This window comes from Candidatus Chazhemtobacterium aquaticus, from assembly GCF_009936135.1.
Lineage (GTDB): Bacteria > Patescibacteriota > Microgenomatia > UBA1400 > Chazhemtobacteraceae > Chazhemtobacterium > Chazhemtobacterium aquaticus.
In genome coordinates this window covers 335,587-389,242 of the sequence record NZ_CP047901.1, presented here as the reverse complement: position 1 = coordinate 389,242, position 53,656 = coordinate 335,587, and the positions used below count along the sequence as shown (strand labels likewise).

Genomic DNA, 53,656 nt, shown 5'->3' with positions numbered 1-53,656 from the left:
CAGCTATTTGGTCACGCTCCTGTATAGAGGTGGCACCGGTTAAGATGAGGTTGACCGAAAAGTCGGCTCTGGTTGAGGTAAGGATAGTTGAGTAGCCAGCATCACCGGTATAGGCGATTTTTAGACCGTTAACGCCTGGATAAAGACCAAGTAAGGTATTCCAGTTAGGAAGATAATAAAAACCATGAGTGCTGGTAGCTTGTAGATCATCTCGATCAGAAAGGCCGGCTTGAACTATATCTGGATAATTTTGTTGTACATTGTGGACAAGAATGTATAGGTCTTCAAGTGTTGAGTATTGATTGTGATCATCATAGCCTTCTGGGTTGGCAAAATGAGTATTATTCATGTTCATAAGTTGAGCTTTTTGATTCATGAGGTCAATGAAGAATGGTATTGGTTGGTTGTATATGGCAGCACTACCCTCGGCAAGGACAGCGGCGGCATCATTGGCGGAGGTCGAGATCGAGGCTCTGACTAGTTCGAGGATGGTAAGCTGCTCCCCTGCTTTGAGACCGAGAATGGTTGGTTCTTTGGCAATGGCCTGTGGTGAGGCAGTAAGTAAATGTTGGGCGGGAGCGACATCAAGAGAGACCATGGTGGTGACTAGTTTGGTGAAAGAAGCAGGGGCGAGTTTTGAGGTGGGATTTTGAGTAGCATAGACATAACCGGTTAAGGGTTGATAGAGGAGGTAGGAGATATGTTCAGGGACGCCAGAAGGGGTAGAAAGATTGGAGTAGTCAAGATCTGGGGGTATGGAGAGACGAAGACTGAGTTTAGGTTTTAGGTCGGGCGGATTGATGGATGAAAATAGGGGGGAGAGAAGTGAGAGGTTGGAGCGATAATGGAAAAGGTAACCAACAAAGATGACGAAGATGATGATGGAGAAAAGTAAAAATAACTTAGTCTTCACGGCGCAGCAAGTCTTTACCAACATAAGGGACTAGGGGTGCGGGAACTTTGACCGTTCCATCTGCTTGTTGGTAGTTTTCGAGAATGGCGATGAGGAGCCTGGTAGAGGGGGCGGCGGTATTGTTGAGCATATGAGCAAATTTGAGAGTGCCATCAGCAGCCTGATAGCGAATGTTGGCTCGGCGAGACTGAAAGTCAGTCATGATTGAGTCTGAGGCAGTTTCACCGTAGTCTTGGCGTCCAGGCATCCAGGTTTCGATGTCATATTTTTTGGCTTGGGGTTCACCCATGTCGCCGGTACACATAAGCATGACGCGGTAATGGAGACCTAGATCTTGAAGGATTTCCTCAGCGTAGGAGAGGAGCTTTTCGTGCCATTGAAGAGATTCCTCAAGATCGTTTTTACAGATGATGACTTGCTCGGCCTTGAGAAATTCATGAACGCGGAAGATACCTTTGGTGTCTTTGCCGTAGTTGCCGATTTCACGACGATAGCAGGGAGAGAAGCCAACCATTTTTATAGGCAGATCTTTTTCAGAAAAAGTCTCGTTGGCATAGAGAGAGACTAAAGGGACCTCAGCGGTTCCTGCTAGGAAATAGTCGTTGTCTGGATCAGTTTCGTCTTGAGCCAGTCGATAGGTTTCTGATTCACCCCAGGGGAAGTGGCCTGAGTTTATAAAAGCAGAGCGACGGTTAATAATGGGAGGCATTACGAGATTAAAGCCCTTACCACTTAGTTTATCTAAGGCATAAAGCATGATGGCTAGACTGAGGCGGACTCCGTCACCAGTAAGGTAATAGCCGCGGAAGCCAGCAACTTTGGCACCCCGCTCTAGATCAAAGAGACCGAGACTGGTTCCAAGTTCGATGTGGTTTTTGGGTTCAAAATCGAGAGTAGGTTTTTTACCCCAGGTTTTAACTTGCTTGTTGCCGGAGGAGTCTTTGCCAATAGGAACGTCTTTTAAGGGCAAATTGGGGATCTGTAGAAGTAGATCCTGGAAGGACTTTTCAAGTTGATTAAGTTGAGGTTCAAGATCTTGGAGTTTACTTTTGAGAGACTTTGACTGAGTGATTAGTTTGGGGGTTTGTTTTTGTTTAAGCTGTTGATTGAGCTGATTTCGCTGAGAACGGAGATCTTCAACTTGAGCGATTAATTGACGGCGTTTTTGGTCAATATCAAGCAGATTATCAACAACCTTGGGGTTTAGGTTTTTGCTGGTAACAGCTCTTCTGACTGTTTTGGGATGGTCACGAATGTATTGAATATCAAGCATGAATATATTCTAGCCGATTTGATGGAGTTAACAGCGCTATTCTAGCACGGACTAAAGCCCCAAGTCTGAAGAGATGTCCTGTAGGGCATTAAGACAGATGGTGATGTAGTCATTGAGTTTGATGCCTAGTTTTGTCTCACAGAGGAGAATGTGGTCACGATGAACACCGGCAGCGAAAGACTGAGTGTGCCACTTTTTAAGAATAGAGTCGAGGGTAAGAGAGCTGAGTTTTTTATCAGGACGAACCAGGGCGCAGGCAATAATTAGACCAGAGAGTTCGTCGCTAGTATAGAGCGCCCAGTCAAGCTGAGATTGGGGTTCTGGGGCGCCTGGCTGCCAGCCCCATGCATGGGAACGGATGGCCTGGATGATACGGGAGTCAACGTTCTTGGACTGGAGTTCTTCGATGATCTTGCTGGGGTGTTTTTCAGGCTGATTGGCGAAGAGCTGGTAATCCGCGTCATGAAGTAAGCCAGCCAGACCCCAGAGATCTTCGTCTTGATTATAATGACGAGCGAGGGCACGTAGCTGCGCCTCGACAGCAAGCATGTGTTTGATTAGATTGGGGTTAGTGGTCCAGGAGTGAATTAAGTCTAGAGCTTGAGCTCGATCCATGGTTATTTGATGGCTTTGATGGTGTAGGCAATAGTACCGGCTGGAGCTTCGAATTGGGCGATTTCGCCGACTTTTTTACCAACTAGAGCTTGGCCTAAAGGTGATTCGTGGCTGATTTTTTGAGCCATGGGATCAGCTTCCCATTCACCGACGATGTGAAATTCTTGTTCTTGGCCGTCTTGCGTAAGGAGGACAACCTGATGACCAAGAGAAACAGTAGAGTCGCCATTGGCCTTGACTACTTCAGCTTGAGCTAGAATATGTTCGATTTCCTCAATACGTCCTTGAATCCAGGCTAGATCCTCACGGGCGGCGTGGTATTCGGCGTTTTCAGAAAGATCGCCAAACTCACGAGCCGTAGCGACTCTTTTAATGACATGAGGTTGACGCTCATCTTTTAGGACTTTAAGCTCTTTTTCTAGAGCCTGTCGACCTTGAACGGTAATTTTGATTGGTTTTTTATCCATATTTGGTTTTTTGTATTGCGATAATTTAGTATCTTGCTACAAAAAAGTCAATTTTGACCACAGAAAGCCAGGGATTTGGTTTTTTGTAGCCAGAAATTGGGAGAACTTTAATTTGGAGATGGGCAGTTCTCGGATGTAGGAGCGTATTATATGGCCAAAGTACCTTGATTGTCAATTATTTTTATTAGTTTTTGGAGCTGATATACTAGCTTGAGTTATTTCGTGACTGAATAAGGGGGTATGGATAAAAAGGGATTTTTTTTGGGTAGTGGTATAAGTAAGAGGACGCTATTTAGTCTGGCGTTGTTGGTGTCTGGCTTCATGCTTGGTTTACTCTCAACAATAGTGGCTGTAAAGATATATGAAGATAAATCTCGGGAAGGTGGGAATTACTTTGAGTTAAGAACTGAAGGATCTTCAGAAGGGCTAACCAATCCCTTACTGGATTGCAGCATGGCCAAGGGAAAATATTATTGACAATTTGTCGCCGTTCCAGTCAAAAATTGAGGGTGAGATAAGGGAGAGAGTAAAAAGAGGAGATATGACACATGTGTCATATTACTTTAGAGAGTTAGATAACGGGGTTTGATTTGCCATAAATGAGAAGGAGAAATTTACTCCCGCAAGCTTGCTTAAGGTTCCGGTAATGATGACTCTTTATGATCAGGCGTCAAGCGAGCCTGGTTTTTTGGAGAAACAAATTCCATATTTAAAAAACGGTGATTTTTACCAAAATATTCCGATTAAGAAGGAGATGGTTGAAGGTCAGTTGTATTCTGTAAGTGATTTGATAGCTCAGATGATTGTTTACTCTGATAACAATGCCTTATTTTCGCTTACCAAGATCCTTGATCAGCAAAGTCTATTTAGTTTGATGAGAAAGGTGGGTATTAAACAAGCTGGGATGTCAGAAGAAGAGCTGGTGGACGTGGTTCAGTACTCTTCTTTCTTTAGGATTTTGTATAACTCTTCATATTTAGGCAGAACATACTCAGAAAAGGCATTATCTCTAATGACTCAGATAGATTATCAAGAGGGTTTGCCAAAAGGTTTGCCTAAGGATATTCTTATTTCTCATAAATTTGGTGAGAGGAATTTGGGAGATTCAATGCAATTGCATGACTGTGGAATTGTGTATGTTAAGAAGCACAACTATTTGATATGTGTGATGACGCGAGGAAGAGATCTTAACAAAATGAACCAGACCATTTCCCATCTGTCGGCGGTGACATACAACAACGTGCAGTCTCAGGCTGAGTGATGTTTTTTCCGGCTTGTCATTCATAGGGTGCTGAGGTGGCTAAAGTGAGGAAAATACGCTAGAATTTAGGCGTCTTGGCCCCATCGTCTAACGGCTAGGACGCAAGGTTCTCATCCTTGTAATCGGGGTTCGATTCCCCGTGGGGTCACAAATATTGCAAGGTTCAGCGCAACCCGTTTGGGTGCGCTGAAAAGCCCGATACTGTTTGCTATTTTTTGATCGAATTGTTCGAAATCGGGATTTAGATCCTGTAATAGAAAATATATGAAATATAGAACACACTCGGAAATAAACGTATCATCACCTGGTTCTATCGTTTCAACTCTATTGTCTGACCCCATTATTACAACACTGTTGATATTAGGTATTGTTGCATCACTTTTTAGAGGTTGGGTAGCAGTTAAAGCGTTTATGTACCCTAAAAAAGAAGATAAGATTCCTACTTATCATATTGAATGGTATCTTCATCAAAGCTGGATTCATTTTATTGGATCGATGGTCGGATGGATATCCTTGATATGCATATATATCTACTTAATTTCCGGTTTGAAAGTTGGGATAGAAATAGTCTTTCTTTTAATCTTTTCATCTATGGGAATAATGGGTTTCCTACCATCTTTTTTATGGAATATTACGTGGTCAACGAATGAGCTTGTTAGAATCGTAAAAGAAAAGCTTTAAACTTAGTTTGTAGTTTTGGTTCCAGACCCGTATGGCACACAATTATTCAGTTATTGGTTCAAGGCGATAGATTTTGTCGTCATTATCCCTTACTTGGCCACGACCATCTCGGTTACTAGTAGAGAAGTAGATTTGGCCGTCTGGACTTTGGATGATATCACGGATTCGACCTAGATCTATTTCAAGTTTTTGATAGGAAAGGGTTTTTGTTGGGTCTTGACTGTCTAGGATGACATGAAAAATGCCTGATCCGCGTAGTGCCGTGAAAAAGAGGTTGTCTTTGAATTGAGGAAAGAGAGAACCGGTGTAGATTAAGGCGCCAGAAGGAGCTTCAGCGGGAGTAAAGACAAGAAGGGGTGGGGTAGTGTCTGGATGGGTTTTGTCATGACTGACAAGAGGCCAGCCGTAGTTTTGACCAGGTTTGATGAGATTGAGTTCGTCTCCCCCGCCGGGACCATCAAAACCAGAAGGTCCGTGCTCTGTGGCAAAAAGTTGTCCTTGAGGATGCCAGGCTAGTCCCTGGGGATTGCGATGTCCGTAGGAGTAGACAGGTGAGTTAGGGAAGGGGTTGTCGGTGGGAATACTGCCATCGTCGTTTAGACGGAGGATCTTGCCGGCCAGAGAATTAAGATCCTGAGCCAAGTTTCTCTGGAGAGCATCACCGGTAGTGATGTAGAGCTTGGAATCGGGTCCAAATTTGATTCTACAACCGGCATGATTATTGGCTGCTGGGATACGATCAAAGATGATTTGATCGCGAGCGAGATAGTCTTTGTGGTCAATTAATCGCTCGATTTTGTTATATAAAGCGTTGTCATATTGGTAAGTAAGGCAAACATAAAGGTAGTGATTGGCTTGATAATTTGGGTGAAGATCCATACCCATAAGTCCTGCCTCACCTTCTGAGATGACTTCATTGAATTGAATGAGTGGATCTGGGTTAAGTTGATTATCGGTTATTTGTCTTATCTTGCCGTCTCTTTCGGTGACGAGAAGTCTTTTTGGATCGGTGAAGACCAAACTCCAAGGAACGTAAAGATTGCTAGCCACTTCGGTTACCTGATAGTCGACTGATTCAGGTGTAGGAGGATTTTTTTTCGCATAAGGGTCTTCGGGAGAGGATTCAATCAGACTGACGGAAGTACCCTGAGGTAAGGGGTTGGACCAAAATTTGCGGTAGGTGAGAAAGAAGATGGTGGAGAGGAAGATGAGGGTTAATGGTATGAAGATGACTAGGGATTTTGGGAGAGGCTGTTTATTTCTTACCATCTTTAACAAAACCCTCTATAGCTCTTAGAATCTCCATGGGAAGAGCAAAGATGACGGTGTTTGATTGGTCAGAGGAGATGTCGTTGATAGAGTTGAGCGTTCTTAGGTGGAGAGCACCGGGGGCTTTGGCAAGAGTATTGGCAGCTTTGCCAAGGTTGTTGGCAGCGATTACCTCGCCTTCGGAGTTGATGATGGTAGCTCTTTTTTCTCTTTCAGCTTCGGCTTGTTTGGCCATGGTACGAACCATGTTTTCAGGAAGTTCGATGTCCTTAAGTTCGACGGTTTCGACATCGATGCCCCAGGCGTCAGAGGTTTTGTCGATGATCTTTAAGATATCGCTGGCAATTTTTTCTCGGTTTTGAAGAAGTTCGTCTAGTGTGACCTCGCCAGCAATACGGCGCATGGTGGTCTGGGCAAGCTGAGAAACAGCGCTGAAGACGTCTTCGACCTCGTTGATGGATTTGCCGGCATCTCTCACTTTGTAATATATAACGGCGTTCATTTTGATAGAGACGTTGTCTTTGGTGATGGTCTCCTGCTTGGGAACATCGACTGCTTTGGTACGAATATCAACCTTTCTGAAACTCTGAAAGATGGGCCAAACTAAACGCCAGCCGGGTTCAACGATACCGGTGAAGCGACCCATGGTATAAACGACACCGCGCTCATACTCGTTGATTTGTTTGAGAGAGGATAGGATTACGAAAATGACGATGGGGAGGAGGGCGTAAAACATGGGTATATTTAAAAAAATAATTAACGTATCTAGGGAGAATTATAGAGGGAATATTGGAGGCGGGCAAATATGCTATCTTTGAAACTAATGATGGTTAACAAAGAAATGACTTATATATTCTGGGGGCTGGCGTTGGCGTTGTTAGTATTTGGTTTCTGGACAAAGAATTACTTAGCTTTAATTTATTTCCCGCTGGGAACAATGGTGGGAGTGTTAATTTCCAAACCTAGGCCCGGAGGAAGATTGTGAGGATGAGTCTGGCTGAAAAGGTTTACCTGAAACTCAGAGAGGTTCCTAGAGGTAAGGTGACAACGTATAAATGGTTGGCAGAGGTAGCGGGGAGTAAGGGGTACAGGTTAGTGGGACAGATACTTAAAAGAAATCCAGATGCGCCTAGGACTCCTTGCCATCGGGTGGTTAGCAGCAACGGAAAGATTGGAGGGTTTGGGGGAGAGAGATCAGGAAAAAGAATAGAAGAAAAAATTAGAATGCTGGAACAAGAGGGGGTGGAGGTGGAGAAAGGGGTGATAGATCTTGAGCAATATGGATTTGATTTTAAAGAGTAAGAGGGGTTAGCTTGTTGCTAGTGGTTGATGGGGTGGTGATGAGGCTGGTTTTTTGAGTTAAATTTCTAAGAGATGGTAAGATTAGGCCATGAGAATGAGTCAGACGGTGATAAGGCCGGACAAGAATCCGCCTAAAGATGCCGCAACAATTAACCATAGACTATTGGTTCAGGCTGGGTTTGTAAGACAACTTACAGCGGGTATATACACATATTTGCCTTGGGGATTGAGAGTGCTTAGAAAAATTGAACAAGTAGTGCGTGAGGAAATGAATGCGATTGGTGGCGAGGAGTTGTTGATGCCGATGCTTCATCCGGCTGGAATCTGGAAGCAGAGTGGTGGCTGGGATAGTATTGACGTGCTTTACAAGCTAAAAAGCCGCACTGGTAAGGAGTATGCATTAGGACAAAGCCAGGAAGAGGTGGTGACGCCTTTGATGAGTGAGTTTATTAATTCGTACAAAGACTTACCAAGAGCGGTTTATCATATCCAGTGGAAGTTTAGAGACGAGTTAAGAGCTAAGTCAGGTATTTTGAGAGGTAGAGAGTTCTACATGAAAGATATGTACTCGTGGCATGAGTCACAGGAGGATTTTGAGAAGTTTTACGAGGAAGCAAAGAAGGCTTACCTTAAGATATTTAGTCGTTTGGGATTAGTGGCTAAAGCTACTGAGGCGTCGGGCGGGAGTTTTTCAGACAAGATTTCTTATGAATTTGAGGTATTAACTGAGGCAGGAGAGGCAAATATTCTGTATTGTGATGAGTGTGAGTTTTGCGTCAATGTGGATGATATTGGCAAGTATGATGAGGGAGGGGAATGTCCAAGTTGTGGTAAGGGGTTATTAAAACCATCAAAGGCTGCAGAGGTGGGGAATATTTTTGATTTGGGAGAAAAATATGTGAAGGCATTTGGATTGCAATTTAGTGACCAGGAAGGGAAGAAAAGATATCCAGTAATGGGTTGTTATGGTATTGGGATTAGTCGAACGATGGGAGTGATCGTGGAGAGATTCAATGATGAGAGAGGGATTGTCTGGCCAGAGAGTGTGGCTCCATTTATGGTGAGTCTAGTTAGTTTGGGGGTTGGAGAGAAGGCCGAAGAGATTTATCAACAACTGGTTAAGGGAGGCGTAGAGGTGTTGTGGGATGATCGGGAGGAATCGGCAGGAGTTAAGTTTGCAGACGCTGATTTGATTGGTAACCCGTATCGGGTGGTTGTAAGTGAGAGAACACTAGCCGATGGAGAGGTGGAGATTAAACGAAGGGACAGTGATACAACTGAGCGAGTTAAACTGGGAGAGCTGGTTGATCGGCTGATATGATTGAGCTTGGAGAATTGAGGTTAAATGGATATGGATTGTTGATAGGGTTGGGAATCTGGCTGGCGACTGAGGTTTCAGTATGGTCGGGAAAGAAGGAGGGGATTAAAAAAGAAGTGATTGAAAAGGGATTTTGGTGGGTGGTGGGGGGAGGTTTGATTGGGGCCAGGCTTTATCACGTAGTGGATTATTGGGAAATATATGGAAAAAATTGGATTGAGATATTGATGGTTTGGCGAGGAGGACTGGGAATTTGGGGAGCGATTGGTGGGGGAGGAGTTGGATTGCTTTGGTTTTATTTGAAGAACAAAGATAGGTTGGGCTTAGATTTGTTTAGATTGTTAGACGTAGCTGTAGTGGGAGTACCTTTGGCACAGGCGATTGGTAGATGGGGCAACTATATCAACGGTGAGCTGTATGGAAAGGTGACCAACTTGCCTTGGGGAATTAAGGTGATGGGGGTGGAAGGAAAAGTGCACCCACTTTTTTTGTATGAATCAGGACTAAATTTGGGATTGTTTGCATTATTGATTTGGGTGCTGATCAGGCAAAAAGGGGAAGGAGCGGGAGGAAGAGTAGCGGGTACTTATTTGATCGGTTATGGGTTAACTAGATTTTTCCTGGAAAGTTTAAGACCGGAAGAGATAGTTTGGCAAATTGGGGAAATGGCGGTAGCGCAAGTGGTGGCTGGAGTAGCAGTTTTGACAGGAATTGTTTTAGTCAAAAGAGGTGCCCGCAGGGGTGAAGAGTTGCCTGCGGGCAAGAACTAGACGGTGGCGAAGGAGGATTCTGGAACAAAAGTAATGATGACATCGCCGTGTTCAGGGGTCGTGAAGCTAATGGCGATTGCCTTTGCGTGAGTTACAACCTCAGCATTCTGGGGGATGGTGAATTTTCTGGTACTGCGCACGGTTGGGGTCGGGGCGATGTGGCGCATGCGAGCCAGTTTTTTGAGGTTGGTAAAGACGATCAGATCTCCTTCAATGCTGATGTCACCAACCAGTGTTTGTTCTCCATTCCAGTCGGTCAAGTTGACTGAAGCTGAACGAGTTGCCTTAAGTAGGCTGACAGCTTCGGCTAACGACAATTTAGACACACTAGCCTCCTAGTTAATGTTATGTACTATAGTTCTATTATATCAGAATTAACTGGAATATCAAGAAATAAGGGCAATTTTGAGAACGTCTTCTAGATTAGTGGCAAAGCTAAATTTGAGGTCTTTTTTGACCTTAGGTGGAACTTTGACGAGGTCTTTACGGTTGTCCTTGGGAAGGATGATGTGCTTTAGGCCTGAGCGATGTCCGGCAATAGTTTTTTCCTTGACTCCGCCGATTTCCATGACCCTGCCTCTTAAAGAGATCTCACCAGTCATACCCACCAGTCGGTTGATGGGTTTGTTGGTGAAAGCAGAGATTAAGGCAGTGGTAATGGCAACACCAGCGGAAGGACCATCCTTGGGGGTGGCACCCTCGGGAACGTGAACGTGGACGTCTGTCTTGGCAAAACGCTTGGGGTCGATTTTTAGCTGCTTGGCATGAGATCGAACATAGGAGAGGGCGGCTTGAGCAGATTCTTTCATGACGTCACCAAGCTGACCGGTTAACTGGATGCGACCTTTTCCTTCCATGAGAGCGACTTCTATAAAGAGAATGTCTCCCCCGGTTTGTGTGTAAGCAAGGCCAGTGGCGATACCAACACGGTTTTGCTCATCGGCTATAGTATGGGTAAACTTGCGAGGACCAAGGTAGGTGGATAGGTTTTTAGGGGTAATTTTGATGGGAGTCTTAACACTGCGACTTGAGGCAATTTTGCGAGCGACTTTACGAAAGACTTTGCTGATTTCACGTTCTAGATTTCGGACTCCTGCTTCGTGGGTGTAGAACTTGCTGATGTTTCTAACGGCAGCGGGGCTTAGAGCAATATCTTTGGGGGTAAGAGCGTTGGTGGAAAGTTGTTTAGGAATCAAGTGGTTTCTGGCAATGAAGTATTTTTCTTCTTGGGTGTAGCCGGAGAACTGGATGATCTCGAGACGGTCCCTTAGAGCTGGAGGAATGGTTTCTAAGACATTGGCGGTGGTGATGAACATGACTTTGGAGAGATCAAGTGAGGTGTCAAGATAGTGGTCGACAAAGGCATGATTCTGTTCAGGATCAAGGACTTCGAGTAAGGCCGCTGAAGGGTCGCCTCGGTAATCGGCACCGATTTTATCGATCTCGTCCAGCATGATGACCGGATTGTTCGTGCCGGCATCTATGAGAGATTGAACTACTCTACCTGGCATGGCTCCTACATAGGTGCGACGGTGACCTCTGATTTCTGCCTCGTCTTTGATGCCGCCTAGTGATAGTTTGGCAAAATTACGGCCAAGAGCTTTGGCGATTGAGCGGCCAACACTAGTTTTACCAACACCGGGGGGGCCAACAAAACAGATAATGGTGGGAACAATGGCCGAGTTAGCATTTTTATTCTTGAAAATTTTCTTGTTGCTTCGTTTTTTCTTGAGCTGCATAACAGCAAGGTACTCGAGGATACGTTCTTTGACCTCTTCAAGGGCATAATGGTCTTGCTTGAGGATCTTGGCAGCCTTAGTGAGAGATATATTATTTGCACTACTTTTGCTCCAGGGAATTTCAACCATGGTTTCAAGCCAGCTCCTGATGTAGCCCGATTCAGGACTGTGGAGAGAGAGTTTTTGAAGTCGTTTGAGGTCTTTGAGGGCCTTTTGTTTGGCAGCTTTGGGCATGCCAGCTTGATTGATTTTTTTCTTTAAAGAAGTGAGTTCGTCGCCTTCATCGTCTTCACCCAGTTCCTGTTGGATCATGCGCATTCGCTCACGGAGGACTGCTTCTTTCATAGATTGATCAAATTTGGACTGGGTTTTGGAGGCGATTTTTTGTTCAAGCTTGAGGACATTAATTTCTTTATCAAGGTGTTGATTAATCTGTTCGAGGCGTTTTTTTAAATCGGTTTGTTCGAGAAGTGCTTGTTTTTCGGGAGTGCTTAACTCAAGAATGGAGGCGACTTGGTCAGCAACTGAGGATGTTTCGGTTGAGTTAAGCAAACGCATGAGCATAGGGGTCTCGATGTTGGGTTTGCCGAGATTAACCGCGGTTTTGACTTGGGAGATGAGGTGGTTGACGGTAGCTTTGAGATAGTCGTCTTCCTGTTGGGTTTCGGGTAGTTTAGAAATGGCGGCAGAGAGGATGTTGTCGATGATAGTGATGTCGTGAATTTTGACCCTGGAGATACCTTTGACAATGGCATGAAGCTCATTATTAACAGGGATAGTACGCTGAATGCGACAAAGAGTGCCAACAGTGTAGATGTCTTTTAAGGTGGGCTTGGTAATGGAGGGTGATTTTTGGGAGACGATGACGATGAGACGGTCGTTTTTTTCGGCTTGAGTGACACTTTTAATTGAGCCCTTTCGACCAAAAGAAAGTATGACTTCAGAGTGAGGAAAAACAACACCTTCGCGAAGGGTAACGAGAGGAGTGATGCGAGGACTGGATTGATTTTTTGGAGGTTGCAAAAGAATAGCCATAGACTAGTTAATATATCAATATTTTAGCAGATTTCAATACCGAGTGCTAAGGGAGGTTCTTGAAATTGGTGAGAAGAAAGGATCCGGTTAGTATCACGGCAAGAATGGTGAGAATGAGGATGATTAGGAAGAGAACTGGGGAGAATTGAGAAGAGGTTTTTTTTGATTTCATAGACTGTTGGTATCAATGGTGTATTCTGGCGTCCAGTAATGGTTGGTGTCAATATGGGCGTAGGCTCGGATGAAAATGGAGATTGCGTCTGGAGGAGATTGAAGGGTGGCGGTAAAGATGCCAGGAGAGGTGAAGGGTCCGGAGAGATAGTCAGACAAGTAGAACTGATATGAAGGGGCGGAGGGTGAGTCTGTGGTGGTTAGAGCGGAGGGGGTGGAGATGGTGTCGTAGTAAATGGTGGTTGAGGTAACAGGCAGAGGGGTGGGGGAAGTTATTTCCCAAGTGATTTGATAGGTGTTGGGTAATTGTGGGTCGGGAGCAACTGAGAGAATATTGATATTTGGGTCAAGAGTGGGGCCAGAGTCGTTAAAGACTTGTTTACCTGAGAGGAAATCGGTGAGGGAGATGAAGAGAAAGGAAAAAACAAGGATGGTTATTGAAAGAATTAGAACTGGTGAAGGTTTGGTGTATTTCATTTGTTTAGCTGTTTTAGTTGTTTGGAGTCGATAATGATAGTGGTGGGGCCATCGTTGATTAGGTTAAGCTGCATGTACTGACCAAAAAAACCGGTTTTAACTTTTAGACCAGCGTCTTTGATGATTTTGACATATTCATGATATAGCTTTTGGGCAAGTGAGGGCGGAGCAGCCTTTACAAAACTGGGTCTGTTACCTTTGGAGACGTCACCCAACAGGGTGAACTGGGAGACAACAAGCAGCTCGCCATCAGAATCGGTTAGGGATAGATTCATCTTTTGCTGGGAATCAGACATGAGACGCAATTTGATAGTTTTATTGGCTAATAAAAGAGCGTCTTTAGATGTGTCATCGTCGGCCACACCAAGAAGAACAAGGTAGCCATGACCAATGGAGTTGCTTTGGGTGGGGATAGAGACCGAGGCTTGGGTGACACGCTGAATGACGGCGATCATGGGTAAATGTGTTGGTTTAGTTAATTAGAGTGTTGATTAGGAAACCTGAGAAATAGGCAGCTGTGGCAGCTAGAGCACCAACGAGCAACATCTCAAGGCCATTTTTGTACCAGGAGTCACGGGTAAGGAGTGTGCGAAGACTTCCTACAAGGAAGAGGGCTAGGGCGGTACTGAGTATGGAGCACAAGAAAGGATTGGGTATGGGTAAGCCAAAAAGACTAAGAAGGTAGGGGGAGAGAGGGAGAACGCCGGCTAGGTTAAAGGCTATAAAGGTAATAAGGCCATTGTGCCAGACAGCAGTGTGAAAGATTAGGTTGTGTTTGTGGTTATTTAGAAAACGGCGTTGCGAGCGCTCGCCGAGATAATTGCTTAAACCCATGGATATGCCGTCTGCGACCATGTTGGCGATACCAAGAATAAGTACAACTGAGGAGGATAGTTGAGCTCCGGCAACTCCGGCGACGACGGCAAAGGTGGTGACAATGCCGTCATTAGCTCCGTAGACAGCTGACTTTAAGTGCTCGCTAGTTTCAATACTTTGTTGCTGATTCATGTGTTAATGATAGCGCAAGTTTGTTGTATGCTTGAGTTGATGAAAAAGGTATTTGCACGATTGGCTGGTAGTTTGAAAATAAGTCGAGTGGTTCAGTTTCTGACTTATTCAGATATTATGATGTTGTCAGGATGGGGGTTAATCAATCCAATTTTGGCAGTTTTTTATATCAGAGCAAGTGGTAGGAGGCGGAGTGGAGTTGGCTGGAATGGCAGCAACGGTGTATTTTGTGGTTAAAAGTGTGGTGCAGATTCCGGTGGCACGATGGAATGATAATCGTCGAGGTGAGTGGGATGACTACTGGGTAATGATTATTGGTTCGCTACTGATTACCTTGTCGGCGTTTTTGTATATCGGAGTTAAGTATCCTTGGCAGGTGTATGCAGTTCAGGTTATTGGAGGTTTGGGAGGGGCTTTGTCGTACCCATCTTGGTTGGGGATTTTCACCAGACATATCGATAAACAAAGTGAGGCCTTGGAGTGGAGCTTGTATTACACAGCTACTGATCTTGGAGCGGCATTAACGGCTGGACTGGGTGGGTATATAGCAGCGAGTTTTGGATATAGCCTGTTGTTTGGGGTGGTGGGGGTGAGTTCTTTACTAGGAACGGCGTTTTTGGCCGGGGTGGCTCAGGAAATGAAAAGACGGTAGAGATGTTTGAAAAGGCATTTCGGCGAGTGGATTAGGAAGGGTAGAGGATCTTGACGGGAAAGTTCGGCGAGGAGGTTAGGTTTTGCTGATGATCTAGGGCCAAGTATTGAGTCTGGGTGTGTTGAGTGATGGTAGACCAGAGAGAAAGGGGGGTTACAAAAAGAGCGGTAGCAGCGGCATCGGCGGTGAGAGCGGATGAAGAAAGAGTGGTGAGAGAGAGGATAGTGTTAACGGGGGTGTGTTTTTTTGCATCAAGAAGGTGATGAAAAGAGCCAAAGCGGCGTTTTTGAGAGGTGGAAGTGGCGATGGCTTGATGGTTTAAGCTTAGAGTGGCGATGGCAATATTGGAGTCAAAAGGGTGTTCAATAGCTATCCTCCAAGGAGAGAGGTCTTTTTTGGTGGTGCCATAGAGATCCCCACCACCATCAATGAGGAAATAGGGGGTCTGATGCTGGTGGAGAGTTTGGGCTAGTTGATCGATGAGGTAGCCTTTGCCGAGCGAGCCTAGATCAAGCTTGACTTGGCCACGGCGAATGAGACGATTGTTTTTAAGATGGTAAGTTCCGGGTATATGTAGGTGGTGATCAGTTTTAGGCGTAAAAGAGTAGTGTTGATCGTAACCAATATCCTCAAGTTGGGTGGCAATGTTGAGGTCGAAATGGCCATGACTTAAAGACTTGAGCTTAAGTCCAAGGTTAATCATGGTAAGCAAATCGGGAGAGAGGGGATAAGAAGGAGAGGATGAGTTGTTAAGTTGTGAGAGTTGGCTGGTAGAAAGAAAACGAGAGTATTTGGCTTCAAAATCAACTAGTTGTTGTTGAAGTAGAGAGTAAAGATGGGTGGGGTTGGAAGGACGAAGGGTGTCGATTATGATAGACCAACTGGTGCCCAAGCCGGTCAGGTTGAAGCTAAACATTAATTAAGACTGGAGTTGTTGCTGGAGTTTAAGGAGGGCGTCGTTAAAGGCAGTGGTGGTGACTGAGGCGCCACTAACTCGATCGATGGATTTTAGTTCAGAAATTTTTTGACCAACAACAATGGAGGCAATATTTTTGGCGAAGTCTTGTTGGTATTTTAGACTGGCTTTGTTGGTGGTTGTGATGCCGATTTCAACGGAGGAGATAATGCCGTCTTTGATAACAAGGGAGAAGGAGTTTGACTCCGCGCCTTCAGGAACATCGTATTCAACGGTGGTGGTGTAGGTGTTACCATCGACTGTCCAACTTGGTTCTTGAGTGATGACTTGTTCTGTTTTAAGTAGTGATTGGAGATCAGATATTTGACAGGCGGATAGTGTGAATACGGCGATGAGGAGAATGATGGGATAAAAACGGTTCATGGCTTTGTTCTAACACGTTTTGTTAGGGTCGACAATATATTATGATGAAAGAGTATGCGGAACTTAGCTTTTTGGAGGAAACCTATTTTGTTAACAGTCATTTATCTGTTGGTACTTTATGTTTTGGCAATATCTAGCCGTTTGGAGGGAGGGTACGAGAGGGAGTTGTGGAGAGTGGTTTCGTTGGTGGGAGGATTTTTGGTTCCACACTTGTTGGTGTTGGCCACTTTTGGAGCTAAGCCGAGAATAAGCAACTTGGCGATTACCGTGATGATACTGGTTTTACTGGCTGATGTAGATGCAAAACCAGGGTTAATGGCGGGGCTGGGTTTGGTGACGGCGTTGATAAAAACAGTGGTGAGGTTCAAAGGTCAACCAATATTTAATCCGGCTGCGATTGGATTGATGATAATGACGTTGGTGGGATTATCAACCACTTGGTGGGGGGTTAGTTTTGCGCCTAGACTACCTGTGTTTAATATGAGCGTGGCAATGTTGCTAACATTACCGGTTGGTTTATGGTTGGTTTGGGTATATAAAAAGATACCTACTTTAGTTGGAGTGAGTGTGGCTTTCGCGGCAATTTATGTGGTTCTGGTTGGAAGATTGCCGTTGGCCATAATATTTGAAGGGACATTTGGATTTTTCTTGTTACTGATGGCGACTGAGCCTAAGACATCGCCAGTAATTGATTGGCAGGAGTGGATTTATGGTTTGGCGCTGGGAGGTATACTGGCGGTGATGATGATAAACAAGTGGGGAGGGTCGCCTTATTTAAGTTCATTACTAATAATGAACTTTATATTTTCGGGGTATAAGTGGATCCAGCTTAAATTGGCGTGATGAAGAAAGTTTGCTTGTTTGTATTTGAGGAGGAGATGTTAGGGTAGGAGAGGAAAGTTGTCGAGAGAGAACTGTCCGGCAGGAACGGAGTTAAGATGTAGTTTCTGGCGCAAGAGATTTAAGAGAGAGCCAATCTTGGTGTCTCTAGTTTCTTGAGGGTTTGTCTCTGGTTGAGGTTTTATGGATTCATTCATATTTATAATTTATACTAGTTTTAGTCGAGCAATTTTTTGTTCAAGTATGCTGGTGACTTTTTGCCAGCAATCCCGATCGACTTGGATTGAGATGCGATGTATGGCAGAGTCGATGGCCAGATAGGTGGCTTGGGTTAGTTCAAGGTCGATCTGACTTGAGTCAAAGTATTGCTCAAGAAGCAAGATTATATCATCTGGACTAGTCATTTGGCTAGTTTGGGTGGATATTTCAGGGTTTCTTGCTTTAGCTAATTGGTTGGCGGCGTGATGGTGGATTTTGAGAATGAAGGATTTAGTAAGAGACTGAGCATCCTCGGAAGAATGGCCCAAGGCTTCAAAGACTTCAGGTAGGGCATAGCTTAAAAATTCAATTAAGGCTTTATGTCTGAGAACGGCCTGCATGGGCATATCTTATCACTAAAATGATTTGATATACTGGGCTTATGAAGATCAAGTTGGGCTTAGTATTATTTGGGTTGGTATTTTTACTGGCCAGATCGGCTGCAAGTGTTGAGGCGCAGGTGGGGATGATGGCGAGTGAAGGGGTGGATGAGGAGTTTGGTGGCCATGAAGAGCTGGAAGTAGTGATTGGTGAGTTGGTGGATAAGTATGAGGTGGAGACGGTAGATGATCTTGATTGCGAGTTAGTAAGTGATGAGGATATGGTGAGACTTGGAGACGCAGTGATGGAGCGAATGCATCCTGGAGAGAGACATGAAGAGATGGATCGGATGATGGGTGGCGAGGAGAGCGAGGGATGGTGGAATGTCCACTTACAGATGGGTAGGAACTATTTGGGATGCGATGAAGATAGTCCGGCTGTGGTTTGGGGAGGAGCGATTGGAGGAATGATGGGTAGAATGTGGCCGATGGCTTTTGATTGGGACAGGTGGGGTGGAGAGGTAGAGGTGAATGACAAGGCTTTGAATTGGGTTGGTAAGTTTATACCCTGGATTGGGTTGGTTGTATTTTTGGTAATTGGAGTCAAGTTATTGTTGTTGGTTTTGGTAATCACTTTGCTAGTAATGGCGATTAGATACTTGTGGAGGAGTGGTGATATGGAGGGTGGGAAGGTGGGGAGTTCTTCTAGAAAAAAAGGTAAGTAATGGTTGAGGGAGAGGGTTGACAGAGGTTGTGGTGGTAGTATATATTCGAAAAAGCGAATATGTATCAGGAGGTATTTGAACTACAAGCTGAGTTATTAAAGGCACTGGCTCATCCTAAGCGACTGGAGATTCTGCATTTACTGCGCCATCAAAGTCTGAATGTAAGTGAGATAGTGGAGATGTTGGGATTGCCACAAGCCAATCTATCTCAACATCTGATGGTGATGAGAGAGGCGGGGGTGGTGGAAAGCCAGAAGGTGGGTAAAGAAGTGTTTTATCGGTTGAGTGAAAAGAATTTTGTGAAGGCGAGTGATTTGTTAAGAGAGGTGTTGATTAAGAAACATAAGGGTGAGAGGGTTGCTGACGAGCTGGCTTTTAAGATGCAGGACTTGTGGCCGGTGGTGATTGATCCGGTGTGTGGCATGAGGCTATCACCTAAAACGGCTGGGTATGCTGTTAGGAAAAATGGGGAAAGCTACTATTTCTGTGCTGAGGGGTGTATGGAGAAATTTAGACATGACACAAGTCGATATATTAATTTGAAAAAAAATGATGATGAGTAAGACTACAGTAATGGCCATAATTGTGGGGTTAGTGGTGTTGTTTGGAGGGTCGGTATGGTTGGCGAGCACGATGGCGAATTCTGCCCAGGTAGAGATGAGTGAGGGCGCAGTGGCAGTAGTGGAGGAGAAGAGTTATGACTGGGGGGAGATTAAAATTGATGGCGGGATAGTGGAGAAGGTTTTTCTGGTTAAAAATGAGGGGGATGAAGTGTTGAAGCTATTTAATGTGGAGACTTCATGTGTGTGTACGACAGCGCAGATGGCTAAGGGTGAACAGACCTCGCCAGTGTTTGGAATGCACGACAAATCTCAATATGTACTGGAGGTTGATCCCGGGGAGACGGTTGATGTATTGGTTAAGTTTGATCCGATGTTTCATGGGCCAAATGGGGTGGGGCCGATTTCTCGAACTGTGACGATTGAGACCAATGATGTAAGTAGTCCAAAACTGAGTTGGATGTTAACGGCAATGGTCGTGAGGTGAGTTGAAAATTAAAAATTAAGGTTGATAAAAATGGATAGTAAAAATAAATCAAAAGTAAATCGGTCGGGGGTTGTTGGGGTATTACTGTTTGCAGGGTTAGTGATGATGGTCTTGACAGTCTGGGCCGATATGTTTGAGGTGCGATTAAAGGGTGAAAGTAGGTTGTTGACTCGGATTGGTTTGATTACTCCAACACCAGCTCCACTACCTGAGCCGACATACGATAATCTGGCGGAGTTGGTGGTGCCAACAGAAGGCTATACGGTACCTATTAAGTGGGGACAGGTGGGCCAGAGATTAGTAGAGACTGGCGCAATTGATCTGGCGAAATATGAAGAGAATTATGGCGATCCAAAGTACGATGAGTTGTTGAGATACCTGACTGAAAATAAAGATGATGGTATTACGATTGATAAAAACAATGCGTATTTTTGGGTGAATACTTTGTGGGCGTTGGGGCTGGTACAGGCTTCCGATGTTCTTGATAAAGGGATAATGGGGACTGAATACAGGAAAGATCTGGGGAATTTTGCTTCGACCGCTGGTTGGACTTTGGGATCAAAGCAGGCGGTTGATTTGTATAGTTCGGCGAGGATAATCGATTTGAGTGATGAAGAGCAGGAGATGGTGGCCAAGATTAGTGGAGGTATTTATCGGCCATGCTGTGGGAATCCCACTTCTTTTCCTGATTGCAACCATGGGATGGCGATTTTAGGATTGGTGGAGTTAATGGTTGACCAGGGTTTCTCGGAGGAAGAGATTTATGAGGCGGCACTGGCGTTTAACTCGTACTGGTTTGAGCAGACTTATGTCGATTTGGCATACCACTTTCAGACGAAAGAGGATAAGTTGTGGGCGGATGTGGATGCGGCTGAAGTGCTGTCGGCCAAGTATAGCTCGGCCCCTGGTTACCAGCAGATTAAACAAGAGATGGGCAATATCCCTGGAAGCAAGTCTTCTGGAAGTAGTTGCGGGGCATAGAAGATGAAACAATCAAAGAAAATGATGCTGGTGTGGTTGTTGGTCTTGGTGGTGTTAGCTGTGGGCTGGTTGATGGGAAGAGGTGCTAGTGAGGGATTAGAGGATAGTGATAGGGTAGGACGTGAAAAGGTGGTGGCGGTTAAGGCTGAAGACGCTGATGAGTGGCTAGAGAGGGATGGTGTGTTTATTTTAGATGTACACACTCCAGAGCAGCAGCATCTGGCGGGGACGGATGCGTTTATCCCCTATGACCAAGTGGCGGAGAACGTTAACAAGTTACCAGAGGACAAGGGTGTTCCTATTTTGGTGTATTGTAGATCAGGCTCGATGAGTAAGATCGCGGCAGAAAAGCTGGTGGAGATGGGGTATAGGAAGGTGTTTGATCTGGTAGGGGGAGTCCAGGCGTACCGAGAGTCTCATGCAGGAGTGCTGATAAAGCCTGAGAGAGTTGATTTAGGGGAAGTTGATTACGTCAAGGGGGCGGAGTTGGAGTTTAGGTTGGTAAATAACACTCCGACTGAGTTAACGGTAACAAGGTTGACTGGTTCTTGTTCTTGCACAATACCCTCGATGGAGGAGGTGACAGTAGGGGCATATGAAGAGGTCCCAGTTAAGGTGGTGTTTGTCCCTTCAGTGCATGGAGACGATTCTGATTTGGGAGATTTAACTAGACAAATATATATCGAGACGGATAATCCGAATTTTAAAAATTTGAGCGCTGAGTTTACGGCGATAGTGAAAAGAAAATGATGATACAGATTTCGTTGATAGCGGCTTTCGTGGCAGGCATGGTGGCGTTGTTTGCTCCTTGTTGTGTGACTTACCTATTACCCGCTTATCTCGGGAATGTTTTTCGAGAAAAGAAAAAGGTGTTGTTGATGACTCTGATTTACTCATTGGGAATCATGGTGGTGATGCTACCAGTGGTCTTAGGGGTTAAGGCGTTGAGTAGTTTGTTTTTTAGAATGCATGACTGGACCTATATCGTTGGAGGTATGGTGATGATCGGGGTGGCTTGGATGTCACTTTTTGGCATAAAACTGCCAATGCCAAAGTTCAGCCGCCGTGGCTCAGGCCAGAGAGTGGATGCCTGGTCGACCTTTATCTTGGGTGTGTTTTCCGGCATAACGTCAAGTTGTTGTGCACCAGTATTGGTTGGGGTGCTAACATTGTCGAGTATGGCGCCGGGGGTGATTTGGTCGTTACTCGTGGGGGTTGTGTACGTGTTGGGTATGGTGACACCGTTATACATTGCTTCCTTGTTTATCGATAAAAAGAACTTGTTGGCAAGTCCGCTATGGAGAAAGAGGCTGGGGGTAATTCGCTTGGGTAGTAAGGAGTATTTGGTGCTGATAACTGACCTGGTGGCGTTTATGGTTTTTTTGACAACCGGGGTGTTGATGATTTGGTTGACCTTAAATGGAAATTTGGGAATGGATATGGCAGAAAGTGAGACAACAAGATTGATTTACGCGATTGCTTTTGGCATAACTGAGAGAGTGCAAGGGTTTTGGCTGGACGGATTGTTTGTTGCTGGGGTGGTGTATGTAGTTTATAAATTGGTTAACGTGGCCGTTAGAAAGAGGTAAACATGACTAATGTGGATTGGTTGGTAATAGGAGGGGGGGTTGGTCTTATTATTGCGATTGCCTATTATTTTTTTGGGCCTAAGAAAGGGGTAAAGGTGGAGGAGCAAGATGAAGGGCAAAAAGTGGAGATACTGGTTGAAGGGGCGTATGACCCAGCCGTTGTCGAGGTGAAAGTAAATAAGTTGGTGGAGGTGGTTTTTGATCGCCGCGACAAGGGAGATTGTACCGAGTGGGTGATATTTGACAAGTTGCCCACAAAAGAAAAGAGGGAGGTCAAGGCGAGATTACCAGAGGGAAAGCGGACTGTTGTTAGATTTACCCCAACAAAAGTGGGGACCTATAGCTTCACTTGCGGGATGGGCATGGTGCGGGGAAAATTAGTGGTTAAAAAATAATAGAAACAGAGGGAGGACGAATGGAAAAAAACAAGACAAGAGTGAAGGTTGTGGGAATGCACTGCGCATCGTGTGCGGCTAATTTGGAGCGGGTTTTTAAGAAAATACCAGGGGTTAATAGGGTTGGGGTTAATTATGCAACTGAGGAGGCACAATTTGAGGGTCAAGTAGACCTAACTCGAGTGCAGGAAGCGGCTAGAAGCATTGGCTATGACATAAAAATGGACGGTGAGGTAAAGAAAGAGGACTCGGCTTTGGAAGAAAAAAAGATTAAGTTATTGATTGGTGGGGTGATTTCTATCTTGTTAATGATGTTGTCAATGAGGGACTGGTTTGGCTGGTTGCCTAATTTGTCGATGGGGGAGGCTAATTGGATCGGATTAGTGTTGGCAACGCCGGTACAGTTTTGGGTTGGGGGCGAATACATGATTTCGGCATGGAAAGCGTTTAAACATCGGTTGGCCAACATGGACACTCTGATCACGACAGGGACCTTGGCGGCATATGTGTTCTCGGCGGTGGTGACGATCGCTCCTGATTATTTTGTCCAGGCAGGATTGGATCTTCATGTGTATTTTGAGGTAGCGGCAGTGGTGATTGTGTTGATCATGTTAGGGAAGTATTTGGAGGCAAGGGCCAAGGGACAGGCCGGGGAAGCGATTAAAAAACTTCTGGGATTGCAAGCCAAGATGGCTCGGGTAAAGAGGGGGCGTGAGTTTGTTGAGGTGGCTGTTGATCAGGTGGTAGTGGGCGACGTGTTATTGGTTAGGCCGGGAGAAAAGATTCCAGTAGACGGAGTGGTGATTGAGGGTGAAAGCACAGTAGATGAGTCAATGGTTACTGGCGAGTCGTTACCGGTGGAGAAGAAGAAGGGGGACAAGGTGGTGGGAGCAACAATAAACAAGGTGGGGAGTTTTCTTTTTAGGGCGACAAAGGTGGGGTCTGATACGGTGTTGGCTCAAATTGTAGAACTGGTCTCTCAGGCTCAGGGATCGAAAGCGCCAATCCAAAAATTGGCTGATGTGGTTTCTGGATACTTCGTGCCGGTGGTAATGATGCTGTCAGTGGCAACCTTTGTGGCTTGGTTTGTGTTGTATCCGGGAGTGGCGTTTGTGCCAGCGATGGTGGCGGCGGTAACGGTGTTAATAATCGCATGTCCGTGTGCTTTAGGACTGGCAACGCCAACAGCCGTAATGGTTGGAACAGGAAAAGGGGCGGAGAAAGGGATTTTGATAAAGGACGCAACGGCACTCGAGCAATTAAATAAGGTGCGAAGCGTTATTTTAGACAAAACAGGAACTCTAACAAAGGGAGAAGTGGAGGTGACTGAAGTCGTTTCGTTGAGTAGAGCTAGGGAGAAAAGGATTGTTGAGTTGGCGGCGGGGGTAGAAAGCCACTCAGAACATCCACTCGGCCAGGCAGTGGTTAAGTATGCAAAAAGGAAGAAATGGCGTTTGGACAAACCGGAGAAATTTGAGGCAATGACTGGTGTCGGAGTGAGAGCCATAATTAACGGAGACGAGGTGGTGGTATCAAGTCCTGTCTATGCAAAACGATTTGGCTTAAAAGAAATGAGTCGTGTTGAGGAATTTCAGTCTCAGGGGAAGACTGTTTTGGTAGTCTCCCTTAATAGGAGAGTGATTGGCCTGATTGCGGTGGCGGATACTCTTAAAGATGACTCTAGAGATGCAGTAAAACAAATGATGGAGATGGGAGTAGAGGTGTACATGTTGACTGGTGATAATCCAAGAACGGCTAAATCAATTGCCGAGGAAGTGGGAATAGACCGGGTGATGGCGGAGGTGAGGCCTGAAGATAAGGCGGCAAAAGTAAGAGAGCTGCAATCAGAGTTGCATGGTCAGGGTAAGCTAGTGGCGATGGTGGGTGATGGGATCAATGACGCACCCGCGTTGGCGGCTGCAGATGTAGGTATTGCTATGGGAGCAGGTACAGACATAGCAATGGAATCTGCGAGCGTGGTATTGATGAATAGCAATATAGAATCAATCCCCCGTGCCATTAAACTTTCCCGAGAGACCTTGAAAGTTATTAAGCAAAATCTTTTTTGGGCATTTGGGTATAACGTGGTACTAATACCAGTGGCGATGGGCGTGCTTTACCCGATTTGGGGAGTTGTGTTGAATCCAATGTTAGCAAGTGCGGCAATGGCACTTTCAAGCGTCTCAGTAGTAGGTAATGCATTACGATTAAAAAAGGTACAATTGTAGGATTATGACTTTGTCTTGGCTATGAACTATTGGATTATTTTCTTAACTGGTTTAACAACAGGAGGGATCTCTTGTTTGGCGATGCAGGGAGGGTTGTTGGCAAGTGTGATTGCGAATCAAAAAGGTGAGGAGCTAGGACAAGGTAAGTCAAAGCAGGGATTAATGGAGCTTGATGCACTTGATTGGTTACCAGCAGGGATGTTTTTGTTGTCTAAATTGGTGGTGCACACGATATTTGGATTCTTACTTGGTGCTCTGGGATCAGTGATTACTTTAAGCCTTGAGGCAAGACTGGCTTTCCAGATATTTACGGTGTTGTTTATGCTGGCAACAGCGATGAACCTGTTTGAGGTTCATCCAGTATTTAGATATGTACTGATCCAGCCGCCGAGGTTTGTAAATAGATGGATTAGGAATACGACAAAAAGTAAGGCGTTGTTTGCGCCGATGGTATTAGGAGCAATGACCATCTTTATTCCTTGTGGCGTGACTCAAGCCATGGAGGTGTTGGCAATCAATACAGGCAATCCAGTTATGGGGGCTTTGGTGATGTTTTCGTTTGTATTGGGGACTTCACCGCTGTTCGCGATTGTGGGGGTGGCAACGGCAAAGTTGTCAGAAAGATGGAACAAGTGGTTCTTGCAGATAGCGGCAGTGGGTTTGATTTTTATGAGTTTGTATTATCTTAACGGAGTGTTGACAGTGATTAATTTTCCAATAAATTGGCAGAAAATTACCTACTTAGTGACGACACCAATGAGTCAGATTGGTGACGATAACTTGGTGGAGGTAGTTGATGGGGTACAAAAGGTGACGGTAGAGATAAAGAATAATGGATATTCCCCTAAATCGTTTACAGTGAAAGCTGGAATACCAGTAGAGATGACAATTAAAAGCGATGGGGTATATTCTTGTGCACTAGCATTTACCTTCAAGCAGTTTAAGATTAATGAGTTTCTGGATCCAGTTGATGAAAGGGTGGTTAGATTCACCCCGACGGAAAAGGGAATGTTTACCTTCTCGTGTTCGATGGGGATGTATACAGGAGTAATGAAGGTAATTTAGTTAATTAAGTTTGTTGGTAGATATGTTTAATTTATTTAAAAAGAAGCAGTTGGATGGGGAGAGGCTGGAGATGGAGATTGATGATATGCATTGTGTTAGTTGTAGCGTCAATATTGATGGAGTATTGGAGGAGTTGCCGGGAGTAGTGGAGGCAAGGACAAGTTATGCTAAGGGTAAGACAGTCGTGGTTTATGACAAAGGGAAAGTGAGTGAGAAGAAGATAAAGGAAGAGATAGTTAAGTTGGGATACAAGGTTAAGCCTTGAGTTTGTGGGAGAAGGTGAGATAGGTTAGTCCAAGGATGAAGAAGGAGAGGCTTAACAGGCTTAGGCCAAGATGGGCTGATGGGTAAAGAGGAAAGTTGGTAAGTGTTAGGGCAGCTGTAATGATGATAGCGGGAACAAAAGCAGACCAGGCGATTAGGTTGAGTGAGATTTTACTGAGTTTGTGTTTAAGAAGAATGAATGTTTGAAAGAGAGTGGGAGGGAAAATTAAGAAGGCAACAAGAGTGTAGAAAGGAGGAGGAATAAAGGGGATATTGCTTAAGAGTGGCCAGATGGAGGAGTAGGCGAAGAGAAGGAGAATAATGGCAAACCAGGAGAAGATGGTGTGAGTAATAAGCAGAGACTGAATGAGGGAGGATGATTTCTTGGGTGATATGGATAGGTGGGAAGATAGAAAAAAAGTCATTAGGTTAAGAAAGCGATTGAGAGTAGATATGAGTGAGATGAGAACCGAGATGAGAGCAAGGGAGAAAAAAAGAGCTTCCTCAACACTGGTTAAGGTGTATATGAAGTTGTGAAGTAGGACGAAGATAATAAAGAGGAGAAAGAAAAGAATGGAAGTGGGGAGACGAAAAAACTTTCTTAGAAGACTGTGCATACACTGATTATATCGATTCTGCGGTTGTAAGGTTTTAGGGAAACAAAAAAAGGAAGGGTTTACCTTGGGTTCAAGGTAAAGAGCCTTCCTGTGGGTCAGTATTGACCCGAAGCCAAAGAACAAGGCGAGCGTATTCATAATAGCCGTGTGTCTGGCTGTACGAACGCCATGGTTGGCCATACGGTCCCCATAAGCAGGTGATCAAAAAAAAGTCCTGCACCTGCGGATCAGGGGTGAAGTGGAACGTGAGCAGATCCTCGAAGCGTGGATCTATTTCGGCCAGTAGACCAGGGATGCCACGAACGTCTTGAGAGTATTCTTCTAAGTATTCGTGACCTACCACTGTGGCGGCGACGATTTGCATGGTGGTAATCTGGTCGCCTTGGGAGACCTCTATAGGGCGTGACACGAGCATGTCGATATTCGCCCACATGTCACTCTCGAGTGATAGCGTCCAGGTAGTGTTGTTACCACCACCCTGAACACATTCCCTTAAAATGTCGGCCGGATTCTCTTGGTTGTCCCACCAGCCTGAGTGAGTCATCCAAAGGTCGACCCGGATGCTTGGGTTTGCGAAGGGGATGACCTCTTCGTAACCCTGAAGGTTGTCAGGATCAAAATGGACACTCTCCGCAGTGATGGGGGTGAGAGTGATCCTGACTTCTCGGTTGTCCCGCAAGGGGCAGGGAAATACGAATGTGACAGGCCCCCTTGAGGAGAAGTCGATTGGTTTGGGACCACCTACCCCACCATCGGCAAAGACCGCCGGAGAGGTTAAGAGAGAGAGGGTTAATACAATGAACAGGAAATGGCGAACCATGATTTGTTTGTCCTCCTATGTGTATGTGCGATGTTATTATTATAGGATGTTTTGGGGGATAAGTCAATGGAAATAAACAAAAAAAGGCACCAACCTTTTGGTAAAGATTGGTGCCTAACGAGGTGCAGAGTTGACTAGCTGTCCTGGCCGAAGCGCCGGGGAATAACGAACAGGAGTGCCCCGCCGAGGAGAACCGCCAGGAAGCCGATGGCTCCGACTCCAGCAAGCGAGCTGGGTGTTGACGGTCCGCCGGTGCCGGTAGGGGGCGCCGGTGTGGCAGGAGGAGCGTCCATCGGGGCGCATCCGGGCATAGAGAAGCGCGCGATTACAGCGGAATTGGCCACTACGATGTAGTTGCCGCTGTTGCTGAAAAAGACTTGCGCTTCGCCGTTAGGTCCGAGCCCTTGAGCCGGTTGAGAGAGGCCTCCAATGCTGCCATCTCCCGCGACCCAGTAGATTTCGTAGGTCGTTCCGGTGACGCCGGTCATGACGGTGCACTGATATGCTCCGGGCTTCCAGGGCGGGGGTACGGGTGTGGGTGTGTCCTGGGGCGGAGGAGGTGGGGGCGGAGGAACGACGCCACAGTCTTCGGGCAAAGAGAGAGTCTCTGCCCATTGAATGGTCAGCGGTTCGCCTTCGGTCCAGGTTGCGGTAACCGTGACTGATACGGATGTGACCTGGGACCAGTCGCCGCTGATGCCCGGGCTGCCGGAGATGCTCGCACCCTCTGATGCTTGAATCAGGATGCTCCATCCCTCACAGTCCACTGTTGGGGTCACCGTTAAGGTGTTCACCCCGGGCGGAGGGGGCGGAGGGGGCGGAGGGGGCGGAGGGGGCGGAGGCGGAGGGGGCGGAGGCGGAGGCGGAGGGGGCGGAGGCGGAGGCGGAGGGGGCGTCGCTGGCCTGGTTGTCACCACGACATGCGAGATGCCGTAGGCGAACGGGCCGAATGTTCCGGCTGAGGTGAACGATATCGTTTCGCCACCACCGGGACCCCCGATTTTGATGCAGACCCCGACGACCTCATATCCTTCGGTGGCGGTGACGGTCACCTGATCGGCGTTGCCACTTACTGTGGCGCTGCCGTCGGTGTACTCATAACCACCGTCGGTCTCCCATTTGACGTTGCCAGGAGGGCAGACTGCCCCCGTGGCTTGGGCGGGGCTGGCGTGTACGAAAGGCATCGCCAGCACGACGACTAGCAAGAGCGGGAGAAAAAACTTTTTCACCGTTTGACTCCTTGGTCAACTCAATGTGCGATAGGGGTAATTTTACGATTATTATGGGTCTTTGTCAATATTGAGCTGGTATACCGTATAAAAATAGTTTGTGGGTGGTGGTGATAGAGAGAGGAAAAGTAGGTAGAATAGAGGAGATGGAAGAGATAGAAACAAAGATAATTGCCACGATTGGACCAGCTTCGGTTGGTTTAGTGAAGGAGTTAGTGGAAGCGGGAATTGATTATGTGCGGATTAATACAGCGTATGGAGATGAGGGGCAATATGAGATGGTACTTGATAGTCTGGAAGAGGTTGGCGGAGGAGTTGAGGTTATTTGGGATATTAAGGAGTTGGGAGCTTTAGAGTATGCACGGGCAAAGGGGATAGGGGTGGTAGCAGTGTCGTTTGCAGAGAGAGAGGAACAGATTGTGGAGGTTAGAGAGAGGATGAAGAAAGTGAGAGTGATTGCAAAAATTGAGTCAAGACTGGGAGTAGAAAACTTTGAGAAGATCTTGGCGGTATCGGATGGGATTATGGTGGCCAGAGGTGATTTGGGTAGGGCTGTGCCTGTAGAGCGAGTGCCGCCACTGCAGAAAGAGTTTACAAGAAAGACTTTGGAAGCAGGAAAGTTTTTGATTACGGCAACCGAGATGTTGCTGTCAATGGTTGAAAAGTCAGAACCAACTAGGGCAGAGGTATCGGATGTAGCTAATGCGATTTTTGAGCACTCATCAGCGGTTATGTTGTCGGAGGAGACGGCAATCGGCAAGTATCCTGTTGAGTCAGTGAGAATGATGCGGAGGATTATTGTAGAGGCAGAAAAATGGAACAGGGAGAATAGTTTAAGTTAGGGAGTTTTTTTGGCTGGTTTGGAGCTAGTGAAGTATTGCTTGTTTTTTATCTTCTCAGGAAGCAGGCTTGCTTTGGTGTAAGGTTGATATCCTTGGCCGTAGCCTAGGTTTTTCATAAGTTTGGTAGGGGCGTTTCTTAAGTTTAAAGGAATGGGGAGATTGCCTAGATTTTTGACGTCGTCTAGAGCCTTAAAGTAGGCGTGATAGGCGCTTTTGTCTTTGCGACAGGAGGCGAGGTAGGCGGCACCATGAGCGAGGTTAATCTGACATTCAGGGTAGCCGATGGTTTCAACGGCTCTGAAAACTTCATTGGCGACAACTAAGGCGGTGGGGGCCGCTAAACCAATGTCTTCACTGGCGAAGATGACCATTCTTCTGGCTATAAACTTGGGGTCTTCGCCGGCATTGACCATGCGAGCGAGATAGTAGAGGGTGGCGTTGACATCGCCAGCACGCATGCTTTTGATAAAAGCGGAGATGGTGTTGTAGTGTTCTTCACCTTTTTTGTCGAAACGAAGGTAGGGGTTTTGGAGGGTGTTTTTGAGATTTTTGAGGGTAATTTTGCGGTACAGTTGGTAGGTGTTGTCAATCATGGTGATGGCTTGGCGGGCGTCGCCATTAGCCATGCGGACAAGCCAGTCTTTGGCGGTTTGACTGGCGGTGGTGGTTAGTTTTTTTAAAGAACGGTTGATGATGATGAGCATTTCTTGATCGGTAAGCTCATTGAGAGTAAAGATACGGCAGCGAGAGAGGAGAGGGGAGATGACCTCAAAGCTTGGATTTTCGGTGGTAGCACCGATGAGGGTGATGGTACCTGACTCAACATACGGGAGGAGGTAATCTTGCTGGGCTTTGTTGAAGCGATGAATCTCATCAAGGAAAAGAATGCCAGGCTGGAGTGCGTCTTGGGATTGCTTAATGATTTTTCTGACGTCATCTTTACCGGCAGAGACGGCTGAGAGTTCATGAAAGTGGGCATTGAGAGCTTTGGCGTAGATTTTGGCGAGAGTGGTTTTACCAGTGCCGGGAGGACCCCAGAAAATCATAGAGAAAAGGTGTTGGGATTCTATGGCTACACGAAGAGGTTTATCCTTGCCAACGAGATGAGATTGGCCGATGTAATCATCAAGGGTGGTGGGGCGGATTTGAGAGGCTAGTGGTTCAGCTTTGCTCATGGATGCTTATTCGGGAATTATTTGGGTATGTTAAGAGTGTATGACGAGCAGGGTGAGAATGTCAATAAAAACCCGGTCAGGGCAGTGATCCCAGACCGGGTAGTTTGCTTAGAACTTGCGCGACCAACAATCAGCGTAGACTTGGCCGAAGACGATAAGATCGTTGTCTTCAAGCTGTTTGAGGGCCTCGTCAAATTCGTCGCGAGAGACTGCCGTTTCGCTTTCTAATACCTCTGCTTCAGTGACAACCTGGAACAAGTCGTCCTCATTTAAGAAGCAGTGCCTGATTAGCGCGTGGAGAATCGCAACACCGAGACGATTGCTATCTACTTGGACCATCGCTACCACTCCTTTAAGGTACAAGCCAGTAGGTGGAATGATTATAACCTATAATTGCCGTGGCGAGAATGTTAAAATATGAAGGTTATTGCCGGGTCGTCTAGTGGTAGGACGGCGGGTTCTGGCCCCGTTAACCTAGGTTCGAGTCCTAGCCCGGCAACAAATGAGTTTTGTTGAGTTGACGTTGACTGTTAACAAAAGGTTTACTTGCGAGGCTAGTAGGGAGAGAATGGGTATATGAATGTGAATATGTTTTTTGAGTTGACTATGGCAATACTGGCAGGATTGATGACTGCCTCTTGGGGAGCGTATAAGGATACGCCTTATGAGGGATTTGAATGGAAAAGTTTTTTTAGATCAGTGGTGAGTACTTTGGGTTTCTTTGTGCTACTTGGATGGATGGTAGAGATGTTTGGCATGGAGGCAAGTGTAATAGTGCTGGTGCTGGCGGCAATGGCTTTTGAAAGAATTAGCCATGAAATATGGAAGGGTTTGTTTAGGCGAAAGCAGCGAGAGGGGATATACAAGATACCTCAGTCTTTTCATTATTTTGGAAGAGTAGTCCCCTATCGTTGGAGGTTGCCTTTGGGGGTTGGGGCCATATTGTTTCTGGTTGGGGCAAGTTATTGGGCAGCTCAGGTTAAGACTGAAGGGGTATTGTGGTTGGCGGTTGGTTTGTTAGTGGCGGTATTTGCTTCTGTAGGGGGAGCATGGAAAGATGCACCTATTGAGGGGTTTAATTGGTTGAAGTTTCCGAGAAGTTTTTTACTGATCATGGGGTGTTTCTGGTTACTACAGAGCTTAACTAACAGTTTATTGATTTTGATTATGGGAGCGGCGGGATTGGAACGGATATTGGTTGAGTTTTACAAATCGTTTGTGGTCAAACGGACTCCGGGTAAGTTTATTGAACGGGTGAAATATGACGAGTGGAAAGAGAAGAGACGGGTGTTTATGCTGAGCTACTTAGTATCAGTAACTTTGTTGGTTGTTTGTGTGTGGTTGTATAGATAGGAAGGAGAAAAGGCGTTTTATTCGGTTTGTTGAGAGTCTTTAAGATAACTAAGGAGCTTGTTAAGTTCGATGGTGGCAACACCAATTGATTGATCGGCAGCGCCGTAATAGACAAAGAGTTGTCCTTGAGCGACGGCGGCTCCACACGGGAAGACGACATTATTGACCAGACCTTTTTGCTCATAGCTTTCGGTTGGTTCAAGAAGGGGGTATTGAGTGCGAGCTAGGACTTTAGTTGGGTCATCAAGATCGAGTAGCATGGCACCGGCACGATATTGACTGTCGATATCAGAAACTCCGTGATAGATGAGGAGCCAGCCTGAGTCAGTTTTGATGGGAGGAGCACCAATGCCGATTTTTTCTCCCTGCCAGGAGTGTTCGATACGACTGATTGATTCCTCTTTTTCAAGCCAGTTTAGTCCATCAAAGTGATTTAAGTCCATGAGCCAATCAATGGCAATGTCGCGACCACCGACGCGATGAAGCATTAGGTATTTACCATTAATTTTCTCAGGAAAGATGCAGGTGTTTTTGTTGTCGATTCCGGGAGGGGAGATTAGGGTTGGCGGACTCCAGAGCCAGTTATGTTTGACAAAATCATCAACCTTAATCCAGCTCATGGCAACACGTGGTGGTCCCTGGCCGTCATAGGCGGTGTAGAACATATAGAAGCGGTTACCAACCTTAACAATGCGAGGGTCTTCACAGCCAGAGTAGTTACCATCGACTTGTTTTTGTTCATAGCTCATACGAGGAACATAGATTGGTTCAGTAGAGCGAGTTTCAAAATGGACGCCATCATGACTCATGGCATAACCTAGGGTGGAGACCATGTCAGGTGAGAGGGCTCGGTAAATGAGATGAAAGACGCCTTGTTCATAAACGACGGCAGGATTAAAAACAGCTTTGGCTTCCCAAGGACGATTAGGGTCCGGAGTAAGAATGGGATTGTGAGGAGACTTGTTGAGTTTAAGGACCTCTTTTAAGTTGGTTTGCTCGAGACTGTGTTGGAGAGAGGACTTGGTGATTTCGGCGGCGGCTGAAAAAGTGTCGGCAGCACCGTAATAGACGCGCCAGCCTTGGTTGAGCGTGATAGCGCCACTGGGGAAGATGACGTTTTTGACTTCTCCGGATATTTCATATTCGGCTTGAGGGGTAAGCAGAGGCTTGGTAGTGCGGGATATGATGCTGGTTGGATCTTCTGCCTTAGTAATGACTGCCTCAATACCAAAAATACGCTTGTCAGGTTGGTAGTAGTTTTGGATATGGGAATAGAACCAAAGCCAACCCTGAGGGATTTCAAGAGGGGCGGCGCCCAGTTCTACCTGATCAGAGTTGAGGCGGTTTAAATTGAGTTGATGCTGATCAAGATTGGAGTACCATTTGTGCCAGTAGTCAGGAGAGTAGAAATCGGATATTTGGTCAGCGAAAGCAAGAGCGATTTTGGCAGGAGGATGGTCGGTATTTACGGTGAGAGCAATAACGTATTGGTTGTTAATTTTTTTAGGGAGAATGGCTGCTGCTTTAGCGTTAAAGGGAGTAAGAGGTTTCTTGGAGGAAATGGTCTTAAGATCTTTACTAGTGGCAATGGCTAACTTAATCCCTTTGGCTTCTGGCGGCCAGATTGAGATGGCGGTATAGAGGATGATGTATTGATCATCTATAAAAGTGACTCGCGGATCTTCACAGCCGTATTGATCAAAGTCTTGATTAGGTTCAATTAGGATGTGTTTATGATTCCAAGAGAGACCGTCTTTACTATCAGCGGCGGCAATTCTAGATATTCCTTCCCGGTCAACGGCGCGATAGAGAAGATGATACTTGGTGGAGGTTTTGATAACACTGGGGTTAAAGGCGCCCCTTTTTTCCCAGTCGTGCTCTGGAACTAGGATGGGGTTGTGAGATAGTCTTTTCATTTACTTGAGACTGCCAGAATGGTGCTTTCTAATTTTGTGGCTTGACCTTGTTTAAGGCGGTCAAGAAACTGGTCAAGGTTGGCAGTGGCGACGCAGACATGACTGTCCGCTCCTCCATAATATACGAATAACTGGTTTTTGCGAATAATGGCTCCACAAGGGTAAACAACTCCGGCTTTAAAACCATGATTGTCGTACCATTGGTCTGGCTCCATGATCGGGTAACGGCTACGGTAAAGTTCGACATGGGGCTCGTCGGCTTTAAGGATCATGGCACCGATTTTATAGTGGTTGGCGTTTTTATCATCAACGGTTTGATAGATAAGAAGCCAGCCGTCTTTGGTAAGAAGAGGGGGGGAGCCGACCCCGATTTTACGACTATCCCACCACATTGGACCTCGTGGTTTAATGTGATATTGACCTTGAAGATACTGGCCAGGGGAGAAATCAAGTGAGTCAACGTAGTCAATTAGGATGTCGGGAAAGATGCGGTGAAAGATGACGTATTTGTTGTTGATTTTTTTGGGCAGAATACAAGCACTTTTGTCGACGATTCCAGGGGGAGAGATGAGGATGGGTTTTTCCCAAAGCCAGCGATGATTAAGGAAATCAGTAATTTTAATGGAGGTAAGAGCAATGCGGGGAGGGTTTACGCCATTGAAAGCGACATAGGTCATATAGAGACGGTTACCGATGCGGGTAATACGAGGGTCTTCACATCCTTCAGTACCGCCACCAGAAAAATATTTGGTTGATGGGGGTAGATCTGGATCCTTTTTTTCAAATGGTTTGCGGGGAAGGTAGGCTGGTTGATCCAGAGTCAGATCAATATTGATACCGTCTTGACTACGAGCATAACCTAAGACAGAGCGGTAGTCATGACCTTGAGCACGATAAAGAAGATGAACGTTGCCCGCTAGGACCGTGGCAGCGGGGTTGAAAGTAGTAAAGGATTCCCAAGAGTGGTCCGGGTTAGGGCTGATTAGAGGATTGTTTTCGTGCTTATGGATGAGCCAGGCTTTTTGGATAGAGATTTGTTGATCAATGCGAAAGTGAGGATGAGAGACGGCAACGAGTCCACGTCCTTTGATTTTCCAGTAACTTAAGATCTTGTTTTTTATTTTAACTAGGCCGAGATGAGTGATGTTTTTATTCTGCCAAGACTTGGGACTTTGCCAGACTGGCTCAGTACCCCGCCAAAGTAAATTATCAATGTTTTGGGGATCTAGGGCAATGACTCCGGTTTCGAGTTGTCCTGGCTTTGGTTGGTGGTTAAAGAAAACAAGAATTTGATCGGGTTCGCGGACAACACCTTCGATATTGAGATGATGGAGGCGTTCACTGCCAGGAGCAAGGTGGTGATTAAAAAGGTGGTACTCAACGATTCTTCTTTTGAGAATTTTTTGCCATTGTTGCTTTAGGGTTGCAGATTTAATTCGCGTCTTGAAAACAAAATCAAGGCCATTACGGCTAACTGCAAAACTAGTTTTGGATTGGTGGTTGATGGCGGCGTAAATATGTTTTTGATAAGCGAAGACACCAAGAACATCTTTCTTGTTAAACAGCTTATCTAATACACGCATGATTGATCAAAAACAAATGATAGTCCTAAAAAGATGCCCCGATGTTAGAGGTACTGAATTGATTTTGACATACATATCAAGTTTTTTTCAAGGGCGATTATTTTAAAGGTTTTAAATTTCGAAAAAGTGATGAATTTGTTTTGGAGTGAATCGACCGATATATTTTTGGTGTTGAGAGAGATCATTGAGTGAAATTTTGCCAATATAGAGCTTGAGTCTTTGCTGAGGAGTTAACTGAGAGATTTTTTGGGAGAAATTGAAGTACATGGCTGGTTTGATGATGCCACCAGCTTGGCGGGTATTGATGAAGCCGAATTTGTGACGGATAGCTCGCTGCCAGGCTAGTTCTTTGGGGAAACCAAGAGAGCGGAAGAAATCATAGATATCACGTAGAGAACCATCCAAACTGATGGCACTGGCTAAGTATTCGGCGGCATGCTGAAATTTGGATTTTTGTGACCAACTACCTTGGTGGTCTTGGACAAAGGTGGCTAGTCCTTCTTCAGTGGGAAGATAGTCTGGAGAACGTTTGAGGTGATTAAAGAGACCGTTTTCGTAGCGGATAACGTGAGAAAGCTCGTGTTTGACTAGTCCTGAAAGAGAAAAGAAATTTAGATTAAGACGGCGACTGATGAGAACTAGCTTTTGGGTTTGTTTGGGTCGGACGTTAAAGCCAGATTGAGAGGAAACAACTGCTTGATAATCAAGGTTAAAATAGTGAAAGGCTTTATTAAAGGCTTTTATAACCTGGGTGATGGTGGGGTGACGGAGACGAGGAGGCGGTGAGGCGGTAATTTTTTGAGCAAGACGGACAATTTGAGGGTCAATATTGGTTGAGAATAGGTGTTGTGCGGTGTTAGTTATTTGCTGATGATCCTGAGTGAGAATGGCTTTAATGAGATTGGTTTTGGGGGAGTTTTTTTTGAGATGTTGGGTGAGGTTTGATCTCCAGCGGTATCTAAAGACGGGGTGATAGTGGTTGGAGTTGATAAATCGGTGGTACTCCTGATCGAGGTTAACGGGGGTAATGATTTTAAGCAACCCGCTCATAATGAGTGGAATTGTAACAGATGGCTATTTTCCCTTAAGATCTTTGAGGATGAGTTTTTGGATGCGTTGTGATTCTTTGGCTATTTCAGCCTCAATCTGGTCGTCTATGTGTTTTTTAAGATACTCAAGAAGCTCGGGGTCATAGGGTGCGTACTCGAGACGAGAAAGAAAGGTGCGGTGATAATGAGAATCGAGTTTCTGGAGGATAAATTCGAGAATACCAGCATGGAGAATGTCATCGATCATCTGTCTGAATTTGTTTTTCTTTTTGGGTTTAAGCTGAAGAGAAGTGAGACGTATTTCGATGCTGGAGATGTCAACTAGATGGTCGTAGAAAAGAATAGACATGGTTATTAGAGAGAATTTGTATCTAATTTTTGATTGACAGGACCTAAAGGAATACGATCATCTGGGTCATCAACGAAGAAAAAGAGGACTAGACCCTTACGAGGACCTAAATGGAGATCAAGAGCTTTCATGGCTTCGGGTGAGGCGCCAAATTGTTTACCAGTCCACTCGGCTGGTCCAGCATCGGCTAAAACTGTGACAACGGACTGACCGTTGACAGGATTTACAATGAGGATTTTTCGATACTTGTACCAGTCCCGTAAGAAGCGAAAGTTGGTATTCCAGTCGGGGAGGTAGAGGGTTTGAGCGACGGAGTAGTATTTTTCACGAAGATAGTCTTGGGTGGTGAACTGGTCTTGGGATGGAGCAAAGTAACCCCAGGCACCAAGGCCAGGGGCAATACCAGCGACCTGCTCTTCATCATGGAGAGAAAGGTTGTCTCCAGGAAAACGCTTAAGATGTTGCTCGTAGCCAATGTAACCAATGTGATGATTAAGACTCTGACCCTCAAGGGTCGGGGTTGCCTTGATACCAGTTTTATTAAGTATGATTTGGGAGATGTTTTGGGCGGTCTGATCATCAAGTTTAGTTGGGTAGTGAGGGAAGATGTCGGCTAGTTCTTGAGAAAGGGCTTGGTTAAGGTTCTGGTTATTGGCGGAGACATTTGTTGGCGTAGACGACTGGGTGGCAGAAGCAGGAGTTAAGAGTAGGGCTCCAGTTAAACCGGCGCTGGCTAGGATTTGGGACGATTTCTGGCGTAGACTACTAGCGGTAATTTTGCTTTGAACAATGAGTTTTTGAGCGGGTTTGCTGCGTCGTTTGAGGTTGCTTAAGTAACGCCTTTGTCTTTTTTGAAGATTTTTTTCGATTTGGGCAAGCGAGTCAAGGTTCATGGGTTTAGATTAGCTTAATGACTGTGTCAAGACGAGAGAGAATCTGCTGTTGACCTAGAATAAGCATGGACTCAGTTAGTGGTGGGGTGATTTTTTGACCGGTTATAGCTAAACGAAGATCCATGAAAAATTGGCCTCGATGGTACTGATGAGTATCGGTTAGTTGTTGAAGAGAAGACTCAATCGCTGATTTGTTCCATTCTGTTTGACTTAGGACTGCGCGGGCATCAATGAGGTGTTGTTTAGAGGTGAAGGAAATGGAGGTGTAGTCAGGAGAGGAGAAGAAATAATTGGTGAGAGTGGGGAAGTCTTTTAGGGTGGTAAGTCGTTCTTGGGTGAGAGGAATAATCTGGAGAAGGAGTGAGTCCTTGACTACCCAAGGGGAAGGAAGGAAGGGTTTAAGACGGGGGAGGAGTTCTGCTGGAGTGAGGCGCTTGATCCATTGTTTGTTGAAAAATTGCAATTTTTCGATATCAAAAATGGCGTTTTGTTTTTGAAGCTTGGTTTCATCGAAAATCTGAGCCATTTGCTTAAGGGTAAGGATGGCTGAGTTGTCTTGATATGAGTTACCAAGATAGAAGAGGAAGTTGTTTATAGCTTCGGGGAGATAGCCATCATCACGGTACTCAAGGACTGATTTGGCGCCATGGCGTTTGCTTAACTTGGTTTTGTCGGGTCCAAGAAGCAGAGGAACATGGGCGATGATGGGGACTTGCCAACCTAAGGCCTGATAGAGATGGAGATGAACAGGAGTAGAGGAGATCCACTCGACTCCTCTGATGATATGGGAGATGTTCATAAGATGGTCGTCTACGACCACGGCAAGGTGGTAGGTGGGGATACCGTTTGATTTAAGCAGGACTTTATCGTCAACTTCTTGGTTGGGGATGCTGATTTTTCCTTGGACGAGATCGTTCCAGGAGGTATAGCCTTGCTTGGGCATCTTGATTCTGATGGCACCTTCTTTTTGATAGGCGACTCCTTTTTCAAGTAGTTCTTGGGCGTATTTCTGGTAAAGGTCAAGCCGTTGAGTCTGGATATATGGACCACTGGGTCCACCTTTGCGAGGATCTTCATCGGGGATGAGTTTTAAAAAATCATGGATTTCGTAGATTGCTTCAAGTGACTCGGGAACAAGGCGTTTCTGATCAGTGTCTTCGATTCGTAGGATAAACTGGCCGGAGTTTTTTTTGGCCAGAAGATAACTGAACAGGGCAGTTCTGGTATTGCCAATATGAGGAATGCCGGTGGGGCTGGGAGCAATTCTAGTTCTCACTGTAGCCATGGCCATAGTATACTCTATGTATGGCCACTTTGACGGAAACAGCATACTACACTCGACAAGGGATTAAATATGGATCGATAGGCTTGGTGGGCATATTGGTGTTGTGGTTTGTGGGGACTGGAGTAGTGTCTTGGTGGAAGGCAACTCACCCAGCACCGTTACCACCACCGAGAGTGGAGTTTGGTAGGGTGGCTGATATCACTTTTCCGGAGTCTGGTGTTTCGGTTTCTGCTTATGACTTACAAACACCGACAGGAAAATTGGGGAAGTTTCCAGACCGGATGCTTGTTTTAAGTGCGCCAAGTAAAAGAAGTGGATTTTTGGATGCTGACAGGGCGATTGATTTGGCTAGTCGTTTAGGTTTCTTGTTTACTCCGACCCAGCCAAGTGAGACCTTGTATCGCTGGACTCAGTCTGATCCCCTACCGGCGACTTTGGATGTAGATATTGTTAGTGGTCACTTCACTTTAAAGCGACAGTGGCAGGCTGACCCAAGCTTGTTGGTGAGTAAACGTTTTGTGTCAGAGCAACAGACAATTATGGATGCGCAGGGTTTTTTGAGGGGGGTATCGTTGTTACCCGCTGATCTAAATGGTCCTAAGAAGGTAAGTTTCTGGAGGGCTCAGGGTGATAGGTTGGTAGAAACAATCTCTTTATCAGAAGCTGACTTTGTGGAGGTGGATATGTTTAGAAGTAATTATCAGATTATGGGAGAGGATAAAGAGGTGTTGGCTGAGTATGGGTTTTTTACACCTGACCCAGAAGAAGGAATTGTGTCGGTGTTACTATCAGGGGCTAGTGATATTAAGCAAAAACAGATTATTGAGGTTAGATACAACCATACCGAGGTTGACTACACGTTAACAGGAGAGTATCCAATCAAGACAGTGGAGACGGCTTGGGAGGAGTTAAAGAATGGTGGGGGGTATATTGCGTCTCTACAGGGAGACAAGGCCGTGGTGAGAAGAATTGAACTGGGTTACTATGATTCAGGCGGAGAACAAGAGTATATGATGCCAATTTATGTGTTTACTGGAGATAATGACTTGGTGGCTTATGTAAGTGCAATCAGGGGTGATGTGATTAAAACGGAGTAGACTAGTGATGGTTATTGTTTGGGCCAGGTGTGGTGGGAGTAGACCCAGTCTATGAGTTGTTTGGTTTCTCCGAAACGGTCTGAGGAATTTAGAACAACAGTGATGATTTTTTTGTTGTTTCGTTCAACGTAAGTGATGAGACATTCACCAGCATTTTCGGTCCAGCCGGTCTTGATGCCTCTTAGGCCTTCGATTTTGCCGAGGAGTTGGTTGGTGGTTTCTAGTTTATATTGAGTTTGGTTGGTTGTGTCGGTAATGGTGATTTGGGGAGTGTTGACGATTTCCATGAAGAGTGGATTATTAATTGCTTCCTTGGTGAGTATAGCGAGGTCGTGAACAGTGGTTTTGTGATTGCCACCTTCTATTCCTGAGACGTTAGTGAAGGAGGTGTTTTTAAGATGAAGGTCCTTAGCTTTTTGGTTCATAAGCTCGACAAAACGAGAGTAGCCGCCGTCGGGATAGTTCTCAGCCAGAGTGAGGGCGGCATCGTTACCAGAGGCGACTAGGATGGCATAGAGAAGGTCTTTGGCGGTAAACTGTTGACCAGTTTCAAGGTGGACTGATTGACCGATGGCTTGATCGCCAGTTTTGACAGTGAGGATGTCGTTGGGCGAGTAAACGTCAAGAGCGGTTAGGGCGGTCATGATCTTAGTGGTAGAGGCTGGATGAAGACGGGTGTCTGGATTGATTTGATGAAGGATGGTGCCTGAGTCTGGCTCAAAAACAAAGACGGCTTGAGCAGTGAGACGTGGAGGCGGAGTTTGGTCTGGTTGTGGCGGAAGAGGTTGATTTAAGGTGATATTGGCAGCTTTTACTTTTGGTTGAGTAGGATTGAGTGAGAGGGTCTGCCAGTAGTTTTGGCCGGGATAGAGAAAGAGGGTTAGGATTATGAGGAAGAAAAGGAGACGTTTGCCTTCAGGGAGACGGGTGAACGCTCTTTTTAGTTGAAGGAGAGTGAGATAGGCTTTTTTTTGGTAGTAATCGATTGAGTCAGTCTGAAAAGAGGGGAGCATGGGTTACTTTTTCTTGGGTTGGGTGATGGCTAGATGGAGTTCCTCTAGCTGTTCGGTGGTGGCTGGACTCGGGGCGTTGACAACTGCGGTGAGACCAGAACCACTGGCTGGAAAAGCAATGGTTTCTCGTAAACTAGGCTCGCCTAGTATGGCCATGAGAAGACGATCGAGACCGGGAGCAATGCCACCGTGGGGTGGAACACCGTAGGTAAAGGCGGTAAGAAGGTGTTCAAACTGGGCTTGCTGTTGAGGAGTAAAACCAATCAGCTGAAAGATCTTTTGTTGGATTTCAGGTTGGTGGATACGAATACTGCCACCACCGACTTCATATCCATTTAAAACCAGGTCGTGTTGAAGACCTCTAACTTTTTGAGGGTCGCTATCAAGAAGCTTTATGTCTTCTGGATGAGGAGCGGTGAACATATGATGAGAGGGGGCGAACTTGGCCGATCCAGAGCCATGGTAGAAGTCGGAGTCGGATTGTTGAGTAAAAAGAGGGAAGTCGAGAACCCAGGCAAAACTTAATTCGTCTGGATTGTTCTTATCTTGGCGTAAGTCAGGTTTGTCGGATCCATATTCTTTAACGGCTTGGGCGTGAGACAGTCGCGGCCAAGGAGATTTGGAGATGTGTTTGTGGGGGAAAAGTTGTTGGATGGTGGTGGTAAAGAGTTCTTCAGTTAGCTGAAGGATGTCTTCTTGAGTAACAAAGGAGAGTTCGATATCGAGTTGGGTGAACTCACCATAGGCGCGATCGTGACGAGGATCTTCGTCACGAAAACAACGGGCAAACTGGAAGTATCTTTCCATACCAGCGACCATTAACAGCTGTTTGTATTGTTGAGGGCTTTGGGGAAGAGCATAGAAGTTACCCGGTTGAAGTCGGCTGGGGACGAGAAAATCACGAGCTCCCTCAGGTGTGGTTTTGGTGAGAATGGGGGTCTCGATCTCGACAAAGTCTTGTTTAATTAAGTGTTGGCGAATTAGATTGGCTAGTTGGGAGCGGAGACGAAGATTGTTTTGAAGTCGAGGGCGACGAAGATCGAGGTATCGATATTTAAGTCTGACTGATTCATCGATGTCATAGCCATCACTATCGATGGGTAGAGGTAGGTCCTTGGCAGGAGAGATTAGAGTGGCTGACTGGGCCTCGATTTCGATGGAGCCGGTGGTAAGATGAGGGTTTATTAGTTTTTCTGGACGAGCTTTAACTAAACCAGTGATCTCAACGACTGATTCGGGTTTGAGAGGATCAAGGATCTGGTCACCGACGACTTGGACCAAGCCAGAGCGGTCTCTTAAATCTAGGAAGATGATCTTGCCGTGGTCACGGCGAGAGTGAACCCAGCCGTTAAGAGTAACTACTTCCCCGATCTTGTTCGGGGTATCTTTGATGATTGTCCTGACCATGGATGTATTTTAGCTTATATTTAGAGAGATGGGCAGATTAAAGTTTTATACTTGCGAATCTTTGTTCTGAAGTATCTTAGTGATGCGAGTCCGGGCGCGATGAGTTTTGACAAAGCTTAACCAGTTTTTACTGGGTTTGCGAGGATATTTACTTTTGATGATTTCAACTAAATCACCACTCTTTAAGGGGTGGCTTAAGGAAACTAGTCTTCCATTGACCTTGGCGGCTTGAATTTGATTGATTAAATTGGTGTGGACGGCAAAGGCGAAGTCTATTGGGGTGGCGTCAACAGGAAGATCGTAGACATCCCCTAGCGGGGAGAAAACATAGATGCGGTGACTTAAGGCATCGAGTTTAACGGAGGTGACAAAATCGGAGGCGGAGCTAAGTTCTTTCTGCCAACGAGAGAGCTGATGGACCCAGTCCATTTTTTTGATGAGTTTATGAGTATCTAGGTTCTCTAATTGGGAACCGCTGGTTCCGTGAGCTTTTGCCTCTGCGTATGCATGATGAGCGGCGGCTCCATATTCAGCGTGTTCGTGCATGGATTGGGTGCGAATCTGGATCTCGATGATATGTCCATGAGAGTCAAAAACCCTGGTATGGATGGATTGATAACCGTTGGGCTTGGGCTGGGCGATGTAGTCGGAGATACCCAGATGAGGAGCAGGTTTGAAGTGTTTGTGAATAAGGCCTAAACAAGAATAACAGTCTGATTCGGTATTGGTGATGATACGCAGAGCAATGAGGTCGTGGATAGAGTTAATGTCCTTATTAATTTCGGGACGAATGAGTTTTTTGTAGAGGCTGTAGCGATGTTTGGGCCGGCCATGGACTTGAGCGGTAATTCCAGCTTTACTGATAATTTTGTTTAGTTTGACAAGTTGTTTTTGAAGTCGGTGTTGGGCGTGTCTAAAGTGGGGAGCAGCGATTTTGTCAAGCCAGAGGGCTTCTTTGGGGTAAATAAAGGGGAAGGCGAGATCTTCAAGTTCCCCTTTAAGATGTCCCATGCCAAGTCTTTCGGCAAGGGGGGCATAAACCTCCAGGGTTTCTAGAGCAATACGACGTTGTTTTTTAATGGGGATAGCGTCAAGAGTTTGCATATTATGAAGTCGGTCGGCAAGACGAATGAAGACGACCCGAATATCTTGAGCTAGGGCAAAAAACATTTTACGAGCGTTCTCGAGGAAGATTGAGTTGGTGCTGTGCCTTAGTTTGACTTGGCCTACCTGAGTGACGCGCTCGACAAGTGTGGCAATATCCGAACCAAATTGCTGTTTTATCTGATCAGGGGTGATGTTGCCTAGTTCCAGTGTTTCGTGAAGGAGGGCGGCTATGATGACAGATTCTGACTGGCCCCAGGAAGCAAGGATTTTAGCGGTTTCTAGAGGGTGGGAGATTAGTGGTTCACCAGTGTGACGTATTTGGCCTTGATGAGCTTGTTTGGCGAAGTGATAGGCTTTAGAGACACGTGAGCGGACTATTGGTTGTCCGTGTTGGCTGATGATGGTAAAAAGATCGGCGAGTGAAGAGGACATGGTGTATGTATTTTACACGCACGCCTTAGGGAGCGAAAACTGTTTATTTAAGATGAAAATATGAGCTTGGGAGAAAGTGATTATTTTATGTCTTTTACAAGAAGTTGGAGTGATGTTTTACCCCGAAAATGATTCTTGTTGAGGGTAAAGGCGAAGCTTGAGTGATTAGAAAGCTTGTGACGACGGGAGGCGAGGTTGAAGCCAATTACATCAAGATGGGTAAAGGGTTGTTCTGGCTGAACCTTGAGGTGGGTCATGGTCTTACCAATTAACGAATGTGATTTGACGGGCAGTGAGGAGGCAAAAATGGGTTGAGGATTAGCGATACCAAAGGGCTCGAGATGGGAGAGCTGGTCAAAGAGATCGAGACTTAGAAGGCTTGGGTCAAGCTGAAGGTCGATATCAAGAGTTTTTACTAAAAGCTTAGGATCAAGACTGTCACCCAGCTTGGTTAACGAGTCGTGAATATCTTGGAGATGGTCAGGAGAGGCGGAGAAACCGGCAGCTTGGTGATGGCCTCCGTAATTGGTGAGCAAGTGACTTGTTTGGGAGATGAGTTGAGTAATGTTGATACCAGGGACAGATCGAGCAGAGGCTTTAAGTACATTATCGGCAGAACTTATAATGATTGAGGGTCGGTGAAAATGATCGGTAAGTCGGGAGGCGACTAGGCCAATAATACCCTCATGGAAGTCAGGGTGATGAAAGACAAGAATATTGGGCAGAGTCGAGAGACTCTTAAAATGATTGATGGCCATGGTTGCATGATCTTGAGTGAGGTCTTGGCGCTGATAATTGAGGTTTGAGAGGTGGTGGGCAAGAGACTGGGCAGTGGTTTGATTAGTAGTACAGAAAAGTCTTAAGGCGTCTAGGGCGTGGCTTAGACGACCAACAGCGTTGATACGAGGACCTAGGATATAGCCGAGGTGGTAGGTGGAGATTTGCGCAGTATCGGCAATTCCCGCGGCTTGGTAGAGGGCGAGAAGTCCGGGGTTGCTGGTGTTTTTAATATGTTCCAGTCCGTGTTTGACTAAAGATCGGTTAAATCCAGTTAAGGGGAGTAGGTCACAAACAGTGCCAAGAGCGGCAAATTCCGTGAGAGGATGGGGATTAAAGAGAGAGGCTATAAGCCAAGCAACTCCGCTACCGGAGAGATGGGTAGTGTGAACGATACTATGAGCAGGTGGGAGAATGTCAGGGGGGGTGTGGTGATCGGTGATGATAAGGTCGAGACCCATTTTTTTGAGTTTTTGGGCTTCTTTAATGGCTGAGATGCCATTGTCGACGGTGATGATAAGGGGTTGTTTGTTGGGGAAGAGTGAGAGTGCATCAGTAACTCCGTTTGAAGAAAGGCCGTAGCCGTGATGAACACGGTGGGGAATAAATGGTTTGACGATGGCTCCGGATTGATGAAGGGCAGTCCAGAGAATGGTGGCGGCGGAGATACCGTCACAGTCGTAGTCGCCATAGATGATGATGGGCTGGTGAGAATTAATGGCCTTACTGATTCGAGCATGGGCTTTGTTTAGTTGAGTTTGATCAAGATCGGGGAGTTGGGCAAGGGCAGTTTTGAGAGATGGTTCTAGTGGATTTAGAAATTCTTGTTGTTGAGAAGTGGTTTTGAAACCGCGTTGATTAAGAAGATGTTTGACAACATGTTGAGACTGGTTGGTTGGTGTGTCTGCTTGGAAGGTGGATTTAATTTGCCAGCGCATGGTAAGGAGATTATAGACGAGGGAAGAATGGGGGGGTATTGGATTTGATAGTTATATACGAGTGGGCCTTGGGAGATGATGGAGATATAATACCGATATGGTAAAAAGAGATTTGAGTAAAGATGAAGAGAGACTGTTGCCTAGAGAAGTGAGGCTGGTTTTTGAGTTGTTTAACAAGGAAGGTTATGAGATCTATATGGTTGGGGCAGGAGTTAGGTTGATGTTGATTGGCAAGGAGCCGGTGGATTGTGACTTTACGACCAGTGCTACCCCAGAAGAGATACTTAAGGTTTTGGAGGGGTTGGATACTTTTTACGACAATGATTATGGAACGGTTGGAGTAGCATTTGAGAGAAAAAGAAAGGAGATATATGAGATTACTCCCTACCGAACCGAGAGAGGCTACACTGACCGACGCAGACCAGATGAGGTTAAATGGGGGAAGAGCCTGGAGGAGGATGTTCGCCGGAGAGATTTCACTATGAATTCGGTAGTGGTTGGCCCAAAAAAGGAAGGAAGTGGGTATGAATTACTTGATTATTTGGGAGGATTGAAAGATTTTGAGAACAGGTTGGTCAAAGCGGTTGGAAAGGCTGAGGAGAGATTTGCAGAGGATGCTTTGAGAATGATGAGAGCGGTTCGTTTTGCAGCTCAGTTGTCGTTCCAGATAGAAGAAAAAACGTTTGCTGGGGTTGTAAAAAACGCTAATCTGCTTGCCGAGATTAGCAGAGAAAGAGTCAGGGATGAGTTGGTGAAAATTCTTAAAAGTGATCATCCAGCTGAAGGGGTTCATCTGCTAGTAAGTTTCGGGTTGATGGAGCACATCATCCCGGAGATGCTGGAGACCAGAGGGGTGCCACAAACTGGTCATCACACACTAGATGTTTACAATCATATGCTAGAGGCCTTGAGAAGCTGTCCTAGCCCTGATCCGATAGTGAGACTGGCTACCTTGCTTCATGATATTGGCAAGCCGAGGACGAGGCGACTGAGGTGCTTAGGATGTGGTTGGGTGATGAAGAGTGAGAATTTGGAAGAGAAGGGGGAGACGGCAAAAACAACGATGTATAAATGTCCTAGATGTGGCAAGGTGCAAACGGAACATGAAGCAGGAACTTTTTATGGGCATGAAGTGGTAGGGGCAAGAATGGTAGAGACAATTGCCGATAGACTTAGGTTTTCTAAAAAAGAAAGAGAGAGGCTAGTAACACTAGTGAGGTGGCATATGTTTGCTTATAGTCCGGAGATGACGGATGCGGCTATCAGAAGATTTATTCGCAGAGTAGGAAAGGAAAATATTAATGACATTATTTTGCTGCGGATTGGGGATCGTAAGGGTGGGGGTAGTAAGACGACTAGTTGGCGATTACAAGAGTTACAGAAGAGAGTGGGAGAACAGTTGTATGAACCAATGACGGTATCTGATTTGGTGATTGATGGCAATGTGGTGATGAGAATACTAGGAATTAGCCCTGGACCAAAGGTAGGTGAGATTATGAATAGCTTGTTTGAGGAGGTAATTGAGGATACCAGCAAAAACAATCAGGAGTATTTAACAAAGAGAGTGAAAGAAATCGGTGGAGTTATTGCCGATGGTTATAGTGGGGGCGGATCTGATAGAGAAAGTAAAGACTAAGTGCGGTGGTTAGGACAATGGAAGGTGAAAGGTGCCAGACAAAATTGATTAGTCCGTGGGTTAGCGAGCTCCAGAACAAAAGGGTGATGCCAAGAGATTGGCGTTGTTTGAGGGGTTTGTAGGCAACGAGGAGAAGAATACCGCTAATGATTAAAGAGAGAGGACGAAGGGGGTTGATGAGAAAGGGGTGTGAAAAAAGAGAGAGGAGGTTAATAATACCGCCAATAAGGGCAAGGATAGGGGTGATTCGGGCTAGTAGCTTGGTTAAGGACTTGGGTAGGTCGGGAAAGAGTTTAAAGAAACGAAAGGTGTTGGTTTCAATGGGTGAGAAGGGTGGTTTAGTGAGAGCGTTAAAGTTGATCATTTACGTCTTATTGTATCCCAAGTAACAAGTAAGGGTACAGCGGTAAAGGTCGATGAGTAGGTACCGGTGATGGCACCGATGAGAAGAGCGATAGTGAAGTGTTTAATTGAGTCTCCCCCAAGAAGGGCTAGAGAGAGAAGCATGAAAATAATGGTGAGTGAGTTATTAAGGGAACGAGTGATGGTTTCGGTGATGGCTCGGTTTGAGAGTGCGTAGAGGCTGGAGGTGGTCTTGTTCTTAAGTTCGCGAATACGATCAAAGACGACGATGGTGTCGTGGACAGAGAAAGAAAGGGTGGTGAGAATGGCAGTAACTATGAGTAGATCAGTCTGAAAACCAAAGAAGTGGCCAAGAAGTGAGTATGAGCCAAGAAGAATGAGAGTGTCGTGGAGCATGGCGATTATGGCAAAGAAGCCAAAGGTAAGGTTTCTAAATGAGTAGGCGATATAGAGGAGAGTAGCTAGAGCTGCAATGAGGATGGCGGTTAAGGCTTTGGTGAGAAGCTGGCCGCCGACACTGGGACCAACGGAGGTGAAAGAAATCAGTTTGGCTTGGGAATCAAGCGTCTTTAGGTCAGAAACGATTTGATCTGCTTGAGACTGAGTGAGTGGGTCAAGTTTGAGGGTAATAGTGGAGGAGTCGTGGTCAAGAGAGTGGATAGAGTAGGTGGGAGAGAGAAGATCTTTAATCTGATCAGGACTGGGGCTCTCAAGACTTATCTCAAGGAGAGAACCACCGGTAAACTCAACCGAAGGATTGAGGCCAAAACGCCATAGCGAGTATATGCCAGGAAGCAAGACGGCAAGAGAGATGAAAAAGTACAGAAAACGATATTTGAGCCAGTTCATGATTGTGAAGAAAAAAGTTTAATTGATCGAGGTCCGTGATAGAAGAGACGAAGTAGAGTCCTGGTGACAAAAATACCAGTGAATAGAGAGATGAGGATACCAAGGGCAAGAGTGATAGCAAAACCGCGAATTGGCCCTGAAGTGGGGAGGAAAGACCAGTTTAGAGGGTTGAAGAGAATAAAGGCGGTGATGAGGGTGGCAATGTTGGCGTCTTTGATGGAGTCCCAGGCACGACCGAAACCAAGTTCGAGAGCTACAGGCCAAGCTCGTCCAGCGCGGATTTCTTCTTTCATGCGCTCAAAGATGAGGATGTTGCTGTCAACAGCCATGCCAACAGAGAGAATAAAACCGGCAATTCCAGGGAGAGTGAGGGTGATGGGAATGAGTTTGTAAAGAGAGAGTGTGACGAGCCCGTAGATGAAAAGGCCGACGCTGGCGATCAAGCCAAGCTGGCCGTAGTAAGCAATCATAAAAAGGACAACAACAGAGAGTCCGATAAGGCCAGCGCGAACGCTTTGGTTGATTGAGTCTGCACCAAGAGTGGCAGTGATGGTGTTTTGGCTGGTGATTTTGATGGGTACAGGTAGAGCTCCAGCGTTAAGTTGTTTGCTTAACAGTTGGGCACCTTCAAGAGTAAAGTCTCCAGAGATGACGGCCTGACCAGTGGTAATTTCTGACTGAACAATGGGAGCAGTAAGAGGTTGACGATCAAGAGCTATGGCTAGGGGTTTACCAAGATACTCTTTTGTGAGCTGGGCAAATTTTTCAGTACCGGAGGGGGAGAACTGGAGACTGATAACAGGTTGGCCGGTATTGGGATCAAAATCGACTGTGGTTTTTTGAAGATCGGCTCCCGTCAGAGTAGATGGTTGAAAATCAACAAGCTCTGGTTGGGCCGATTCGGTGGAAGTTTGATCATAAATGGGGGTTAGGAATTCTAGTTGGGCGGTGGTGCCGATAAGCTCAAGAGCTGCTTGAGGATCGTCTAGACCGGGAAGCTCAACAATGATTTGATAAGCAGATCCGGCTTGTTGGGAATAAATATTAGGCTCAGAGATACCAAATAGGTCGACTCTTTGGGTGATGATTTCTTTAGCAGAGTCAAGAGCGTCGGCTTGATTCTCGGGGGCGATGGAGGACATGTCTGCATCTAGAGTAACTCGGGTACCACCGGCTAGGTCGAGACCAAGTTTGATATCAAGAGAGCGAGAAAAGTCATATGAACCAAGACTTAGTTTAAGATCTGGCCTAACAAGATGAACATTAAAACTGCGACCAAAAAGATGAGGATTAAGATTGATTTCTTGGGGAAGAGAGATAACTAAGGAAAGGATGGTGAGAAGAAGAATAAGCCAGAAGCGGGACTGGGTGCGAGACATAGTAGTGATTTTAACTCTTGGTGAGAGAAGAGGTAAGAGTGAGTTGGCGAATTCCAGAAAAGTTAAGAATTAGTTGTCCTTTATCCGGACGAGTAGTAACGCTGACACTGTCACCCAGCTTGACACCCACATCTTTAGCAAATTTGCTGGGAATGGTTACAGCAAGAGAGTTACCAGCTTTGATAATTTTTTGTTTCATTTAGGAGACTAGTTCCTGCTCGTCACCAACGAGCATAACTCTAGAGTTGCTTAGTACCTGGAGAATGAAGGGGTCACGTCGGTTTTTTCTGAATTTGAGTTCGTCTTCGGTCATGACGGTATAGTTGATTTCTTGACCTGTTTTGGCTTCGTTTTCTCGAATTAAAATGGCTAGTTGAGGAAGAATGACTTGGCCGACTATAAGGAGTTCGACGTCGTCATTAGAGCGAGGTAGGCCGCGAACATATTTACCAGAGAACATGGCAAATTTGATCTGGCCGAGTTTCTGCCGGTTTTTAATAATGGCTTTGCCTAAACCAGTAGTTTTGGCAACCAGTGAGAGCAATTCCTGGTAAAAGAGATAGCTTGGTTTAAAGAAGTAGTAAAGACGATTGCCCCGATGCTCAGATTTGAGCATGCCTGATTTTTCCATTCTTTGTAGTTCACGACGGACAGCATTGATTTCTTCTTTGGTTTCTCTGGTGAGCTGACGAACATAAAACATTTCACCGGGATGACTTAGAAAGGTCTGAATCATCTTAACTCGAACTCGAGAAACCATGAAGTCGGTTAGCTTAGCCATAGATACGTTTAGGTCTAATAAGTCTAATTATCCTTTGAGTAGGAATTGTGTGCAGTGTAACTAATGAATGTGGAAAACGTCAAGAGGAGGATTGGTGGGACAAGAGAGTATCGCTCTTATTGGGTCTAGCTTTAGTAGTCAACCTGGTTGCCTTTAGGAAGAGCCTCGATCCAGATTTTGCCGCGAGCGAATTCAATTTCTTTCTTTGAGGGGTCAAGAAAGATGGTTCGATCGGTTCGGGAAGATTTTGACCAGGTAGCTTTAATTACCTGTCCATTTTGAAAGACTAAGGCGTTGCCGGTGCCGATGGTACCGTAGAGCATGTGTTTGTGATCGTCGATTGGACCAGTTTCGGTCACATACTGGATGATGACAACTCTGGCAGTGAGTTGAGTGTCAGTGTTGTTGTCGAGATGCTCTGACCCTCCGTTGGAACGGAGATACTGATTCGACTCGGGATCGTATTTCCACGAGACTGAGTACTGAGGATAATCCCAGAAGTCAAAGGCAATGGTGTCTATTTCGGGTGAGGAGACTGGTTTGGGGTCGGCAAATTTCCATGGGGTAAATTGATCAGACCAGAGCTCCCCATCTTCACCTTTGGCTGCCCAACCTCGGTTTGCACCGATTTTCCAGAGAGCTTCAGTGGAACAGTACATGGTATGCTCGGTAGCAACCTGGCGTCCAAGTCTTGAGTAATCACGCCAGCATTCATTGACGGTAAGAGCAAATTGGTTAAGGTCATTTTCCCCACCCCAGCCGTAATCGACAATTTGTCCTAAGGCATTGGCTTTGTTGGGGGTGTTGGCTCCGCCAACATGAGCATAGAGAGGATTTTTGCTGTACTCTGAAGCCCAGTCGAGGTAATAGGTTCTGGCGGAGCGAACGGGGCCTACAATATTATCTTGACTGACGGCGTCACAATAAAAAACTCCCATGAAACGAGTAATACCCCCCTCGGCGACAGCTTCATAGACTAAATCTGCTTGACCAAGACCTGACTGAGGACGAGATTCTTGATGATTTTCTATCATAACTAAGAGGGGGCGTCGTTTTTCCCAGGCTGTTTTCTCGGTAACGGTGAAGTAGTCACCGTTGATGGGGCAGATTTCAGTTTTGGGTTCTCCTGGGTCGATAACAAGACTACCATCTTCGTAAACAACGGCAGCAGGGTTAATCAGAGCTTCGGCTCCGGGAAGAAGAGAGCGGAAAGCGACAAAGGATATTCCAGTGGCGATAATGTAGACAAAAAAAGAGAGTGGTATTAATTTTGATTTCATTTCTTAATAGCTTGATTGATGACTTCTAGCTCTTCTTTAGATAGAGCCTGATCGGGAGCTTTACCCAGACTGATGCGTTTAGCATAGACTCGGGTGTTTTCGCGACCATGTAGAGAGCTTATCACAAATCCGTCATGGTTTTCATCAAGAAGAGTGAGAACAAAGCTCTGGTCTCCTCCAGTATCAGTGAAGGGGTTAAAGCGTTTGAAGCCGAAACATTTAAAGTGTTTTTTGGCGTTTTCGATTTCCTGATCTAGTCGGGCGTTGGTGGACGTGATATCTTTTTGGTTGTCATGTAGTTGCTTAAGAATAGAGTTGAGAGTGCTGACAAGATCGGTTTTTTTGGTGCCACTAGTGAGTGAGTTATAGTGAGAGATTAGGCGGAAAATGAAAAAGGATAGGAGAGCAAGCCAGATAAATGCGAGAGTAATGATATAGGGATAAAAGGGTTCGAGGTTCATGACTGCTGTGATTGTAACTTGAGGTTGGATAAGGGGTCAATTGGCAATGATAAAATGGAGCCATGAAAAAAAGACGAACGAGGAGGGATAAGGTAAGGGCGAGTAGTCGAAAGTTGGTGAGTAGAAAGAAAAAGGTGGTTAGTTTAAAAGATGTTGCTGATAGCGATAAACAAGAGATCCGATGGCTTCGAGCAGACTTGACAAAGAGTTTGTGGCTAACTATGCTTGCTGTAGGCGTGGAGGTAGCCTTATGGTACTTCCTTAAGCCTTAGTTATTAAGCTAACCCGGCAGAATGGCGGGGTGACCTGCCCTTGAAGCTTTTGAGAAAGGAGGTGAGATTGTAATGGCAAGACAGATGTATTGTGTTAAGTGTCGCGAAAAGAGAAATGGAAAAAATCACGAACAAGTAACCATGAAAAATGGTAAAAAAGCCGTTAAGGCTGTTTGTGAAGTTTGTGGTACCGGCATGTTTTTGATCGGTGCTGACGTGTCAGAGTTCTAAGCATTTTTTTGCTTATAGAAACAAAAGCCCCGTTGTAGACGGGGTTTTTGTGGTATTCAGGTGAGAAAACTGAGTGGTTGAGTGTTTGTTGAGGTTATCTAAGAGTCGATTAAAAGTAGAGTTTATAAACTAAGACCTAAAAGGAATGAGCCAAGAAGATAGGTGTAAATGGCAAAGGGGAGGAGATTTTTGCGATTAAGAACATAGTTTAATAGGCAAAGGCTAATTAACCCCGAGATGAGGGCAGCAGAGAAACCGATTAAGGAGGGTAGGGTTAGGGTAACATCTAAGTTTGAGGTGTCAGTAAGGTTTAACACCAAGGCGCCAAGTATGGCAGGGATGCTTAATATAAAAGAAAAAGTGAAGGCTGTGTTTTTAGAGAGACCTGAAAAGATCCCGGCAGAGATGGTAGAACCTGAGCGTGAGACACCAGGGAGGATGGCAATAGCTTGAAAGGTTCCGATAAATAATGCTTTTATGGGAGTGACTTTGATGGATGAGGTCGAGGCGGTTGTTTTGA

The 53,656-nt window shown here is 45.8% G+C and carries 63 protein-coding genes and 2 tRNA genes (2 of these 65 running past the window's edge); 27 read left to right on the top strand and 38 right to left on the bottom strand.

The window, feature by feature from the left end:
* The 4 genes in view from MICH65_RS02085 to greA are tightly spaced (at most 51 nt apart) and all read right to left on the bottom strand, a layout consistent with a single transcriptional unit that may run on beyond the window.
* Positions 1-913, bottom strand: partial view of a D-alanyl-D-alanine carboxypeptidase family protein gene (locus MICH65_RS02085; RefSeq protein ID WP_161931773.1) — the 5' portion only. The gene continues 161 nt to the left of window position 1, outside the view; only the first 913 of its 1,074 coding nucleotides appear in the window; the start codon lies at positions 911-913; the stop codon falls past the left edge of the window.
* The gene (serS, locus tag MICH65_RS02080; RefSeq protein ID WP_161931772.1) at positions 903-2,186 is read right to left on the bottom strand and encodes a serine--tRNA ligase; all 1,284 of its coding nucleotides are present in this window, start codon (positions 2,184-2,186) and stop codon (positions 903-905) included. Before serS ends, MICH65_RS02085 begins: the two co-directional genes overlap by 11 nt.
* Positions 2,187-2,237: 51 nt before the next feature.
* On the bottom strand, positions 2,238-2,801 hold the full coding sequence (locus tag MICH65_RS02075) for an HD domain-containing protein (RefSeq protein ID WP_161931771.1): 564 nt from the start codon (positions 2,799-2,801) through the stop codon (positions 2,238-2,240).
* 2 nt (positions 2,802-2,803) lie between these two features.
* Positions 2,804-3,268 carry a transcription elongation factor GreA gene (gene greA / locus MICH65_RS02070; RefSeq protein WP_161931770.1) on the bottom strand — a complete coding sequence of 155 codons (465 nt, stop codon included), beginning with the start codon at positions 3,266-3,268 and terminating at the stop codon, positions 2,804-2,806.
* A 240-nt stretch (positions 3,269-3,508) separates the two neighbouring features.
* Here greA and MICH65_RS02065 point away from each other — a divergent pair, with 240 nt between their 5' ends.
* From MICH65_RS02065 to MICH65_RS02050, 4 genes are all read left to right on the top strand, one after another.
* The gene (locus MICH65_RS02065; RefSeq protein WP_161931769.1) at positions 3,509-3,745 is read left to right on the top strand and encodes a hypothetical protein; all 237 of its coding nucleotides are present in this window, start codon (positions 3,509-3,511) and stop codon (positions 3,743-3,745) included.
* Between the two features lie 118 nt (positions 3,746-3,863).
* Positions 3,864-4,529 (top strand): serine hydrolase, encoded by a 666-nt coding sequence (locus MICH65_RS02060; protein ID WP_256375685.1) that lies wholly within the window; start codon positions 3,864-3,866, stop codon positions 4,527-4,529.
* A 76-nt stretch (positions 4,530-4,605) separates the two neighbouring features.
* A tRNA-Glu gene (locus MICH65_RS02055) sits at positions 4,606-4,677 on the top strand.
* 116 nt (positions 4,678-4,793) lie between these two features.
* On the top strand, positions 4,794-5,210 hold the full coding sequence (locus MICH65_RS02050; protein ID WP_161931767.1) for a hypothetical protein: 417 nt from the start codon (positions 4,794-4,796) through the stop codon (positions 5,208-5,210).
* Positions 5,211-5,252: 42 nt separating this feature from the next.
* Here MICH65_RS02050 and MICH65_RS02045 read toward each other — a convergent pair whose 3' ends face one another.
* Complete coding sequence (locus tag MICH65_RS02045; protein WP_161931766.1) at positions 5,253-6,479, bottom strand: PQQ-dependent sugar dehydrogenase; 1,227 nt, start codon at positions 6,477-6,479, stop codon at positions 5,253-5,255.
* Positions 6,466-7,215: a slipin family protein gene (locus MICH65_RS02040; RefSeq protein ID WP_161931765.1), complete on the bottom strand. Its 750-nt coding sequence runs from the start codon at positions 7,213-7,215 to the stop codon at positions 6,466-6,468. The genes MICH65_RS02045 and MICH65_RS02040 overlap by 14 nt, the downstream gene beginning before the upstream one ends.
* 87 nt (positions 7,216-7,302) lie before the next feature.
* Here MICH65_RS02040 and MICH65_RS02035 point away from each other — a divergent pair, with 87 nt between their 5' ends.
* From MICH65_RS02035 to lgt, 4 genes are all read left to right on the top strand, one after another.
* Positions 7,303-7,464, top strand: a complete 162-nt coding sequence (locus tag MICH65_RS02035) for a hypothetical protein (protein WP_236870870.1) — start codon at positions 7,303-7,305, stop codon at positions 7,462-7,464.
* A gap of 2 nt (positions 7,465-7,466) precedes the next feature.
* The gene (locus MICH65_RS02030) at positions 7,467-7,781 is read left to right on the top strand and encodes an MGMT family protein (RefSeq protein WP_161931763.1); all 315 of its coding nucleotides are present in this window, start codon (positions 7,467-7,469) and stop codon (positions 7,779-7,781) included.
* Between the two features lie 88 nt (positions 7,782-7,869).
* A complete protein-coding gene (locus tag MICH65_RS02025) occupies positions 7,870-9,102 on the top strand; it encodes an aminoacyl--tRNA ligase-related protein (protein ID WP_161931762.1) in 1,233 nt (410 codons plus the stop codon).
* Entirely contained in the window at positions 9,099-9,869 is a 771-nt protein-coding gene (lgt, locus tag MICH65_RS02020; RefSeq protein WP_161931761.1) for a prolipoprotein diacylglyceryl transferase, read from the top strand. The genes MICH65_RS02025 and lgt overlap by 4 nt, the downstream gene beginning before the upstream one ends.
* Here lgt and MICH65_RS02015 read toward each other — a convergent pair.
* The 6 genes from MICH65_RS02015 to MICH65_RS01995 are packed head-to-tail and all read right to left on the bottom strand — an operon-like array spanning position 9,866 to position 14,299.
* On the bottom strand, positions 9,866-10,195 hold the full coding sequence (locus MICH65_RS02015; protein WP_161931760.1) for a hypothetical protein: 330 nt from the start codon (positions 10,193-10,195) through the stop codon (positions 9,866-9,868). The genes lgt and MICH65_RS02015 overlap by 4 nt on opposite strands.
* Positions 10,196-10,255: 60 nt before the next feature.
* Positions 10,256-12,643: an endopeptidase La gene (gene lon / locus MICH65_RS02010; protein ID WP_161931759.1), complete on the bottom strand. Its 2,388-nt coding sequence runs from the start codon at positions 12,641-12,643 to the stop codon at positions 10,256-10,258.
* Positions 12,644-12,689: 46 nt separating this feature from the next.
* On the bottom strand, positions 12,690-12,815 hold the full coding sequence (locus MICH65_RS04405) for a hypothetical protein (protein WP_256375681.1): 126 nt from the start codon (positions 12,813-12,815) through the stop codon (positions 12,690-12,692).
* On the bottom strand, positions 12,812-13,291 hold the full coding sequence (locus MICH65_RS02005; protein WP_161931758.1) for a hypothetical protein: 480 nt from the start codon (positions 13,289-13,291) through the stop codon (positions 12,812-12,814). The genes MICH65_RS04405 and MICH65_RS02005 overlap by 4 nt, the downstream gene beginning before the upstream one ends.
* Entirely contained in the window at positions 13,288-13,746 is a 459-nt protein-coding gene (gene dtd, locus MICH65_RS02000; protein ID WP_161931757.1) for a D-aminoacyl-tRNA deacylase, read from the bottom strand. Before dtd ends, MICH65_RS02005 begins: the two co-directional genes overlap by 4 nt.
* Positions 13,747-13,762: 16 nt before the next feature.
* Positions 13,763-14,299 carry a VIT1/CCC1 transporter family protein gene (locus MICH65_RS01995; protein WP_161931756.1) on the bottom strand — a complete coding sequence of 179 codons (537 nt, stop codon included), beginning with the start codon at positions 14,297-14,299 and terminating at the stop codon, positions 13,763-13,765.
* A gap of 178 nt (positions 14,300-14,477) precedes the next feature.
* Here MICH65_RS01995 and MICH65_RS01990 point away from each other — a divergent pair, with 178 nt between their 5' ends.
* Entirely contained in the window at positions 14,478-14,951 is a 474-nt protein-coding gene (locus MICH65_RS01990) for an MFS transporter (protein ID WP_161931755.1), read from the top strand.
* Between the two features lie 31 nt (positions 14,952-14,982).
* Here the strand turns inward: MICH65_RS01990 and MICH65_RS01985 are convergent, their stop codons facing one another.
* Both MICH65_RS01985 and MICH65_RS01980 read right to left on the bottom strand, forming a co-directional pair.
* Positions 14,983-15,867 (bottom strand): FAD:protein FMN transferase, encoded by an 885-nt coding sequence (locus MICH65_RS01985; RefSeq protein WP_161931754.1) that lies wholly within the window; start codon positions 15,865-15,867, stop codon positions 14,983-14,985.
* A gap of 3 nt (positions 15,868-15,870) precedes the next feature.
* Positions 15,871-16,290: an FMN-binding protein gene (locus tag MICH65_RS01980; protein WP_161931753.1), complete on the bottom strand. Its 420-nt coding sequence runs from the start codon at positions 16,288-16,290 to the stop codon at positions 15,871-15,873.
* A gap of 54 nt (positions 16,291-16,344) precedes the next feature.
* Here MICH65_RS01980 and MICH65_RS01975 point away from each other — a divergent pair, with 54 nt between their 5' ends.
* The gene (locus MICH65_RS01975) at positions 16,345-17,133 is read left to right on the top strand and encodes a hypothetical protein (RefSeq protein WP_161931752.1); all 789 of its coding nucleotides are present in this window, start codon (positions 16,345-16,347) and stop codon (positions 17,131-17,133) included.
* Positions 17,134-17,171: 38 nt separating this feature from the next.
* Here the strand turns inward: MICH65_RS01975 and MICH65_RS01970 are convergent, their stop codons facing one another.
* Positions 17,172-17,327 carry a hypothetical protein gene (locus MICH65_RS01970; protein WP_161931751.1) on the bottom strand — a complete coding sequence of 52 codons (156 nt, stop codon included), beginning with the start codon at positions 17,325-17,327 and terminating at the stop codon, positions 17,172-17,174.
* Positions 17,328-17,336: 9 nt separating this feature from the next.
* A complete protein-coding gene (locus tag MICH65_RS01965) occupies positions 17,337-17,735 on the bottom strand; it encodes a hypothetical protein (protein ID WP_161931750.1) in 399 nt (132 codons plus the stop codon).
* Positions 17,736-17,770: 35 nt separating this feature from the next.
* Between MICH65_RS01965 and MICH65_RS01960 the strand changes: the two genes are divergently transcribed.
* The 10 genes from MICH65_RS01960 to MICH65_RS01915 are packed head-to-tail and all read left to right on the top strand — an operon-like array spanning position 17,771 to position 26,003.
* Positions 17,771-18,433 carry a hypothetical protein gene (locus MICH65_RS01960; RefSeq protein ID WP_161931749.1) on the top strand — a complete coding sequence of 221 codons (663 nt, stop codon included), beginning with the start codon at positions 17,771-17,773 and terminating at the stop codon, positions 18,431-18,433.
* Between the two features lie 59 nt (positions 18,434-18,492).
* A complete protein-coding gene (locus MICH65_RS01955) occupies positions 18,493-18,996 on the top strand; it encodes a metalloregulator ArsR/SmtB family transcription factor (protein WP_161931748.1) in 504 nt (167 codons plus the stop codon).
* Positions 18,983-19,480: a DUF1573 domain-containing protein gene (locus tag MICH65_RS01950; RefSeq protein ID WP_161931747.1), complete on the top strand. Its 498-nt coding sequence runs from the start codon at positions 18,983-18,985 to the stop codon at positions 19,478-19,480. The genes MICH65_RS01955 and MICH65_RS01950 overlap by 14 nt, the downstream gene beginning before the upstream one ends.
* A 30-nt stretch (positions 19,481-19,510) precedes the next feature.
* Positions 19,511-20,461 carry a hypothetical protein gene (locus MICH65_RS01945; RefSeq protein ID WP_161931746.1) on the top strand — a complete coding sequence of 317 codons (951 nt, stop codon included), beginning with the start codon at positions 19,511-19,513 and terminating at the stop codon, positions 20,459-20,461.
* Between the two features lie 3 nt (positions 20,462-20,464).
* Positions 20,465-21,211 (top strand): rhodanese-like domain-containing protein, encoded by a 747-nt coding sequence (locus MICH65_RS01940; protein WP_161931745.1) that lies wholly within the window; start codon positions 20,465-20,467, stop codon positions 21,209-21,211.
* Positions 21,208-22,050 carry a cytochrome c biogenesis CcdA family protein gene (locus tag MICH65_RS01935; protein WP_161931744.1) on the top strand — a complete coding sequence of 281 codons (843 nt, stop codon included), beginning with the start codon at positions 21,208-21,210 and terminating at the stop codon, positions 22,048-22,050. Before MICH65_RS01940 ends, MICH65_RS01935 begins: the two co-directional genes overlap by 4 nt.
* Before the next feature lie 2 nt (positions 22,051-22,052).
* Positions 22,053-22,445, top strand: coding sequence for a cupredoxin domain-containing protein (locus MICH65_RS01930; RefSeq protein WP_161931743.1), 393 nt, complete (start codon positions 22,053-22,055; stop codon positions 22,443-22,445).
* A gap of 20 nt (positions 22,446-22,465) precedes the next feature.
* A complete protein-coding gene (locus MICH65_RS01925) occupies positions 22,466-24,673 on the top strand; it encodes a heavy metal translocating P-type ATPase (RefSeq protein ID WP_161931742.1) in 2,208 nt (735 codons plus the stop codon).
* A 21-nt stretch (positions 24,674-24,694) separates the two neighbouring features.
* Positions 24,695-25,738 carry a sulfite exporter TauE/SafE family protein gene (locus MICH65_RS01920; RefSeq protein ID WP_161931741.1) on the top strand — a complete coding sequence of 348 codons (1,044 nt, stop codon included), beginning with the start codon at positions 24,695-24,697 and terminating at the stop codon, positions 25,736-25,738.
* Between the two features lie 22 nt (positions 25,739-25,760).
* The gene (locus MICH65_RS01915; protein WP_161931740.1) at positions 25,761-26,003 is read left to right on the top strand and encodes a cation transporter; all 243 of its coding nucleotides are present in this window, start codon (positions 25,761-25,763) and stop codon (positions 26,001-26,003) included.
* Here MICH65_RS01915 and MICH65_RS01910 read toward each other — a convergent pair.
* Both MICH65_RS01910 and MICH65_RS01905 read right to left on the bottom strand, forming a co-directional pair.
* Positions 25,993-26,619 carry a hypothetical protein gene (locus MICH65_RS01910; protein ID WP_161931739.1) on the bottom strand — a complete coding sequence of 209 codons (627 nt, stop codon included), beginning with the start codon at positions 26,617-26,619 and terminating at the stop codon, positions 25,993-25,995. The genes MICH65_RS01915 and MICH65_RS01910 overlap by 11 nt on opposite strands.
* Before the next feature lie 70 nt (positions 26,620-26,689).
* Positions 26,690-27,439 carry a hypothetical protein gene (locus MICH65_RS01905; RefSeq protein ID WP_161931738.1) on the bottom strand — a complete coding sequence of 250 codons (750 nt, stop codon included), beginning with the start codon at positions 27,437-27,439 and terminating at the stop codon, positions 26,690-26,692.
* A gap of 1,375 nt (positions 27,440-28,814) precedes the next feature.
* Here MICH65_RS01905 and MICH65_RS01895 point away from each other — a divergent pair.
* Positions 28,815-29,510: a pyruvate kinase gene (locus MICH65_RS01895; protein ID WP_161931737.1), complete on the top strand. Its 696-nt coding sequence runs from the start codon at positions 28,815-28,817 to the stop codon at positions 29,508-29,510.
* Here MICH65_RS01895 and MICH65_RS04420 read toward each other — a convergent pair.
* Complete coding sequence (locus tag MICH65_RS04420) at positions 29,507-30,685, bottom strand: replication-associated recombination protein A (protein WP_161931736.1); 1,179 nt, start codon at positions 30,683-30,685, stop codon at positions 29,507-29,509. The genes MICH65_RS01895 and MICH65_RS04420 overlap by 4 nt on opposite strands.
* Before the next feature lie 108 nt (positions 30,686-30,793).
* The gene (locus tag MICH65_RS01885) at positions 30,794-31,048 is read right to left on the bottom strand and encodes a hypothetical protein (RefSeq protein ID WP_161931735.1); all 255 of its coding nucleotides are present in this window, start codon (positions 31,046-31,048) and stop codon (positions 30,794-30,796) included.
* 65 nt (positions 31,049-31,113) lie between these two features.
* Between MICH65_RS01885 and MICH65_RS01880 the strand changes: the two genes are divergently transcribed.
* Positions 31,114-31,184: transfer RNA gene (locus tag MICH65_RS01880), tRNA-Gln, on the top strand.
* Between the two features lie 77 nt (positions 31,185-31,261).
* On the top strand, positions 31,262-32,038 hold the full coding sequence (locus MICH65_RS01875; RefSeq protein WP_161931734.1) for a hypothetical protein: 777 nt from the start codon (positions 31,262-31,264) through the stop codon (positions 32,036-32,038).
* A 17-nt stretch (positions 32,039-32,055) separates the two neighbouring features.
* Here the strand turns inward: MICH65_RS01875 and MICH65_RS01870 are convergent, their stop codons facing one another.
* The 6 genes from MICH65_RS01870 to gltX all read right to left on the bottom strand — a co-directional run bounded on the left by MICH65_RS01870 (position 32,056) and on the right by gltX (position 39,113).
* Positions 32,056-33,954: a hypothetical protein gene (locus MICH65_RS01870; protein ID WP_161931733.1), complete on the bottom strand. Its 1,899-nt coding sequence runs from the start codon at positions 33,952-33,954 to the stop codon at positions 32,056-32,058.
* The gene (locus MICH65_RS01865) at positions 33,951-35,537 is read right to left on the bottom strand and encodes a hypothetical protein (RefSeq protein ID WP_161931732.1); all 1,587 of its coding nucleotides are present in this window, start codon (positions 35,535-35,537) and stop codon (positions 33,951-33,953) included. Before MICH65_RS01865 ends, MICH65_RS01870 begins: the two co-directional genes overlap by 4 nt.
* A 111-nt stretch (positions 35,538-35,648) precedes the next feature.
* The gene (locus MICH65_RS01860) at positions 35,649-36,587 is read right to left on the bottom strand and encodes a DUF1704 domain-containing protein (RefSeq protein WP_161931731.1); all 939 of its coding nucleotides are present in this window, start codon (positions 36,585-36,587) and stop codon (positions 35,649-35,651) included.
* Positions 36,588-36,611: 24 nt separating this feature from the next.
* The gene (locus MICH65_RS01855) at positions 36,612-36,935 is read right to left on the bottom strand and encodes a hypothetical protein (RefSeq protein ID WP_161931730.1); all 324 of its coding nucleotides are present in this window, start codon (positions 36,933-36,935) and stop codon (positions 36,612-36,614) included.
* A 5-nt stretch (positions 36,936-36,940) separates the two neighbouring features.
* Entirely contained in the window at positions 36,941-37,828 is an 888-nt protein-coding gene (locus MICH65_RS01850; protein WP_161931729.1) for a hypothetical protein, read from the bottom strand.
* A 4-nt stretch (positions 37,829-37,832) separates the two neighbouring features.
* Complete coding sequence (gltX, locus tag MICH65_RS01845; protein ID WP_161931728.1) at positions 37,833-39,113, bottom strand: glutamate--tRNA ligase; 1,281 nt, start codon at positions 39,111-39,113, stop codon at positions 37,833-37,835.
* A gap of 20 nt (positions 39,114-39,133) precedes the next feature.
* On the opposite strand from gltX, the gene MICH65_RS01840 reads away from it, so the two are divergent.
* The gene (locus tag MICH65_RS01840; RefSeq protein WP_161931727.1) at positions 39,134-40,210 is read left to right on the top strand and encodes a hypothetical protein; all 1,077 of its coding nucleotides are present in this window, start codon (positions 39,134-39,136) and stop codon (positions 40,208-40,210) included.
* A gap of 11 nt (positions 40,211-40,221) precedes the next feature.
* Here the strand turns inward: MICH65_RS01840 and MICH65_RS01835 are convergent, their stop codons facing one another.
* The 4 genes from MICH65_RS01835 to recJ form a co-directional block, all read right to left on the bottom strand.
* Positions 40,222-41,223 carry a D-alanyl-D-alanine carboxypeptidase family protein gene (locus MICH65_RS01835; protein ID WP_161931726.1) on the bottom strand — a complete coding sequence of 334 codons (1,002 nt, stop codon included), beginning with the start codon at positions 41,221-41,223 and terminating at the stop codon, positions 40,222-40,224.
* Positions 41,224-41,226: 3 nt separating this feature from the next.
* Complete coding sequence (locus MICH65_RS01830; protein ID WP_161931725.1) at positions 41,227-42,630, bottom strand: amino acid--tRNA ligase-related protein; 1,404 nt, start codon at positions 42,628-42,630, stop codon at positions 41,227-41,229.
* A 45-nt stretch (positions 42,631-42,675) separates the two neighbouring features.
* Positions 42,676-44,169, bottom strand: a complete 1,494-nt coding sequence (locus MICH65_RS01825; protein WP_161931724.1) for a RelA/SpoT family protein — start codon at positions 44,167-44,169, stop codon at positions 42,676-42,678.
* An 80-nt stretch (positions 44,170-44,249) separates the two neighbouring features.
* Entirely contained in the window at positions 44,250-45,884 is a 1,635-nt protein-coding gene (recJ, locus tag MICH65_RS01820; RefSeq protein ID WP_161931723.1) for a single-stranded-DNA-specific exonuclease RecJ, read from the bottom strand.
* A 97-nt stretch (positions 45,885-45,981) separates the two neighbouring features.
* Between recJ and MICH65_RS01815 the strand changes: the two genes are divergently transcribed.
* Positions 45,982-47,520 (top strand): HDIG domain-containing metalloprotein, encoded by a 1,539-nt coding sequence (locus MICH65_RS01815; protein ID WP_161931722.1) that lies wholly within the window; start codon positions 45,982-45,984, stop codon positions 47,518-47,520.
* Here MICH65_RS01815 and MICH65_RS01810 read toward each other — a convergent pair.
* The 7 genes from MICH65_RS01810 to MICH65_RS01780 form a co-directional block, all read right to left on the bottom strand.
* On the bottom strand, positions 47,468-47,884 hold the full coding sequence (locus MICH65_RS01810) for a hypothetical protein (protein ID WP_161931721.1): 417 nt from the start codon (positions 47,882-47,884) through the stop codon (positions 47,468-47,470). The two genes, MICH65_RS01815 and MICH65_RS01810, sit on opposite strands and share 53 nt — an antisense overlap.
* Positions 47,881-48,732, bottom strand: a complete 852-nt coding sequence (secF, locus tag MICH65_RS01805; RefSeq protein WP_161931720.1) for a protein translocase subunit SecF — start codon at positions 48,730-48,732, stop codon at positions 47,881-47,883. Before secF ends, MICH65_RS01810 begins: the two co-directional genes overlap by 4 nt.
* Complete coding sequence (gene secD / locus MICH65_RS01800; protein ID WP_161931719.1) at positions 48,729-50,111, bottom strand: protein translocase subunit SecD; 1,383 nt, start codon at positions 50,109-50,111, stop codon at positions 48,729-48,731. The genes secF and secD overlap by 4 nt, the downstream gene beginning before the upstream one ends.
* Before the next feature lie 10 nt (positions 50,112-50,121).
* Positions 50,122-50,310 carry an AbrB/MazE/SpoVT family DNA-binding domain-containing protein gene (locus MICH65_RS01795; protein WP_161931718.1) on the bottom strand — a complete coding sequence of 63 codons (189 nt, stop codon included), beginning with the start codon at positions 50,308-50,310 and terminating at the stop codon, positions 50,122-50,124.
* Positions 50,311-50,892 (bottom strand): hypothetical protein, encoded by a 582-nt coding sequence (locus tag MICH65_RS01790; protein ID WP_161931717.1) that lies wholly within the window; start codon positions 50,890-50,892, stop codon positions 50,311-50,313.
* A gap of 131 nt (positions 50,893-51,023) precedes the next feature.
* Positions 51,024-52,172, bottom strand: coding sequence for a DUF3048 domain-containing protein (locus MICH65_RS01785; protein ID WP_161931716.1), 1,149 nt, complete (start codon positions 52,170-52,172; stop codon positions 51,024-51,026).
* Positions 52,169-52,633: a DUF4446 family protein gene (locus tag MICH65_RS01780; RefSeq protein WP_161931715.1), complete on the bottom strand. Its 465-nt coding sequence runs from the start codon at positions 52,631-52,633 to the stop codon at positions 52,169-52,171. The genes MICH65_RS01785 and MICH65_RS01780 overlap by 4 nt, the downstream gene beginning before the upstream one ends.
* A gap of 62 nt (positions 52,634-52,695) precedes the next feature.
* On the opposite strand from MICH65_RS01780, the gene MICH65_RS01775 reads away from it, so the two are divergent.
* Together MICH65_RS01775 and MICH65_RS04375 are read left to right on the top strand one after the other, a co-directional pair.
* The gene (locus MICH65_RS01775; protein WP_161931714.1) at positions 52,696-52,905 is read left to right on the top strand and encodes a hypothetical protein; all 210 of its coding nucleotides are present in this window, start codon (positions 52,696-52,698) and stop codon (positions 52,903-52,905) included.
* Positions 52,906-52,977: 72 nt separating this feature from the next.
* Entirely contained in the window at positions 52,978-53,136 is a 159-nt protein-coding gene (locus tag MICH65_RS04375; RefSeq protein ID WP_236870869.1) for a DUF5679 domain-containing protein, read from the top strand.
* A 122-nt stretch (positions 53,137-53,258) separates the two neighbouring features.
* Here MICH65_RS04375 and MICH65_RS01770 read toward each other — a convergent pair whose 3' ends face one another.
* Positions 53,259-53,656 carry the 3' portion of an undecaprenyl-diphosphate phosphatase gene (locus MICH65_RS01770; RefSeq protein WP_161931713.1) on the bottom strand. The gene runs 373 nt beyond the window's last position, so only the last 398 of its 771 coding nucleotides appear in the window; its start codon lies beyond the right edge, outside the window; the stop codon is at positions 53,259-53,261.

What these genes read in the sequence shown, in the direction of transcription:
- MICH65_RS01955 (WP_161931748.1), top strand. Translation starts at nt 18,493, where the DNA reads ATGTATCAGGAGGTATTTGAACTACAAGCTGAGTTATTAAAGGCACTG.
- MICH65_RS01925 (WP_161931742.1), top strand. Translation starts at nt 22,466, where the DNA reads ATGGAAAAAAACAAGACAAGAGTGAAGGTTGTGGGAATGCACTGCGCA.
- MICH65_RS02045 (WP_161931766.1), bottom strand. Translation starts at nt 6,479, where the DNA reads ATGGTAAGAAATAAACAGCCTCTCCCAAAATCCCTAGTCATCTTCATA.
- MICH65_RS01980 (WP_161931753.1), bottom strand. Translation starts at nt 16,290, where the DNA reads ATGAACCGTTTTTATCCCATCATTCTCCTCATCGCCGTATTCACACTA.
- MICH65_RS04375 (WP_236870869.1), top strand. Translation starts at nt 52,978, where the DNA reads ATGGCAAGACAGATGTATTGTGTTAAGTGTCGCGAAAAGAGAAATGGA.
- MICH65_RS04420 (WP_161931736.1), bottom strand. Translation starts at nt 30,685, where the DNA reads ATGAGCAAAGCTGAACCACTAGCCTCTCAAATCCGCCCCACCACCCTT.
- MICH65_RS04405 (WP_256375681.1), bottom strand. Translation starts at nt 12,815, where the DNA reads ATGAAATCAAAAAAAACCTCTTCTCAATTCTCCCCAGTTCTCTTCCTA.
- MICH65_RS02040 (WP_161931765.1), bottom strand. Translation starts at nt 7,215, where the DNA reads ATGTTTTACGCCCTCCTCCCCATCGTCATTTTCGTAATCCTATCCTCT.
- MICH65_RS01895 (WP_161931737.1), top strand. Translation starts at nt 28,815, where the DNA reads ATGGAAGAGATAGAAACAAAGATAATTGCCACGATTGGACCAGCTTCG.
- MICH65_RS01825 (WP_161931724.1), bottom strand. Translation starts at nt 44,169, where the DNA reads ATGTCCTCTTCACTCGCCGATCTTTTTACCATCATCAGCCAACACGGA.
- MICH65_RS01855 (WP_161931730.1), bottom strand. Translation starts at nt 36,935, where the DNA reads ATGTCTATTCTTTTCTACGACCATCTAGTTGACATCTCCAGCATCGAA.
- MICH65_RS01870 (WP_161931733.1), bottom strand. Translation starts at nt 33,954, where the DNA reads ATGAAAAGACTATCTCACAACCCCATCCTAGTTCCAGAGCACGACTGG.
- MICH65_RS01775 (WP_161931714.1), top strand. Translation starts at nt 52,696, where the DNA reads ATGAAAAAAAGACGAACGAGGAGGGATAAGGTAAGGGCGAGTAGTCGA.
- MICH65_RS01860 (WP_161931731.1), bottom strand. Translation starts at nt 36,587, where the DNA reads ATGAGCGGGTTGCTTAAAATCATTACCCCCGTTAACCTCGATCAGGAG.
- MICH65_RS01835 (WP_161931726.1), bottom strand. Translation starts at nt 41,223, where the DNA reads ATGCTCCCCTCTTTTCAGACTGACTCAATCGATTACTACCAAAAAAAA.
- secF (WP_161931720.1), bottom strand. Translation starts at nt 48,732, where the DNA reads ATGAACTGGCTCAAATATCGTTTTCTGTACTTTTTCATCTCTCTTGCC.
- MICH65_RS01940 (WP_161931745.1), top strand. Translation starts at nt 20,465, where the DNA reads ATGAAACAATCAAAGAAAATGATGCTGGTGTGGTTGTTGGTCTTGGTG.
- MICH65_RS01935 (WP_161931744.1), top strand. Translation starts at nt 21,208, where the DNA reads ATGATGATACAGATTTCGTTGATAGCGGCTTTCGTGGCAGGCATGGTG.
- lon (WP_161931759.1), bottom strand. Translation starts at nt 12,643, where the DNA reads ATGGCTATTCTTTTGCAACCTCCAAAAAATCAATCCAGTCCTCGCATC.
- MICH65_RS01950 (WP_161931747.1), top strand. Translation starts at nt 18,983, where the DNA reads ATGATGATGAGTAAGACTACAGTAATGGCCATAATTGTGGGGTTAGTG.
- MICH65_RS01910 (WP_161931739.1), bottom strand. Translation starts at nt 26,619, where the DNA reads ATGCACAGTCTTCTAAGAAAGTTTTTTCGTCTCCCCACTTCCATTCTT.
- MICH65_RS01830 (WP_161931725.1), bottom strand. Translation starts at nt 42,630, where the DNA reads ATGGTCAGGACAATCATCAAAGATACCCCGAACAAGATCGGGGAAGTA.
- MICH65_RS01985 (WP_161931754.1), bottom strand. Translation starts at nt 15,867, where the DNA reads ATGTTTAGCTTCAACCTGACCGGCTTGGGCACCAGTTGGTCTATCATA.
- MICH65_RS02025 (WP_161931762.1), top strand. Translation starts at nt 7,870, where the DNA reads ATGAGAATGAGTCAGACGGTGATAAGGCCGGACAAGAATCCGCCTAAA.
- MICH65_RS02030 (WP_161931763.1), top strand. Translation starts at nt 7,467, where the DNA reads ATGAGTCTGGCTGAAAAGGTTTACCTGAAACTCAGAGAGGTTCCTAGA.
- MICH65_RS01975 (WP_161931752.1), top strand. Translation starts at nt 16,345, where the DNA reads ATGCGGAACTTAGCTTTTTGGAGGAAACCTATTTTGTTAACAGTCATT.
- MICH65_RS01970 (WP_161931751.1), bottom strand. Translation starts at nt 17,327, where the DNA reads ATGAATGAATCCATAAAACCTCAACCAGAGACAAACCCTCAAGAAACT.
- MICH65_RS01930 (WP_161931743.1), top strand. Translation starts at nt 22,053, where the DNA reads ATGACTAATGTGGATTGGTTGGTAATAGGAGGGGGGGTTGGTCTTATT.
- MICH65_RS01965 (WP_161931750.1), bottom strand. Translation starts at nt 17,735, where the DNA reads ATGCCCATGCAGGCCGTTCTCAGACATAAAGCCTTAATTGAATTTTTA.
- MICH65_RS01780 (WP_161931715.1), bottom strand. Translation starts at nt 52,633, where the DNA reads ATGAACCTCGAACCCTTTTATCCCTATATCATTACTCTCGCATTTATC.
- MICH65_RS02005 (WP_161931758.1), bottom strand. Translation starts at nt 13,291, where the DNA reads ATGAAATACACCAAACCTTCACCAGTTCTAATTCTTTCAATAACCATC.
- greA (WP_161931770.1), bottom strand. Translation starts at nt 3,268, where the DNA reads ATGGATAAAAAACCAATCAAAATTACCGTTCAAGGTCGACAGGCTCTA.
- MICH65_RS01905 (WP_161931738.1), bottom strand. Translation starts at nt 27,439, where the DNA reads ATGGTTCGCCATTTCCTGTTCATTGTATTAACCCTCTCTCTCTTAACC.
- MICH65_RS02075 (WP_161931771.1), bottom strand. Translation starts at nt 2,801, where the DNA reads ATGGATCGAGCTCAAGCTCTAGACTTAATTCACTCCTGGACCACTAAC.
- MICH65_RS01785 (WP_161931716.1), bottom strand. Translation starts at nt 52,172, where the DNA reads ATGAAATCAAAATTAATACCACTCTCTTTTTTTGTCTACATTATCGCC.
- MICH65_RS01850 (WP_161931729.1), bottom strand. Translation starts at nt 37,828, where the DNA reads ATGAACCTTGACTCGCTTGCCCAAATCGAAAAAAATCTTCAAAAAAGA.
- MICH65_RS01915 (WP_161931740.1), top strand. Translation starts at nt 25,761, where the DNA reads ATGTTTAATTTATTTAAAAAGAAGCAGTTGGATGGGGAGAGGCTGGAG.
- MICH65_RS02035 (WP_236870870.1), top strand. Translation starts at nt 7,303, where the DNA reads ATGATGGTTAACAAAGAAATGACTTATATATTCTGGGGGCTGGCGTTG.
- serS (WP_161931772.1), bottom strand. Translation starts at nt 2,186, where the DNA reads ATGCTTGATATTCAATACATTCGTGACCATCCCAAAACAGTCAGAAGA.
- lgt (WP_161931761.1), top strand. Translation starts at nt 9,099, where the DNA reads ATGATTGAGCTTGGAGAATTGAGGTTAAATGGATATGGATTGTTGATA.
- MICH65_RS01840 (WP_161931727.1), top strand. Translation starts at nt 39,134, where the DNA reads ATGGCCACTTTGACGGAAACAGCATACTACACTCGACAAGGGATTAAA.
- MICH65_RS02065 (WP_161931769.1), top strand. Translation starts at nt 3,509, where the DNA reads ATGGATAAAAAGGGATTTTTTTTGGGTAGTGGTATAAGTAAGAGGACG.
- dtd (WP_161931757.1), bottom strand. Translation starts at nt 13,746, where the DNA reads ATGATCGCCGTCATTCAGCGTGTCACCCAAGCCTCGGTCTCTATCCCC.
- MICH65_RS01875 (WP_161931734.1), top strand. Translation starts at nt 31,262, where the DNA reads ATGAATGTGAATATGTTTTTTGAGTTGACTATGGCAATACTGGCAGGA.
- MICH65_RS01865 (WP_161931732.1), bottom strand. Translation starts at nt 35,537, where the DNA reads ATGCGTGTATTAGATAAGCTGTTTAACAAGAAAGATGTTCTTGGTGTC.
- recJ (WP_161931723.1), bottom strand. Translation starts at nt 45,884, where the DNA reads ATGCGCTGGCAAATTAAATCCACCTTCCAAGCAGACACACCAACCAAC.
- MICH65_RS01790 (WP_161931717.1), bottom strand. Translation starts at nt 50,892, where the DNA reads ATGGCTAAGCTAACCGACTTCATGGTTTCTCGAGTTCGAGTTAAGATG.
- MICH65_RS01795 (WP_161931718.1), bottom strand. Translation starts at nt 50,310, where the DNA reads ATGAAACAAAAAATTATCAAAGCTGGTAACTCTCTTGCTGTAACCATT.
- MICH65_RS01995 (WP_161931756.1), bottom strand. Translation starts at nt 14,299, where the DNA reads ATGAATCAGCAACAAAGTATTGAAACTAGCGAGCACTTAAAGTCAGCT.
- gltX (WP_161931728.1), bottom strand. Translation starts at nt 39,113, where the DNA reads ATGGCTACAGTGAGAACTAGAATTGCTCCCAGCCCCACCGGCATTCCT.
- MICH65_RS01810 (WP_161931721.1), bottom strand. Translation starts at nt 47,884, where the DNA reads ATGATCAACTTTAACGCTCTCACTAAACCACCCTTCTCACCCATTGAA.
- MICH65_RS01945 (WP_161931746.1), top strand. Translation starts at nt 19,511, where the DNA reads ATGGATAGTAAAAATAAATCAAAAGTAAATCGGTCGGGGGTTGTTGGG.
- MICH65_RS02050 (WP_161931767.1), top strand. Translation starts at nt 4,794, where the DNA reads ATGAAATATAGAACACACTCGGAAATAAACGTATCATCACCTGGTTCT.
- MICH65_RS01960 (WP_161931749.1), top strand. Translation starts at nt 17,771, where the DNA reads ATGAAGATCAAGTTGGGCTTAGTATTATTTGGGTTGGTATTTTTACTG.
- secD (WP_161931719.1), bottom strand. Translation starts at nt 50,111, where the DNA reads ATGTCTCGCACCCAGTCCCGCTTCTGGCTTATTCTTCTTCTCACCATC.
- MICH65_RS01815 (WP_161931722.1), top strand. Translation starts at nt 45,982, where the DNA reads ATGGTAAAAAGAGATTTGAGTAAAGATGAAGAGAGACTGTTGCCTAGA.
- MICH65_RS01920 (WP_161931741.1), top strand. Translation starts at nt 24,695, where the DNA reads ATGAACTATTGGATTATTTTCTTAACTGGTTTAACAACAGGAGGGATC.